50 protein-coding genes (2 of these 50 running past the window's edge) are annotated in these 57,671 nt (G+C 64.4%); 31 read left to right on the top strand and 19 right to left on the bottom strand.

Going from position 1 to position 57,671, the window contains the following annotated elements; genetic code table 11:
- A protein-coding gene (locus tag ABID26_RS16310; RefSeq protein ID WP_245460291.1) for a sugar ABC transporter substrate-binding protein crosses the window boundary here: on the bottom strand, positions 1-888 show its 5' portion. Its footprint begins 102 nt before the window's first position; only the first 888 of its 990 coding nucleotides appear in the window; its start codon is at positions 886-888; its stop codon lies off the left edge, out of view.
- A 76-nt stretch (positions 889-964) separates the two neighbouring features.
- Positions 965-2,038 carry a LacI family DNA-binding transcriptional regulator gene (locus ABID26_RS16315; protein ID WP_292298354.1) on the bottom strand — a complete coding sequence of 358 codons (1,074 nt, stop codon included), beginning with the start codon at positions 2,036-2,038 and terminating at the stop codon, positions 965-967.
- 144 nt (positions 2,039-2,182) lie between these two features.
- Between ABID26_RS16315 and ABID26_RS16320 the strand changes: the two genes are divergently transcribed.
- Both ABID26_RS16320 and ABID26_RS16325 read left to right on the top strand, forming a co-directional pair.
- On the top strand, positions 2,183-3,214 hold the full coding sequence (locus ABID26_RS16320) for a hydroxyacid dehydrogenase (protein ID WP_292298352.1): 1,032 nt from the start codon (positions 2,183-2,185) through the stop codon (positions 3,212-3,214).
- Between the two features lie 196 nt (positions 3,215-3,410).
- The gene (locus ABID26_RS16325) at positions 3,411-3,716 is read left to right on the top strand and encodes a hypothetical protein (protein WP_292298350.1); all 306 of its coding nucleotides are present in this window, start codon (positions 3,411-3,413) and stop codon (positions 3,714-3,716) included.
- 97 nt (positions 3,717-3,813) lie between these two features.
- Here ABID26_RS16325 and otsB read toward each other — a convergent pair whose 3' ends face one another.
- The 11 genes from otsB to ABID26_RS16380 form a co-directional block, all read right to left on the bottom strand.
- Entirely contained in the window at positions 3,814-4,593 is a 780-nt protein-coding gene (gene otsB / locus ABID26_RS16330; protein ID WP_292344670.1) for a trehalose-phosphatase, read from the bottom strand.
- Entirely contained in the window at positions 4,590-6,383 is a 1,794-nt protein-coding gene (locus tag ABID26_RS16335) for an alpha,alpha-trehalose-phosphate synthase (UDP-forming) (RefSeq protein WP_126099110.1), read from the bottom strand. Before ABID26_RS16335 ends, otsB begins: the two co-directional genes overlap by 4 nt.
- A 254-nt stretch (positions 6,384-6,637) precedes the next feature.
- Positions 6,638-8,800 carry an amylo-alpha-1,6-glucosidase gene (locus ABID26_RS16340; RefSeq protein WP_292344672.1) on the bottom strand — a complete coding sequence of 721 codons (2,163 nt, stop codon included), beginning with the start codon at positions 8,798-8,800 and terminating at the stop codon, positions 6,638-6,640.
- A gap of 40 nt (positions 8,801-8,840) precedes the next feature.
- Positions 8,841-9,899 (bottom strand): glycosyltransferase family 4 protein, encoded by a 1,059-nt coding sequence (locus ABID26_RS16345; RefSeq protein ID WP_292344673.1) that lies wholly within the window; start codon positions 9,897-9,899, stop codon positions 8,841-8,843.
- Between the two features lie 95 nt (positions 9,900-9,994).
- A complete protein-coding gene (locus ABID26_RS16350) occupies positions 9,995-10,765 on the bottom strand; it encodes an L-iditol 2-dehydrogenase (protein WP_126099107.1) in 771 nt (256 codons plus the stop codon).
- A 40-nt stretch (positions 10,766-10,805) separates the two neighbouring features.
- Entirely contained in the window at positions 10,806-11,564 is a 759-nt protein-coding gene (locus tag ABID26_RS16355) for an SDR family NAD(P)-dependent oxidoreductase (protein WP_292344674.1), read from the bottom strand.
- Positions 11,565-11,599: 35 nt separating this feature from the next.
- Complete coding sequence (locus ABID26_RS16360) at positions 11,600-12,328, bottom strand: SDR family oxidoreductase (RefSeq protein ID WP_354415967.1); 729 nt, start codon at positions 12,326-12,328, stop codon at positions 11,600-11,602.
- A gap of 22 nt (positions 12,329-12,350) precedes the next feature.
- Complete coding sequence (locus tag ABID26_RS16365; protein WP_126099104.1) at positions 12,351-13,604, bottom strand: sugar ABC transporter permease; 1,254 nt, start codon at positions 13,602-13,604, stop codon at positions 12,351-12,353.
- Positions 13,601-14,413 (bottom strand): ATP-binding cassette domain-containing protein, encoded by an 813-nt coding sequence (locus ABID26_RS16370; RefSeq protein WP_126099103.1) that lies wholly within the window; start codon positions 14,411-14,413, stop codon positions 13,601-13,603. The genes ABID26_RS16365 and ABID26_RS16370 overlap by 4 nt, the downstream gene beginning before the upstream one ends.
- Before the next feature lie 197 nt (positions 14,414-14,610).
- Positions 14,611-15,678, bottom strand: a complete 1,068-nt coding sequence (locus ABID26_RS16375; protein WP_126099102.1) for an ABC transporter substrate-binding protein — start codon at positions 15,676-15,678, stop codon at positions 14,611-14,613.
- A gap of 225 nt (positions 15,679-15,903) precedes the next feature.
- Complete coding sequence (locus ABID26_RS16380; protein WP_292344675.1) at positions 15,904-16,782, bottom strand: AraC family transcriptional regulator; 879 nt, start codon at positions 16,780-16,782, stop codon at positions 15,904-15,906.
- A 276-nt stretch (positions 16,783-17,058) separates the two neighbouring features.
- Between ABID26_RS16380 and ABID26_RS16385 the strand changes: the two genes are divergently transcribed.
- From ABID26_RS16385 to ABID26_RS16430, 10 genes are all read left to right on the top strand, one after another.
- Positions 17,059-17,661, top strand: a complete 603-nt coding sequence (locus ABID26_RS16385) for an ANTAR domain-containing response regulator (protein ID WP_126099100.1) — start codon at positions 17,059-17,061, stop codon at positions 17,659-17,661.
- Positions 17,658-18,884 (top strand): CmpA/NrtA family ABC transporter substrate-binding protein, encoded by a 1,227-nt coding sequence (locus tag ABID26_RS16390; RefSeq protein ID WP_292344676.1) that lies wholly within the window; start codon positions 17,658-17,660, stop codon positions 18,882-18,884. The genes ABID26_RS16385 and ABID26_RS16390 overlap by 4 nt, the downstream gene beginning before the upstream one ends.
- A gap of 360 nt (positions 18,885-19,244) precedes the next feature.
- On the top strand, positions 19,245-20,561 hold the full coding sequence (locus ABID26_RS16395) for a CmpA/NrtA family ABC transporter substrate-binding protein (RefSeq protein ID WP_292371247.1): 1,317 nt from the start codon (positions 19,245-19,247) through the stop codon (positions 20,559-20,561).
- Between the two features lie 137 nt (positions 20,562-20,698).
- A complete protein-coding gene (ntrB, locus tag ABID26_RS16400; protein WP_292298330.1) occupies positions 20,699-21,589 on the top strand; it encodes a nitrate ABC transporter permease in 891 nt (296 codons plus the stop codon).
- 10 nt (positions 21,590-21,599) lie between these two features.
- On the top strand, positions 21,600-22,397 hold the full coding sequence (locus ABID26_RS16405) for an ABC transporter ATP-binding protein (RefSeq protein ID WP_126099096.1): 798 nt from the start codon (positions 21,600-21,602) through the stop codon (positions 22,395-22,397).
- Between the two features lie 236 nt (positions 22,398-22,633).
- Complete coding sequence (locus tag ABID26_RS16410; protein ID WP_292298327.1) at positions 22,634-22,963, top strand: hypothetical protein; 330 nt, start codon at positions 22,634-22,636, stop codon at positions 22,961-22,963.
- 64 nt (positions 22,964-23,027) lie between these two features.
- Positions 23,028-24,329: an MFS transporter gene (locus ABID26_RS16415; RefSeq protein WP_292298325.1), complete on the top strand. Its 1,302-nt coding sequence runs from the start codon at positions 23,028-23,030 to the stop codon at positions 24,327-24,329.
- A 17-nt stretch (positions 24,330-24,346) separates the two neighbouring features.
- Positions 24,347-26,797 carry a nitrite reductase large subunit NirB gene (gene nirB, locus ABID26_RS16420; protein WP_292298323.1) on the top strand — a complete coding sequence of 817 codons (2,451 nt, stop codon included), beginning with the start codon at positions 24,347-24,349 and terminating at the stop codon, positions 26,795-26,797.
- Positions 26,798-26,879: 82 nt separating this feature from the next.
- Positions 26,880-27,209, top strand: coding sequence for a nitrite reductase small subunit NirD (gene nirD, locus ABID26_RS16425; RefSeq protein ID WP_292298321.1), 330 nt, complete (start codon positions 26,880-26,882; stop codon positions 27,207-27,209).
- Between the two features lie 3 nt (positions 27,210-27,212).
- A complete protein-coding gene (locus ABID26_RS16430; protein WP_292371249.1) occupies positions 27,213-29,882 on the top strand; it encodes a nitrate reductase in 2,670 nt (889 codons plus the stop codon).
- 13 nt (positions 29,883-29,895) lie between these two features.
- Here ABID26_RS16430 and ABID26_RS16435 read toward each other — a convergent pair whose 3' ends face one another.
- Both ABID26_RS16435 and ABID26_RS16440 read right to left on the bottom strand, forming a co-directional pair.
- The gene (locus tag ABID26_RS16435; protein ID WP_292298318.1) at positions 29,896-31,113 is read right to left on the bottom strand and encodes an NAD(P)/FAD-dependent oxidoreductase; all 1,218 of its coding nucleotides are present in this window, start codon (positions 31,111-31,113) and stop codon (positions 29,896-29,898) included.
- 31 nt (positions 31,114-31,144) lie between these two features.
- Complete coding sequence (locus tag ABID26_RS16440) at positions 31,145-31,909, bottom strand: HpcH/HpaI aldolase family protein (RefSeq protein WP_354415968.1); 765 nt, start codon at positions 31,907-31,909, stop codon at positions 31,145-31,147.
- Positions 31,910-32,016: 107 nt separating this feature from the next.
- Between ABID26_RS16440 and ABID26_RS16445 the strand changes: the two genes are divergently transcribed.
- The 18 genes from ABID26_RS16445 to ABID26_RS16530 all read left to right on the top strand — a co-directional run bounded on the left by ABID26_RS16445 (position 32,017) and on the right by ABID26_RS16530 (position 51,796).
- Positions 32,017-32,907, top strand: coding sequence for a 2-hydroxy-3-oxopropionate reductase (locus ABID26_RS16445; RefSeq protein WP_292298314.1), 891 nt, complete (start codon positions 32,017-32,019; stop codon positions 32,905-32,907).
- Between the two features lie 4 nt (positions 32,908-32,911).
- On the top strand, positions 32,912-33,724 hold the full coding sequence (locus ABID26_RS16450; RefSeq protein WP_126099088.1) for a shikimate dehydrogenase family protein: 813 nt from the start codon (positions 32,912-32,914) through the stop codon (positions 33,722-33,724).
- Positions 33,717-34,523, top strand: coding sequence for an SDR family NAD(P)-dependent oxidoreductase (locus ABID26_RS16455; protein ID WP_292298311.1), 807 nt, complete (start codon positions 33,717-33,719; stop codon positions 34,521-34,523). The genes ABID26_RS16450 and ABID26_RS16455 overlap by 8 nt, the downstream gene beginning before the upstream one ends.
- A 14-nt stretch (positions 34,524-34,537) precedes the next feature.
- The gene (locus ABID26_RS16460; RefSeq protein WP_126099086.1) at positions 34,538-34,885 is read left to right on the top strand and encodes a RidA family protein; all 348 of its coding nucleotides are present in this window, start codon (positions 34,538-34,540) and stop codon (positions 34,883-34,885) included.
- A 77-nt stretch (positions 34,886-34,962) separates the two neighbouring features.
- Positions 34,963-35,751, top strand: a complete 789-nt coding sequence (locus tag ABID26_RS16465; RefSeq protein WP_189521510.1) for a FadR/GntR family transcriptional regulator — start codon at positions 34,963-34,965, stop codon at positions 35,749-35,751.
- A 294-nt stretch (positions 35,752-36,045) separates the two neighbouring features.
- Positions 36,046-36,768 carry an SDR family oxidoreductase gene (locus ABID26_RS16470; protein WP_292344680.1) on the top strand — a complete coding sequence of 241 codons (723 nt, stop codon included), beginning with the start codon at positions 36,046-36,048 and terminating at the stop codon, positions 36,766-36,768.
- Between the two features lies 1 nt (position 36,769).
- Complete coding sequence (locus ABID26_RS16475) at positions 36,770-37,519, top strand: SDR family NAD(P)-dependent oxidoreductase (protein WP_292298304.1); 750 nt, start codon at positions 36,770-36,772, stop codon at positions 37,517-37,519.
- A gap of 85 nt (positions 37,520-37,604) precedes the next feature.
- A complete protein-coding gene (locus ABID26_RS16480) occupies positions 37,605-38,552 on the top strand; it encodes a LysR substrate-binding domain-containing protein (RefSeq protein ID WP_126099083.1) in 948 nt (315 codons plus the stop codon).
- An 87-nt stretch (positions 38,553-38,639) separates the two neighbouring features.
- Entirely contained in the window at positions 38,640-39,674 is a 1,035-nt protein-coding gene (locus ABID26_RS16485; protein WP_126099082.1) for an amino acid ABC transporter substrate-binding protein, read from the top strand.
- A 137-nt stretch (positions 39,675-39,811) separates the two neighbouring features.
- Positions 39,812-40,975: an ABC transporter permease subunit gene (locus ABID26_RS16490; protein ID WP_126099081.1), complete on the top strand. Its 1,164-nt coding sequence runs from the start codon at positions 39,812-39,814 to the stop codon at positions 40,973-40,975.
- A gap of 3 nt (positions 40,976-40,978) precedes the next feature.
- Complete coding sequence (locus ABID26_RS16495; protein WP_292371250.1) at positions 40,979-42,058, top strand: amino acid ABC transporter permease; 1,080 nt, start codon at positions 40,979-40,981, stop codon at positions 42,056-42,058.
- A gap of 13 nt (positions 42,059-42,071) precedes the next feature.
- The gene (locus tag ABID26_RS16500; protein ID WP_126099079.1) at positions 42,072-42,827 is read left to right on the top strand and encodes an amino acid ABC transporter ATP-binding protein; all 756 of its coding nucleotides are present in this window, start codon (positions 42,072-42,074) and stop codon (positions 42,825-42,827) included.
- A gap of 53 nt (positions 42,828-42,880) precedes the next feature.
- Positions 42,881-44,287 carry an FAD-binding oxidoreductase gene (locus ABID26_RS16505; RefSeq protein ID WP_292371251.1) on the top strand — a complete coding sequence of 469 codons (1,407 nt, stop codon included), beginning with the start codon at positions 42,881-42,883 and terminating at the stop codon, positions 44,285-44,287.
- A 114-nt stretch (positions 44,288-44,401) separates the two neighbouring features.
- Positions 44,402-46,072, top strand: coding sequence for a thiamine pyrophosphate-binding protein (locus tag ABID26_RS16510; protein WP_292298291.1), 1,671 nt, complete (start codon positions 44,402-44,404; stop codon positions 46,070-46,072).
- The gene (locus tag ABID26_RS16515; RefSeq protein ID WP_292371252.1) at positions 46,069-48,165 is read left to right on the top strand and encodes a hydantoinase/oxoprolinase family protein; all 2,097 of its coding nucleotides are present in this window, start codon (positions 46,069-46,071) and stop codon (positions 48,163-48,165) included. Before ABID26_RS16510 ends, ABID26_RS16515 begins: the two co-directional genes overlap by 4 nt.
- The gene (locus ABID26_RS16520) at positions 48,162-49,778 is read left to right on the top strand and encodes a hydantoinase B/oxoprolinase family protein (protein ID WP_354415969.1); all 1,617 of its coding nucleotides are present in this window, start codon (positions 48,162-48,164) and stop codon (positions 49,776-49,778) included. Before ABID26_RS16515 ends, ABID26_RS16520 begins: the two co-directional genes overlap by 4 nt.
- Complete coding sequence (locus ABID26_RS16525; protein WP_292344684.1) at positions 49,778-50,980, top strand: pyridoxal phosphate-dependent aminotransferase; 1,203 nt, start codon at positions 49,778-49,780, stop codon at positions 50,978-50,980. Before ABID26_RS16520 ends, ABID26_RS16525 begins: the two co-directional genes overlap by 1 nt.
- 3 nt (positions 50,981-50,983) lie before the next feature.
- Positions 50,984-51,796, top strand: a complete 813-nt coding sequence (locus ABID26_RS16530) for an NAD-dependent epimerase/dehydratase family protein (RefSeq protein WP_292371254.1) — start codon at positions 50,984-50,986, stop codon at positions 51,794-51,796.
- Positions 51,797-51,814: 18 nt separating this feature from the next.
- Here the strand turns inward: ABID26_RS16530 and ABID26_RS16535 are convergent, their stop codons facing one another.
- Positions 51,815-52,798, bottom strand: a complete 984-nt coding sequence (locus ABID26_RS16535) for a GlxA family transcriptional regulator (protein WP_126099073.1) — start codon at positions 52,796-52,798, stop codon at positions 51,815-51,817.
- A gap of 273 nt (positions 52,799-53,071) precedes the next feature.
- Positions 53,072-54,448: an aspartate aminotransferase family protein gene (locus ABID26_RS16540; protein WP_292371255.1), complete on the bottom strand. Its 1,377-nt coding sequence runs from the start codon at positions 54,446-54,448 to the stop codon at positions 53,072-53,074.
- 222 nt (positions 54,449-54,670) lie between these two features.
- Here ABID26_RS16540 and ABID26_RS16545 point away from each other — a divergent pair, with 222 nt between their 5' ends.
- Positions 54,671-55,792, top strand: coding sequence for an NAD(P)/FAD-dependent oxidoreductase (locus ABID26_RS16545; protein ID WP_292344657.1), 1,122 nt, complete (start codon positions 54,671-54,673; stop codon positions 55,790-55,792).
- Positions 55,793-55,823: 31 nt separating this feature from the next.
- Here ABID26_RS16545 and ABID26_RS16550 read toward each other — a convergent pair whose 3' ends face one another.
- Entirely contained in the window at positions 55,824-56,438 is a 615-nt protein-coding gene (locus ABID26_RS16550) for a Crp/Fnr family transcriptional regulator (protein WP_189521509.1), read from the bottom strand.
- Positions 56,439-57,051: 613 nt separating this feature from the next.
- A protein-coding gene (locus tag ABID26_RS16555; protein ID WP_126099069.1) for a hypothetical protein crosses the window boundary here: on the bottom strand, positions 57,052-57,671 show its 3' portion. It continues 13 nt past the right edge of the window; 620 of the gene's 633 nt are visible here — the last part of the coding sequence; the start codon falls outside the window, past its right edge; it ends in the stop codon at positions 57,052-57,054.

Genomic DNA, 57,671 nt, shown 5'->3' on the forward strand with positions numbered 1-57,671 from the left:
CAGCGCCTTCTTGACATTCTCGACTGCCTGCTTACCGACCAGATAGGGAAGCTGCGCGACGGAAGCGTTGAGGCGCCCTTCCTTGATCGACTTCACCGCATCGACATTGCCGTCGACCCCGATCATCGTCACCTGCTCACCCTTGCCGGCCGCGTAGACCGATTCGACTGCGCCCAGCGCCATGGTGTCATTGGCAGAGAAGATGGCGACGAGATCGGGATGCGCGGTCAGCGTGTCGGTGGCGATCGAGGCCGCCTTGCCGCGATCCCAGTCGCCCGGCAGCGAAGCGACGATCTGCAGCCCGGGCGCCAATTCCTTCAGCTTGTCGGCAAAGCCCTTGGCGCGCTTTTCGCCGGTGATGTTGCCGGACAGACCCTCGATCACCAGCACCGGACCCTTGGCGTCTTTGCCGAGCTTGGAGACGAGATATTCGGCGCCTTGCGCGCCGGCCGCGACATTGTCGGAACCGATATGGAAGGTGACCTTGACGCCCTCCTTGTCGAGCACGGCCTGATCGAGATTGTTGTCGAGGTCGACGATCTTCATGCCCGCAGCTTGCGCCGATTTCAGGCAGGGCAACAGGTTGGTCGAGTTGATCGCGGCAGTGATCATCGCCACCGGCTTGCGCTCGAGCATCGTGTTGCAGAGGTTGAGCTGCGGCTCGGCCGCCTGGTCGCTTTCAGCCGCCTGCTGGAAATATTTCACGCCGGCTTCCTTGGCGCCGTCCGCGACGCCTTGGGCCATGGCGCCCCAGAACGGATTGGCCAGCGTCTTCATCAGCACGCCATATTCGCCATCCTCGGCCTTGGCTGCGCCAATGGCGGAAACCGCAAGAGCTACACCTAAAGCAAGGGTAAATCGATTTATCTTCAGGAAAAGCGATGTCATTCCATCCTCCGTTTGTTGTTTGCGCCGGATGCCTCGGCCAGGGCCGGCGCCTTTGTTCCGTTTTCGACAATGGGGGCTATTGTCGGTCTCCTCCCCCGGAATGCGGGACGCTGCCTGGCGAGCCAACGGATTCCCGCATCAACACCTTGCAGGGTTCGAGTCGCGCCGTTGGCGGGCCGCCCTCGCCTTCGATCCTGCGAAACAGAACCTCCATCGCATTGCTGGCGATCTCGCGCACCGGCTGCACCACGGCGGCGATCGCCGGCCAGGTCACCTGCATCCATTCGGCGTCGTCGAAGCCGACCAGCGAGATGTCATTCGGACAATGCCAGCCACGCCGCCGGAATTCCGACAGCGCCACCAGCGTGCCCTTGAGGAATAGCGAATAAACCGCCGTCGGCCGATCGTCCCCAGCTTCCCGCTTGCTGAAATAGTCGCGAAGCAGCGTCCGCAAAGGCTCGACGTCGCTTTCGCAAAGCACGACATCGATGCGGATGTCGGGCGCAAGTTCCAGCGCGGTGCTGCGAAACCCTTCGAGGCGGGCGCGGACCGTCGCCGCCTGCTGGCCGAGGCCGACGACGAGGACGTGGCGATGGCCCTCGCCGACCAGCGCGCGCGCCACTTCAGCACTTGCGGCCGCGCTGTCGGCCGAAACCGTGTCGAAGGCATCGTCGGCAAGCACACGGTCGATCAGCACGCCGGTCATGCCGTTCGCCTTCATGAAACCGGCCGCCGGCCCGTGTTCGTTGCGCACCGGCGCCAGCACCACACCGGCGACGCGCCAGTCGTGCATGCGGGCAAGGATCTCCTTCTCGCGCGTTTCCGATTCACGGCTGGAGGCGGCGACCAGCGTATAGCCGCGCTGCTCGGCCAGCCCTTCGAGCTCGCTGACCATCTGGCCGAAGAACTCGCTTTCAAACTCAGGCATGATGGCGCCGATGATGCGGCGCTTGGCCCTGCGCATGTCGGAGGCGAGCGGGTCGACGCGATAGCCGAGCAGTTCGACGGCATCGAGGACGCGTTGCGCGTTTTCCGGCTTCACCGTGGTGACGCCGGCCAACACCTTGGAGACGGTGGCTGCCGACACGCCGGCATGGCTTGCCACGTCGTGGATCGACGGGCGCCGCTGTTGGGCTTCCTGTTGCGCCATCAATCTTCTCCCAAGGGCAGCTGGCCGCCCGCCCTCTCAATAATGTAACCGATAAATCGATTTTTCGCTGTTGTAAATCGTTTCATCGGGAGTAAAAAACGCATATGTGATTGACGCGATCCAATCTCGTCGGGAGGAAAAATCATGTCCAACAAAGCCTCGCCGCTGGTGATCAGCGCACCCGAACCGCGCACGCTCGACCTGATCTTCACGCCGCCGCAACTGGCGCTGTTTCGCAGCAAATATCGCATCGTCGAAACAACGCCCGAAGGCGTCGCGGAGTTGCCGCCGGATGTGTTGTCGGAGGCGCGCTACATCGTCGGCCAGCCGTCGATCGCGCCGGAAACGCTGGAGAAAATGAAGGCGCTGCGCTGCGTCTTCAATGTCGAGACCAACCTCATCAACAACATGCCGTATGAGACGCTGTTTGCCCGCGGTATCCACGTCGTCACCACCGGCCTGGTCTTTGCCGAACCGGTCGCCGAGCTTGGCCTTGCCATGGCGCTCAACCTGGCGCGCAACATCGTCGATGCCGACCTCGCCTTTCGACAGGGAAAGGAGCTTTGGGGCGGCGACGGCAACCAGGCCGCACGACTACTCTCAGGCGCCGATATCGGCATCATCGGCTTCGGCGATCTCGGCCGCGCGCTCAATCGCCTGCTGACCGGCTTCCGCACCCGCACCAGGGTGTTCGATCCCTGGCTGCCGCCTTCCGTGCTCATCGAGCACGGCGTCGAACCGGCTGCGCTCGACAAGGTGCTGTCGGAAAGCGATTTCGTTTTCGTCGTCGCTTCGGTGACCAGCGAGAACCAGGGTTTTCTCGGCGCGGACGCCTTTGCCAAAATGCGAAAAGGCGCTGCTTTCATCCTGCTCAGCCGCGCCGGCGTCGTCGATTTTGCGGCCTTGATGGCGGCGGTGAAGAACGGCCATATCGTTGCCGCCAGCGACGTCTTCCCGGAAGAACCGCTGGCCAAGGATCACCCCGTCCGTTCCATGCCCGGCTTCCTGCGCTCGGCCCACCGCGCCGGCGCGCTCGACGTCGCCTTCAAGCGCATGGGCGACATGGTGCTGGAGGACATGGACCTCATCGATCGCGGACTGCCGCCGATGCGCTCCAAACGCGCCGAGCGCGAGACCGTTTCCCGGATGCGCTCGAAGCCGGTCGACAGGAATTGAGAGATTTGGGGCTCTGGCAGGGAATCCCCGACAATTCGGTCAGTAACACTGCGGCTTGCTGGAAAATATGCCCAATATTCCGGTTTTTTCCGGCAATATTTTGCCCTGATGACCCCAAATCCGGAACCTTCATCCCGACCTGTCGTTTGCCTTTCGATCGTTGCTTCTACGATCCAAGCAACAGGAGGATGATATCGTGAACATCAAGATGATCTGCTTCGGCGCCATGGCGCTTTCGATGGTCACCGGCTCGGCTCTCGCCGCCGGGCAGACCGGCACGTCGGCGCTCGACGACCCGGCCAAGATGCAGCCTTTCTACACCGACTCCAGCATGAAGACGATGGTCAGCAAGGACGCCTTCGTGAAGGCTTGGAAGGCCATGTCGCCGGAGGATCAAACGGCGATGATGACCGCATGCGCCGACGAGGCCAAGAACGCCAATGCAGCCAACACCCATCCGGAGTTCTGCAGCAGCGTCAAAGAAAACGGCGGCAGCAAGTAACCGGTCGCCATAGGCACACATGATACGGCCTCGTTCGCGGGGCCGTTTTTCAATGCATCATCATGATCACGGATGGCCAGCACCAGCCATTAGGCCATTAGGCAACGAGATCGCCGCGGTCCGCCTGTTCAGCGTCGTTGAAATTCGCCTCGAGCCAGGCGATCGCGCTGGCGACGTCGGCAATGGCAAAGCGTGCCGCGGTCTCGCCCTGCGGCTTCACGCGGATCGAAATCCCGCCCGCGGCATTGACGGTCTCAAAACCGTTTTCGTCGGACGTGTCGTCGCCGAGGAATACCGGACGCCGGCCGGTGAACGGATCGAGCTGCATGAAGCGACGGATCGCTGCGCCCTTGGCCGCCTCCAGCGGCATCAGCTCGACACCCGCATTGCCGGCAATCACGCGGTAGCCTTTCGGCAGCCGGGCAAGCGCTGCCTCGATCAGTTCCGTCGCACGGACCAGCAAATGCGGCGCCGCCCTTGTATGAATGGCCAGCACCGGGCCCTTGCGCTCGACATAGACGGCCTTGCTTGCCAGCTCCAGCTCGATTTCGTCGGCAAGTGCCGCCATGTCCGCTGGCTCATCGGCTGCCTCGATCTGCCCGTCCGGCGTCAGCCTATGCTCCAACCCGTAGAGGCCGGCGATCCGCAGCCTCAAGGGATCGAACAGGTGATCGACGGCGGCGATCGAGCGGCCGGTGATGAAGGCGAGCGCTCCATCCAGCCGGCGTTCGATCGTCTCCAGGAGGAGGCGCAGCTCCTCGCTGACCGAAACACTGTCCGGGTGGGCGGCATGCTCCAGCAGGGTGCCGTCAATGTCGAGGAAGAGCGCCCACCGGCCGTCGGGAAGGCGCGGCGTCAAATCTGTCTGAATATTCATCGGTACCCGGCTGCCTGTTTGCGTTCGAATATGGAGACGACATTGTCGCCGTTGGTGTTCGCGGGCCGTTCCGATAATGCGGTGACCCGGTCGAGCTCGCCGCGCTTCCTCAGCCGCGCCGCGTCGAGCAGCATGCTGCCGGCCCAGCGATAGACATTGTTGTCGCGAACGATTTCGCGCATGCGCCGCATGCGCTCGCGCTGTTCGTCAGGCCCCATGGTGAGTGCTTGAAGCATGACCTCGCTCATCATCGCCGCGTCGTAAGGGTTGACGATCAGCGCCTCCAGCAGCTCCCGCGAGGCGCCGGCGAAGGTGCTGAGCAGAAGCACGCCTTGCTCGTCGTCGCGCGAGGCAACGAATTCCTTGGCGACGAGGTTCATGCCGTCATGCAGGCTGGTGACCAGGCAGATGTCCGCCGCCCGATAGATTTCGTAGACATCCTTCTGGGAATGATGCTCGGCCACCAGCACGACCGGGCGATAGGTTTCGTTGCCATAGCGCTCGTTGAGCTCCTCGGCAAAGCGCTGGCATTCCTCGTGCAACTGTTTGTAGGCCGGCAACGTGCCTCGGCTGGGTGCGGCGATTTGCAGGAACACCACCTGCCCGATCGTTTCCGGGTGACGGATGAACAGCTCCTCCAGCGCGTGAAACCGGTCGAGAATGCCCTTGGTGTAGTCGAGGCGCTCGACCCCCACGCTGAGCTTGGCATCGGCCGGAATGCCGAAACGTTCGCGGATGTGTTGTCGGGATTCCTCGACCGAAGGCAGGGCCTTCAACAGCTCGACGGGCCATTCGATCGAGATCGGATAGGCATGCACCAGCGTCGTCTGGCCGCCATAGGATACGGCGGCGTCCGCCCGCTCGATCCGGCTCTCCATGAAGCGGTCGACGCTTTCGGTGAAATTGTTGGCGTGGAACTGGGTGTGGAACCCGATGATCGAGCTGCCGAGCAGGCCGTCGAGGATGCGCTCGCGCCACGGGCAGATGCTGAACACTTCCGAGTTCGGCCATGGAATGTGCCAGAAAGTGATGACGATCGCTTCCGGCAGCCGCTCGCGGATCATGCGCGGCAAAAGCGCGAAGTGGTAGTCCTGGACCAGCACGATCGGCCACTCGTTGCGGGCCTCGGCGACCACCGTATCGGCGAATTTGCGGTTGACGGCCTCATAGGCCTCCCAATCGGAATCCCGGAAGATCGGTCGCGTGAAGGCGATGTGGCAAAGTGGCCATAGGCCCTCATTGGCAAAGCCGAGATAATAGCCCTGATATTGCTCGTCGGTCAGCCAGACCCGGCGCAGCGTGTATGAGGGATTGCCAGGGGGCACCTGCAGACGGTCGTCCCCGTCCACCACCAGGTGGTCGGCGCTGCCGCCGCCATAGGCGATCCACGTGCCGGCGCAGGCGCGCGTGATCGGCTCCAGCGCCGAAACCAGTCCGCTCGCCGGCACGACGAGTTCGACATCGCCTTTCTTGTTCTCGTTGTGGATGTAGGGCTCGCGGTTGGAAACAACGATGACCTGTGCGTCCGGCAGATCCTCGGTGAGGATCTTGCGCAGCGTCTCCGGCGACCAGGTCACCAGGGCAGCGTCGACCGACTGTCCATTCTTCTCGAATTCGCGCATCACCTTGCGCGCGGCTTCCGAGGCGACATCATCGCCCGAGCCAGGCATGCTCGCAGCCCTCGAATGTTGGCGGCGGTGCCGGGATACTGAAATGAAGATCGCGAGAGCGGAAAGTCCGAGACTTGCGAGGATGAGAACCCACAAAAAGTCGACGCCATATTGTGTCATTGAAATGCCAGGCTGCCTCCGGCTGTCCGCTATTTTGTTTTTCGTTCTTGCCGGCTGCGGACCGGTAGGCCGGTACGAATTTGCAAACGCATAACCCGGTCGTCGGTTCCGACATTTTTCGATTATCGGACGCGCGCTTGCGGAACTCTGCTCTGAGCAATTTCGGGAAAAGCGTAGGGGCGGCTTTCCATCCGGAATTGCGTAAAAACAAATAATTAGAGCAATTCAATGATCCTGCCGGACGCTGAACTGCTCTAAGTCCGCACGATGAGCGGCACCATGCCCTCATGCCGGTCGGAAAGAAAGGCCACCACGCGGTCGCCGACTCGCTGGAACGTGAGGTCGACGGATTTGTCACCGACGGTCAGGTGCCGGAGCGTGAGTGTGTCGATACCGATCGGCATCCTTGGGCGCGTGACGTGCAGTTCGCCTTCCCATCCATCGATTTCCAGGCCGAGGCAGGCCTGCATCAGCATGAAGGTGGAGCCTGCCGACCAGGCCTGCGGCAGGCAGGCGACAGGATAGGCGATCGGCGCTTCGCCTGGTGCCCGGATGAAGCCGCAGAACAATTCCGGCAGCCGCATGTTGAAGTGCACGGCCGACTCGAAAGTGCCGCTCATCAGCCGCACCACGCTGTCGCGCTCGCCGTAACGCGCCAGGCCGACACCGCAGAGCGCGGTATCGTGCGGCCAGATCGAGCCGTTGTGATAGGACATCGGGTTGAAGAAGATCGCGTCGTCGGCGAGCGTCCTCAGCCCCCAGCCGGAATGGAAGGAGGCCGACAGCAATTGATCGGCGACGATCTTGGCGCGCTCCGGCTGGGGCAGCCCGGCATAAAGCAGATGCCCGGCATTTGACGTTCGCACCTTGCAGGGCTGGCCTTCGCCGTCGATCGCGATGGCGTAGAAGTTCAGATCGTCGATCCAGAAGTCGCGCTCGACGGCCAGCCGCATTTCCTCGGCGCGGTTCTCCCAATGCTCGGCATCGGCGAACTCGCCGCGGCGGCGCGCGAGCGCGGCAAGGCCCCGGTAGGCGGCAAAGACATAGCCCTGCACCTCGACCAGGGCGATCGGCCCCCTGGGAATACGTCCGTCGGCATGGAAGACCGAATCGATGCTGTCCTTCCAGCCCTGGTTGGCGAGCCCGGATTCCGCCGCGCGCTGGTAGGTGACGAAGCCGGTCTCCCGGCTGGCCTCTTCAGTCCACTCGGCGGCCGCCTTGAGCGATGGCCAGAGCGTGTCGATGAAGGCCATGTCGCCGGTGCGGTCGGCATAGGCGCAGGCGAGATGAATGTAGAGTGGGGTCGTGTCGACACCGCCGTAATAGCGGCCGAAGGGGAGCTCGCGCAGCGCCGCCATCTCGCCCTTGCGTGTCTCGTGCATGATCTTGCCCGGCTGCGAATCGATGAAGGGCGACGTCTCCGTCGCCTGATGCTCGGCAAGAAACGCCAGCACGCCGCGCGCCAGGCCCGGATTGAGCCACAGCATCTGTAGCCCCGAGATCACGCCGTCGCGGCCGAAGGCCGTCGAGAACCACGGAATGCCTGCGTAGGGATAGGGTCCGGTCGAGAGCTCGGTGGTGAGCAGCGCGACATCGGCGCGTGCGCGCTCGACCCAGTCGTTGAAGACTCGGCCGGAACTGTGCACCGTGGCGCCATGCCGGCGCTTGGCGCGCATGCCGAAACGCGCGCGGGCCGCGGCGGCACGGAAGCGGTCGCGCCCGGGTATGTCGGCGACCTCCGGGCCGACTTCGACATAAAGCACCTTGCTGCTGCGCTTGGTGACCGCGATCAGGAAGTCGGCACGATTGTCGCTCAACTGGTCGGGGGCTTGCGAGAAGGAGATCGCCGACAGGCGCGGCAAGCCGTCGAGGCCGTCATAGCCGAGCAGCACCGATGCCTTGTCGGTCTTGGCGACATGGACCGTTCCGCGCTTCGGCCGCGTCGAGCCGCGCACCTCGAACATGTCGCGGAAATCGGCGGCGAAATGCAACGAGACGGCAATGGTCGAATGCTCCCGGCTGTAATTGGAAAGCGTGATTCGATCGAACAGCCGGTCCTGCCAGATCAGCCTGACGCGCTCGATGTGGATCGCGCCCTGCGGAATGTCGCGGCCGGCGGCGCTCTGGATCGGCAGGTTGGTCAGGTTGCTGGTGAACAGCACGTTGTCCTGACTGAGCGAGGCGCCAAGCAGCGACATCGGCCTGCCGCCGACCGTCAGGCGGAATTCGGAAAGCACGCGCGTATCGTCGCGAAAGAAACCGTCGCCGGCGCCCCGGATGTCGCCATAGGCGTCCGTGACGGCAAAACAGTCGCCCTGCTTGAGCGCGAACAGCCGATGCGGCTCCCGCGGCGCCGTTTCGTCGAGCGAGGCAAGAGCCACCGCGGGATCGAGCTTGCGCTCGTCGAGCTCCATCATTCGTCACCTCTCGTTTGTCCCGCCCGTAAGACAATGCCGATCAGGAGGCTCTCGCCTCCGGGATGCCGATCAGCCGCATATAGGCGGCTTGATAGTCGCGCGCCATCCTGATGACCGAAAAACGCTTTTCGAAGACTGCCCTCACCTGCCTCCGGTCAAGCTTCAGAAGCGTGGGCACCGCCGCGACCGCATCGTCAACCGTATCGACGACAAAGCCCGTCATCCCCCGATCGATGATCTCCGGCAAGGCACCGCAATTCCAGGCGATCACCGGCGTGCCGCAAGCCATGGCCTCGACCGGAGCCAGGCCGAACGGCTCCGGCCAGTCGATCGGAAACAGGAGGCCCGCGGCGTTGCCGAGGAACCCAGCCTTCTCATCTTCCGCGATCTCGCCGACATAGTCGACGCGGTTGCCATCGATGAGCGCCTCGATCTCGTCGTGAAAATAGGCGCGATCGTCGTCGCCGATCTTCGCCGCCAGCTTCAGCTTCAATCCTGAACGCCGCGCGATCTCGATCGCCCGATCCGGTCGCTTGTCGCGAGACAGTCGCCCGAGGAAGGCTAGGTACGGCTCTTCGGTCGATGGGTCATAGGTAGGCGGATAGGCGTCGACCGGAATCCCGTGATGGATCGTCGCCAGCCAGTTGGCGTCGGGCAACCCCCGCTTCTGGCTGTGCGAGATGGAGATCATCGGAAAGCGCGGGAAGCGCTTGTAGGCCGGCGCCAGGTCGACATAGTCGAGCCTGCCATGCGGCGTCGTCACCGTTCGTTCCGCGATATGCTCGAAGAACGGAAAATGCACGAAATGGCTGAGATGGAAATGGATGAGGTCGAACTCGCTGGCCCGCTCGCGCACATCGCAGAGCATCGCCATATGCGCCGCGATCTCCGATTTCTTCGGCCGCGGATCAAGCCGGATCGCCTGGTCGCGGCCGGGCACCAGCCGCGCCGAGGTCTCGCTGTCGCCGCTCGCGAACAGCGTCACATCGTGCCCCAGTTCCACCAGCGCTTCGGTGAGATAGGAGACGATGCGCTCGGTGCCGCCATAAAATCTCGGGGGGACGGATTCATAGAGCGGCGCGACGTGGGCAATGCGCATGGATTCCCTCAAAACTATTGACGGAAACCAAAATGCGTCAGCCGCGAGATCGTTCCTCTCAATCGGCAGCGGCCGGCCCCTCCAGCTTCTGCCGATCAGCTCATCCAGTTGCCGCCGTCGACATTGAGCGTCTGCGCCACGACATAGTCGGCATCGCTCGACGCCAGGAAAACGGCAGCGCCCCGGTAGTCGTCGGGATCGCCCATGCGTCCGGCCGGCACCGCCAGCCCGACCTGCCGCTTCTTCTCGCCGACCGGCAGGTTCTCGTAGCGCGCGAACAGCGCGTCGACCTGGTCCCACATCGGCGTGTCGACCACGCCTGGCGCAATGCCGTTGACGTTGATGCCGTGCTTGATGAGCGCAAGGCCCGCCGATTGGGTGATGCTGATCACGGCGGCCTTGGTCGCGCAGTAGACGGCGACCAGCGCCTCGCCGCGCCGTCCGGCCTGTGAAGCCATGTTGATGATCTTGCCGCGCCGCCCTTGCGCGACCATGCGCTTGGCCACCGCCTGCAGCGTGAACAACAGGCCCTTCACGTTGACCGAGAATTGGAGGTCGAAACTCCCCTCCGATATTTCCAGCAGCGGCCCCATGTCGAAGACGGCGGCATTGTTGACCAGGATGTCGATGCCGCCATGCGTCCGTGTCACCGTATCGACCATCGCTTCGATCGAGGCGAGATCGCGCACGTCGAGCCGGACGGCGGTCGCCTTGCCGCCGAGTTCGCGCGCCAGCGCTTCCGCTTTGTCTGCGGCCATGTCGGCGATGACGACGTGAGCGCCTTCATCGACGAAGCCGCGCACGATGGCCGCCCCGATGCCTTGCGCGCCGCCGGTGACGACGGCGATCTTGTCCTTGAGTTTCATGCCTGCTCTCCTGTCTCAGCGCCCTGTCTCAACGCCCATCTCAGCGCGTCGTATAGCCGCCATCGATGACCAGCACCTCGCCGGTCACATAGCTCGATGCAGGAGAGCACAGAAAAAGTGCTGCCGAGGCAACCTCCTCCGGCTGGCCGACGCGACCCATCGGCGTCATGCCGCGCCAGATCGGGAACCATTCAGGATTTTCGATGCCGCCGCGCGAAAGATCGGTCTCGATATAGCCGGGCGCGACGGCATTGACACGGATATTCTCGGCGGCGAGCTCGCTGGCGAGGCTCTTGGTCATCATGTGCACGGCCGCCTTGGAGCTGTTGTAGGCGACCTGGTTCTGCGGAACGTTGGAGACGATGCCGGAGATCGAGCCGACATTGAGGATCGCGCCGCCGCGCTGGCGCCGCATCGGCGCTAACGCCGCCCGGCAACACCGGAACACGGCATCGACATTGATCGCCATCGTCTGCCGCCAGATGTCCTCCGGATAGTCGCCGCTGTCGCCATGCACGGCGATCCCGGCGCTGTTGACCAGGATGTCGAGCCGGCCCGCCTTGGCGAGCGTATCGACGACAAGCCGGTCCGGCGCCTTCTCGTCCAGCATTTCGGCGGCGAGGAAATCGAAGGCGAGGCCCGCAAGCTCCTGCCGCGCATCATCCTTCATGGTCCGGCCCGCAACGACGACGCGCGCTCCCGCTTCCCCGAGCGCCTTGGCGATGGCAAGGCCGATGCCACGCGTGCCGCCGGTCACCAGCGCAACCTTGCCGTCCAGTCGGAAGCGGTCGAGGATCATGATTGTCGTTCCATCGTCCGGAGTTGGAGGACGGCTCAGATGTCCACGCTCTGCGGCAGGATGACGAGGTCGCGGATGGTGACGTTGCGCGGCCGCGTCAGCATGAAGAGCACGGCGTCGGCCACTTCCTTCGGCTCCATCAGGCTGCCGGCGGCCAGCGCTTCTTCCATCTTGGCCTTCGGCCAGTCGCTGAGCAGCGCCGTCACCACGGGACCGGGCGCGACGGCGCCGACGCGGATGCCGTGCTTCAGCACCTGGCGGCGGACCGTGTGGACGAAGGCCTGCACGGCGAATTTCGACGCGGTGTAGATCGGCTCCCAGACCACAGGAACGAAACCGGCGACGGAGCTGGTGACGATGATGTCGCCGCTTTTCTTCTCGATCATGTGCGGCAGCACGGCGTGCACCGTACGGAACACGGCGTTGATATTGAGGTTGAGCATCCTGTCCCACTGGTCGGGATCGCCGGACGCCACCTCGCCGCCGACATAGGCGCCGGCATTGGCATGGAAGATGTCGAGCCGGCCGGCCTTTTCCAGGATCTCGGGCATCATGCGATCGACGCTCGACGGGTCGAGCAGGTCGGTGACCACCGCTGAAGCATTGTCGCCGAACTCCGCGACGAGCGCCTTCAGGCGATCCTCGGCCCGATCGACCAGGACGACCTTCGCGCCGGCGGCGAGCATGGCGCGGGCGCATTCCAGCCCGATGCCCGAGGCAGCGCCAGTGATTGCGGCAACCTTGCCGGAGAGACTTTCAGACATTGCGATCCTCTTCGATGAGCCGTCAGGCGCGGCCGTGTGAGACGCGCGAGCGGCGGGCGAGAGAATCGACGATGACCGCGATCGCCAGCACGCAGCCGGTGATCATGTACCGGAGCGAGGATGACAGATCGAGCAGCGTCAGGCCGCTTGCGATGGACTGGATGACGATTATGCCGAGCAGCGCCGAGTAGGCGCTGCCGCGGCCGCCGAACAGGCTGGTGCCGCCGATGACGGCCGCCGCGATGGCGTTGAGGTTGACGTCGCCTGTGCCGGCCTGCTGGCTGGCGGTGGCGAGACGTGCGGCGGACAGCAGGCCGCCGGTCGCCGCCAGCGTGGCGCAGAGCGCGAAGGCGCTGGCGTAGATCAGCCGCACATTGATGCCGGCGCGTCGCGCCGCCTCGCGGTTGCCGCCCACGGCGGTCATCGAGCGGCCCCACTGGGTCCGCTTCAGCGCATAGTTCATCGCCACGACCAGGCCGACGAACAAGGCGAACATCCAGGGCACGCCGCGCGACTGGTTGAGGTAATAAGTCACCAGCTCGAGCGCGACGGTGATCACAACGGCCTGGAGCAGAAGCCCGCCGAACGAACGCGACGACAGTCCGGCGGCCTGGCGACGCTGCGCCTTGCGGTAGCCGAGCAGCAAGGCGAGCACGCCGGGCACAACGGCCAAGGTGTACGACACCCAATGCGGCATCACCAGAAGCTGGCCGAAATTCACCAGCGGCGAATCGTAAGGCAGGTTGATCGAGCCGGTCGGGCCGAGGATGTAGAGCTGCAGGCCGAGGAAGGCGAGCAAGCCGGAGAGCGTCGACACGAAGCTCGGCATGCCCAGCCGGTTGAGCAGCAGCGCATAGACGCAGCCGGTCACGAACCCGACCGCCATCGCCGCCACGATGGCAAGCGCGACCGGCCAGCCCCACTGGACCCAAAGCACGCCGAGCAGCGCGGAAGACAGGCCGCTGACGGAGCCGACGGACAGGTCGATCTCGCCGACCATCAGAACGCAGACGATGCCGAGTGAGATGATGCCGACCGTCGAGCAGTCGAACAAAAGGTTGACCAGGTTGTTCGGCTGCAGGAATACGGGATTCAGCGTCTGGAAGATCGCACAGATCAGGACCAGCCCGACAACCACGGGCAGCGAGCCGAGATCGCCGGACCGGACGCGGTCGAGAAAGCCCCTGATGGCGCCCTTCGCGCCGCTGCGATCCTTCAGCCGCTCGTCGCCGCGATCGAGCAGCGCGCCGGGATTGCGATCGGAAGCCGTCGTCATGGCTGTTCTCCCTGCACCTTCTCGGCTGTGCGCCTGCCGCGCCGCGAGACCGCGTTGTCGTCGGCGCCGGTTATCGCGGTCACCAGTTCCTGGTTGGATGCGCCGGGCAGGAAGATGCCGTTGTTGCGGCCGAGCCTCAGCACCACGATGCGGTCGGCCACGGCGCGCACATCCTCCATATTGTGGCTGATCATGACGACGCCCAACCCGCGGTCGCGCACGCGCTCGATGAGGTTCAGCACCTCGGCGGTCTGGGCAACGCCAAGGGCCGCAGTCGGTTCGTCGAGGAGAATGACCCTCGGTTCCATCAGCAGCGAGCGGGCGATCGCGACCGTCTGCCGCTGGCCGCCCGACAGCGACGCCACCGGCTCGCGCACGCTGGGGATCCGCGCCGACAGCTCTTTGAGCAGGGTCCAGGCGCGGACCTCCATCGACACTTCGTCAAGGCGAAGCGGATGAAGTTCGCGGCCGAGGAAGATGTTGGCCACGACATCCAGATTTTCGCAAAGCGCGAGATCCTGGAAAACCGTGGCAATGCCGAGTTTTAGTGCCGCGGCCGGGTTGGCCAATGTCACCGGCTGGCCGTCGAAGGTGATCGAGCCGGAGCTCGGCATATGCGCGCCGGCGAGGATCTTCACCAGCGTCGACTTGCCGGCGCCGTTGTCGCCGACCAGGGCGACGATCTCCCCGGCGTTGATGTCGAGATCGACATCGGTGAGCGCCGACACCGCTCCGAAATTCTTCGAGATGCCGCGCAGGCTGAGCACCGGCTGGCGGCTTGTCGTGGACGGCGTGTCGGGTATTGCCATGGCGCTGTTACTCTTCCCGCGTTTGGTTCGGTATGTCCGGCCGCCAGGAGGTAGCGGCCGGACACGCCCGGCTGTCAGCCCAGATAGGCCCGCCGAGCATATCGCATGCGACGCGGCTTGCGCCGCATCGCTCTGGAGACAATGCCGCCAGGCGGCATTGCTCCTTGGAGACGATGCGGCTTGCGCCGCATCGCTCCTTATTCAATGCCGAGCTTCTTGCAGCCTTCGGCGTAGCGGTCGGTGCAGAGCTGGGCTGCGGTCTGGATCTTCTTGTCGATGATCTCGGCCTTGAGGTTCTCCTGCGTCACCACCGCCGGCACGAAGAGCTTCGAGGGCGTGTCGTAGAGCGTCGTCTCGGCTTTCGGCGTCTCGCCCTTGAGAAGCTGCACCGCAACGTTGGCCGCCGCCGCGGCGACGATTTCGCTCGGCTTGGAAATAGTGTTGTACTGGTCGCCGGCAATGATGAGCTGCAATGCAGCGATGGTGGCATCGTTGCCGGTCACCGTCGGCACCGGATCGACGCCGGCGGCCTTGAACGCGGCGATGGCGCCGCCGCCGGTGCCGTCATTGGCGGCGACCACGCCGACGATCTTGTTGCCGAAGCGCGAGATCTGCCCCGCCGCCCATTGCTGGGCATTCGACGGCGCCCAGTTCGGCGTGTCGAACTCGGCCAGCGTCTTGTAGCTGCCGGTCTTGAGGCCTTCATGGATGCCGTCCTTGATCAGGCCCGCCGCGGCGTCGGTCGGAGAGCCGTTGATCTGCAGCACGCCGACATCGCCGTCGCTCGACACTCCCTTCGCTTTGAGGTGCTCGACCAGCGAGGCGGCGATCGCCTTGCCGATGGCCTTGTTGTCGAACGACACGTAGAAATCGGCCTTGGTGTCCGGGATCGGCCGGTCATAGGCGATGACCTTGACCCCTTGCGCCTGCGCGTTGTGCACCAGCGACGCCGCTGCCGCGGAATCGACCGGATCGAGCACGATCACCTTGGCGCCCTGGGTGATCACCGAATTGAACTGCTGCTGCTGCTTGGTGACGTCGGCGTCGGCGTTGAGGTAGAGCACCTTGCAGCTGTCGCAGAGCTTCTTCATTTCGGCGACGAAGCCGGGATGATCATGCTCTTCGTAACGCGTCGAGCCCTGGTCGGGCATCAGGAACGCGACGGTGGAACCGGCAATATCTTGCGCATTGGCAAACGTCGCGCCGAGAGCAAGGCTCGAGACGGCCATAGCGGCCGCGGCCAATCTGGACATGTATCTGGACATAAGGTCTTCTCCATTCCCATTGTTTGATGTAACGACCTCGACATCGGGCTATGGATGTCTGCTCGTGTCGCCCGATCGGAAGTCTAGCGAACTCGTGCAGCAGCCTAACGACTTCCTCCCGCTGGCATGACACGAGGCAATGCTCGTCCGTCGCTGGTTCGCTCGCGCGACCCATCGCTTCGTCTTGATTCTTGCTTAGGCTTGTTTTTCCTCCCAAACTCCTTTCTATGCGGCGCGCGCGGCCGCGAAATTGTCCGCAACCAATCGTCTGAACTGCGAAGGCGGCATGCCCTTCTCGGCCAGAAACTGGCGGTTGAAGTTCGACAGGTTGTTGAAGCCGACCTCGAAGCAGATATCGGAAATCTGCGCCTGCTCGTCGCTCATCAGGATCTGGCAGGCGAGATTGATGCGCAGGCGCTTGATGTAATGCAGCAGCGACATGCCGGTGTGCTTGCGAAACGATCGCGAAAACGCGCTCGGCGTCTGGCCCGCGATTGCCGCGAGGTCGCCTTCGTTGAATTGGTGGGTCAGGTTCTCGCGGATATAGGCGAGCGCCTGGTTCATGCCGGCCGACATGTAGCCCGACGGGTCAGGCAGGTAGTTTTCGCTGGCGAGCACGCGCGGCGAGGTCTCGCGGCTCAGCGCTTCCATGATCGACATGAACAGGCTGATCCGGTGCACGCCATAGGCATGCGTGATCTCCGCCAGCAACGGCATCACCTGTCTGCTCACGCTCTTGCCGAACAGGACGCCGCGCCGCGCCAGGTCGAGCAGCGGAGAAACGGCGCCAAGCTCGGGAAAGGTCCCGATCGCGCCGCCGATGAATTCCTCGCTGAACTGGATCAGCCTGCAGCGCAATGGAACCGACTCCGGAACCTCGCTGATCCAGTTGTGCGGCAGGTTGGGGCCGGTGAGCACGAGATTGCCGATCTCGAACTCGCCGATGAAGTCGCCGACGAAATAGCGGCCCTTGGTCGCGACGATCTGGTGCAGCTCGTATTCGGGATGAAAGTGCCAGCGCACCGTATGATACGGATAACCGTGCCACTTCACCGCGAATGACTCGCCAGGCCTTATCTGTATGACTTCCAGATCGGGTCCCATGCTTCCTCCCGGAGGCTGTCGGGTGCTTCAGCCTTCGAACCGCGGCCGTTGTTTGGCTCATCTAGGGTCAGGATAACCGCGGCCAAGCAGGTCCGCCACCTCGCCACGCCGCGTTGACTGATACGTTTTTGACCATTTTGGGCCACGAAGATCGCATCTTCGAAAATTAGACGCCGCGAACGTTCGGGATTGGCCAACGGCGCATGAGCGCGGGAAAGTTCGCTTCGGGCCACGCTGCCGCATTGCACAATTTCGGTTCGACTGCACAATAGGCGCATGTCCGCCGGTTCGTTGACCATCCTTGTTATCGACGAGAACCGCATCCGCGCCTCGATCATCGAGGCCGGATTGCGGGACGCCGGCCATCGCCATGTCACGGTGGTCCATGACGTGGCCGGCATCGCCCGGCGCATCGCCGAGATCGAGCCGGACGTCATCGTCATCGATCTCGAAAATCCAAACCGCGACATGCTGGAGAACATGTTCCAGCTGTCGCGCGCGGTGAAACGGCCGATCGCCATGTTCGTCGACCGCTCCGACCAGGCCTCGATCGAGGCGGCCGTCGATGCGGGCGTGTCCGCCTATGTCGTCGACGGGCTGAAGAAGGAGCGCATCAAGCCGATCCTCGACATGGCGATCAGCCGCTTCAACGCTTTCTCCCGCATGGCGCGCGAATTGGAGGAGGCGCGCAGCGAGCTCGAGAACCGCAAGGTCGTCGATCGGGCCAAGGGCATCTTGATGAAGTCGCGCGGCCTGAGCGAAGAGGCGGCCTACGCGCTTCTGCGCAAGACCGCCATGAACCAGAACCGCAAGATCGCCGAGATCGCCCAGAGCCTGGTGACCGCGGCGGGATTGCTTGGACCGCTGGAGGGCGAATGAGCACGACTGCCTCGCACCAGGTCACCGCCGGCTTCATGCCGCTCTTCGACAGCGCCGTCCTGGTCGCGGCCGGCGAGATGGGCTTTGCCGCCCGCGAGGGCATCGAGCTCAAGTTGCAGCGCGAGACCTCCTGGGCCAACATCCGCGACCGTATCGCCATCGGCCATTTCGACGTGGCGCATATGCTGGGACCGATGCCGCTCGCCTGCAGCCTCGGCCTCACGCCGCTTGCCTCCGAGACCATTGTGCCCTTCTCGCTAGGACTCGGCGGCAACTGCATCACCGTCTCCAATGCGGTTTGGCAAGGCATGGCGGCGAACGGAGCCACGCCTGACCTCGATCCGGCGCGTGCCGGCACGGCGCTCGGCGCGCTGATCCGCGAGCGGGCCGGCCGCGAGCCGCTGCGCTTCGCGGTCGTGCATCCGCATTCCGGGCACAATTACGAGCTGCGCTATTGGCTCGCCGCCTGCGGCGTCGATCCCGATCGCGATATCGAGATCGTCATCGTGCCGCCGCCGTTCATGGCGGACGCGCTCGCCGCCGGCCGCATCGACGGCTATTGCGTCGGCGAGCCCTGGAACAGCGCCGCCGTCGCCGCCGGCACCGGTCGTATCGTCACCGTCAAGGCGCTGCTGTGGCGCAACAGCCCGGAAAAGGTGATCGGCGTGCGCAGGGCCTGGGCCGAGGAGAACCCGGAAGCGCTGGCGGCGCTGTTGAGAGCGCTGCATCACTCCGCCCGCTGGTGCCAGGATCCGGCAAACCGCGGCGAGTTGGCGGCGCTGATGGCCAGATCCGCCTTCCTCGGGCAGCCGGAGGCGATCCAGATGCCGGTTCTCACCGGACGCCTTCAACTCGGCGGTGGCGCGGAGCGGCGCGTCGAGGATTTCTTCCTGCCCTTCGACAAGGCGGCGAATTTTCCCTGGAAGAGTCATGCGCTCTGGTTCTACACGCAGATGGTGCGCTGGGGACAATTGCCGCATACGCCGCAAAACCTGGCCATAGCCCGCGACTGCTATCGGCCCGACCTCTACCGCTCGGCGCTTAAGCCGCTCGGCGTGGCGCTCCCCGGCGCCAATGCCAAGGTCGAGGGCGCGCTGAAGGTCGCGACGCCGGTCGGTTCGGCGGGGGCGAGCCTTGTCCTTGGCCCGGACGGATTTTTCGACGGCCAGATCTTCGATCCCGACCGGATCGACGCCTACATTGCCGGGCAAAAACGAGCCTGATTATTTTCGCGCCACTCTTGTGCACTGCACAATAATTGTGCGCGCGCTTGCGCTAATGGGCAAGTTTTGGCCTGCTCGCTTAGTGGTCCGGCACGCTGCCAACTATAGCATATAATTGATTTCATTGGTATTTTTGAAACAGTCTGAAACTGGCACGGTTCCTGCTTGGTAGTAGCCAGACTCTTCGCGGGGTCACGGAACAGGCGTCCAATGGCGGGCGCCACAGGCAAAGCTGCCGCCCAGGTCAACACGCGATCCCGGATGTAAGGACGCGCGCGACCTGGCCGGTGGCTTTTTTGTTTTTGACCGAACACGCAATCGACGGCGCCGGTCTCAAGCGGCGCCCAACCGGAGATGACGATGACGAAACGGATCGGAACTGGAACGACGCCGAAGGACCTGACCCGGCGCGACTTCCTTGCCAGAAGCGCGCTCACTGCTGGGCTGTTCGTGGCGGCGCGCAAGCTCCTGCCCTCGGGCGCTTATGCCGCCGCGCCCACTCCCGAGGTGACCGGCGCCAAGCTCGGCTTCATCGCGCTGACGGACGCGGCGCCGCTGATGATCGCCAAGGAGAAGGCACTGTTCGCCAAATACGGCATGCCCGATGTCGAGGTGCTGAAGCAGGCCTCCTGGGGCGCTACGCGCGATAATCTTGTGCTCGGCGGCGAGGCTAACGGCATCGACGGCGCCCACATCCTGACGCCGATGCCCTACCTCATGCACACCGGCAAGGTGACCCAGAACAACCAGCCGCTGCCGATGGCGATCGTGGCGCGGCTGAACTACGACTGCCAGGGCATTTCCGTTGCTCAGGAATACGCCGCCACCGGTGTCGGCCTCGACGCATCCAAACTGAAGGAGGCTTTCGCCGCCAAGAAGGCCGCCGGCAAGGAAGTGAAGGCCGCCATGACCTTCCCGGGCGGCACGCACGACCTCTGGCTGCGCTACTGGCTGGCCGCCGGCGGCATCGATCCCGACAAGGATGTCTCCACCATCGTCGTTCCGCCGCCGCAGATGGTGGCCAACATGAAGGTCGGCAACATGGACGTGTTCTGCGTCGGCGAGCCGTGGAACGAGCAGCTTGTTCACCAGGGCATTGGCTTCACCGCCGCCACCACCGGCGAGCTGTGGAAGGGCCATCCGGAAAAGGCGCTCAGCCTGCGCGCCGCCTTCATCGACAAATACCCCAACGCCACCAAGGCAATCCTGATGGCCGTCATGGAGGCCCAGCAATGGTGCGAGGCCATGGAGAACAAGGAGGAGATGGCCTCGATCATCGGCAAGCGGCAATGGATGAACGTGCCCGTTGCCGACATCATCGGCCGCCTCAAGGGCGACATCAACTACGGCAACGACCGCGTCGCCAAGGGCACCGACCTCTACATGAAGTTCTGGAAGGGTGGGGTCTCCTATCCCTTCAAGAGCCATGATGCCTGGTTCCTCACCGAGAACATCCGCTGGGGCAAGTTGGCGCCGACCACCGACATCAAGGCGCTGGTCGACCAGGTCAACCGTGAGGATCTCTGGCGCGAGGCGGCGAAGGATCTGGGCGTGGCGGCAGGCGACATCCCTCAATCGCCCTCGCGCGGCGTCGAGACCTTCTTCGACGGCAAGACCTTCGATCCGGCCAACCCGTCCGCCTATCTCGACAGCCTGAAGATCAAGGCATCGGCTTAAGCGCAAACGGCGCCAAAGGCGCCGTTTGTCGCTCCAGTGCAACCAAGGCGCGACGGCGCCTTCGCGCCGTCGTCGCCCAAGCGCAAACGGCGCAACGCGCCGTTTGTCGCGACTGCCCCACGGAGATTTTCCACGACATGTCCATCCAAACCGTCGAGGACACCAAGGTGAAGGCATTTCTTGCGAAGCCCGCCGAGGTGATTGCCTTCACCGCAAAAGCGCGGCGCCGCATCGACCTCACGGCCATTGCCGGCCGGCTGGCGACGGCACTGGTGCCGCCGGCCGTCGTCATCCTCGTCCTGCTCGTCGTCTGGCAGGTGGCCTGCTCTTCGCCGACGGCCAGCCTGCCGCCGCCGAGCCAGGTTTGGAACGAGGCTTACGACCTGATCGCCCATCCGTTCTTCGACAATGGCCCGCAGGACATAGGCCTCGCCTGGCGAGTGCTGATCTCGCTGCAGCGCGTCGCCATCGGCTTCGGCATGGCGGCGGTGGTTGGCGTTGCGCTGGGCGCCCTGGTCGGTCAGTCTGTCTGGGCGATGCGCGGTCTCGATCCGGTCTTCCAGATCCTGCGCACCGTACCACCGCTCGCCTGGCTGCCGCTGTCTCTGGCCGCCTTTCGCGACTCCAACCCGTCGGCGCTGTTCGTGATCTTCATCACCTCGATCTGGCCGGTGATCATCAACACCGCCGTCGGCGTGCGCAACATCCCCGAGGACTACCGCAACGTCGCCCGCATCCTGCGGCTCAACCAGCTCGAATTCTTCGTCAAGATCATGGTGCCGGCCGCCGCGCCCTACATCTTCACGGGCCTCAGGATCGGCATCGGCCTCTCCTGGCTCGCTATCGTTGCCGCCGAGATGCTGACCGGCGGCGTCGGCATCGGCTTCTTCATCTGGGACGCGTGGAATTCCTCGCGACTGCCAGACATCATTGTCGCGCTCGTCTATATCGGCGTCACCGGCTTCTGCCTCGACCGGCTGGTTGCGGCGGTCGGCGCCTTCGTCACCCGCGGCACAACGGCAAAGTGAGGACGGCGCCATGATCGCCTATCTGAAGCTCGACCATATCGACAAATCCTTCTCTCGTGGCGGCCAGTTCAGCGAGGTGCTGAAGGACATCAGGCTCACCATCGATGCTGGCGAGTTCGTCTCCATCATCGGCCATTCCGGCTGCGGCAAGTCGACCTTGCTCAACCTGATCGCCGGACTGACCAAGGTTTCCAAGGGCGCCGTGCTGCTCGAGAACAGGGAGGTCGACAGCCCCGGACCGGAGCGCGCCGTGGTTTTCCAGAACCACTCGCTGCTGCCCTGGCTTACCGTCTACGAGAACATCAACCTCGCCGTATCCAAGGTCTTCGGCCGCACGAAGAGCCGGGCCGAGCGGCATGACTGGATCATGCGCAACCTCGACCTCGTGCAGATGGCGCATGCGAGGGACAAGCGCCCGGCCGAGATATCGGGCGGCATGAAGCAACGCGTCGGCATTGCGCGCGCCCTCGCAATGGAGCCGAAGATCCTTCTGCTCGACGAGCCCTTCGGCGCGCTCGACGCGCTGACCCGCGCCCATCTCCAGGATGCGGTGATGGACATCCACGCCAGGCTGGGCTCGACCACGATCATGATCACCCATGATGTCGACGAGGCGGTGCTTCTGTCCGACCGTATCGTGATGATGACCAACGGCCCCTCGGCCACCATCGGCGAGGTGCTTCCGGTGCCGCTCGCCCGGCCGCGCCGGCGCATCGAGCTTGCCTCCGACCGCACTTTCCTGCGCTGCCGCGAGGCGGTGCTGAAGTTCCTCTATGAACGCCACCGCTTCGTCGAAGCGGCGGAGTAAGGCCGTGACCGAAAAACGCACCGCATCGACAATAGGCAATCTACCGCATTGCACAAATATTATGCTGCCCTGCAAGGCATCCTGACTAATCTTTGATCCGCTGCCGGGCTTGGTCAAAAGTCGCACGACAACGTCTTCCTATTGATTTCATTAGATAATTCATAGCGCTGTCGAATTGGCACGCTTCCTGCTTTTGAGACAGTAGGCCCGCAAGGGCCAAGAGACACAGGCGTCCAATGGTGGGCGCCACAGGCAAAGCTGCCGCTCAGGTCGACGCGCGATCCCGGATGTACGGACGCGAGACCTGGACGGCAGCTTTTTTGTTTTGGACCCTGAACACGAGAATCGACGGCGCCGATCCCAGGCGGTGCCAGGCGGAGACGACGATGACGAAACGGATCGGAACTGCGACAACCCTCAAGGATTTCACGCGCCGCGATTTTATCGCCAGCAGCGTCCTGACGGCGGTGCTGTTCACCGCGGCGCTCCTGCTGTTCCCAGCCAATCACGAAACCGAGGGCAAGGGTCCGCAAGTGACCGCGCAAGTCCCGGTCTCGCCGCGCTGACCGATGCTGCGCCTCTGACCAACACAACACGCGGTGCCTCCCATGCCGCAAACCGGAGCCCAAGATGACCGCAAATCTCCCAGCCGCGCCAAGCCAGGACAGTGCTCCCCGACAGGCGCTCGTCATGTCCACCATCGCCTTCACCGTCTGCTTCGCGGTGTGGACGATCTTTTCCATCATCGGCGTGCGCATCAAGCAGGAGCTCGGCCTGAACGAGACAGAGTTCGGCCTGCTGGTCGGCACGCCGATCCTGACAGGCTCGCTCGTGCGCATCGTGCTCGGCGTCTGGACCGACCGCTATGGCGGCCGCGTGGTCTACACCATGACCATGCTCGCGGCGGCGGTCGCGACCTTTCTGCTCACTTTCGCGCATACCTATGAGCAGATGCTGCTTGCCGCGCTCGGCGTCGGGCTTGCAGGCGGCTCCTTCGCCGTCGGCGTCGCCTATGTCTCGCGCTTCTTCCCCGCGGGCAAGCAAGGCACCGCGCTCGGCATTTTCGGCGTCGGCAATGTCGGCGCCGCGGTCACCAAGTTCCTGGCGCCGTTCGTGCTGCTTTCCTGGGGCTGGCAGTCGGTCGCGCTGATCTGGGCGGCGGCGCTGGTCGTCATGGCCATCGTGTTCTGGTTCACGACCGGCGACGACCCGGTCATCCGCGAGCGCCGCGCCGGCAAGATAGCACCCGTGAGAAGCTTCTGGCAGGAATTCGCGCCGCTGAAGAACCTGCAGGTCTGGCGCTTCGCCTTCTACTATTTCTTCTCCTTCGGCGCGTTCGTGGCGCTGTCGCTCTGGCTGCCGCGCTACCTGATCGGCGTCTACGGCTTCGGCATCGCCACCGCCGGCATGATCGGCGCCGCCTATTCGATTCCCGCAAGTGTTTTCCGCGCCTATGGCGGCGTGCTTTCCGACCGCGTCGGCGCCCGCACCGTGCTCTACTCGACCTTCAGCGTTTGTGCCGTGGCGACCCTCGTTCTGTCTCTCCCCTCGGCAGACTACGTCGTGCGCGGCATCAGCGGGCCGATCCCGTTCCATTTCGAGATCGGCCCGCTCGCCTTCATCGCCGTCGCCTTCGTGCTCGGCTTCTTCATGAGCCTCGGCAAGGCCGCCGTCTACAAGCACATCCCGGTCTACTATCCGCAGAGCGTCGGCGCGGTCGGCGGCGTGGTCGGCATGATCGGCGGTCTCGGCGGCTTCATCCTGCCGATCGCCTTCGGCGCGCTGAACGACCTCACCGGCGTCTGGTCGAGCTGCTTCATGCTGCTGTTCGTGATCGTCGTCTCGTGCCTCATCTGGATGCACGTCACCATCCGCCGGATGGAGCGCGCGGCCGCTGTCAAGCCCGCGCCCCTTTCCTACGCCGCCGAATAGATCGGAGCAGACCGGACATGAGCGAAAAACTCGTCATCATCGGCAACGGCATGGCTCCCGGCAGGATGCTCGAGCACCTGCTGGAAGCAGCACCCGACCGCTACGCCGTCACCATCTTCAACGCCGAGCCGCGGGTGAACTACGACCGCATCATGCTGTCGCCGGTGCTTTCGGGCGAGAAGGCGTTCGAGGAAATCGTCATCCACGGCGACGGATGGTACATCAAGCACGGCATCACCCTCTACAAGGGCCACAGGATCGTCGCCATCGACAGGGACGCAAAGACCGTTACCTCGGACCACGGCGTGACCGAGAGCTACGATCAACTCGTAATCGCTACCGGCTCGGTTCCCTTCATCATTCCGGTGCCCGGCAAGGATCTGCCCGGCGTGCTCAGCTACCGCGACCTCGACGACGTCAACGCCATGCTGCTCGCCGCGCAGTCGCGTGCCAAGGCGATCGTCATCGGCGGCGGCCTGCTCGGGCTGGAAGCCGCAGCTGGGCTCAAGGAACGCGGCATGGACGTGACCGTGCTCCACGTCATGCCGACGCTGATGGAGCGCCAGCTCGACCCGGCTGCTGGCTACCTTCTGCAAAAGGCGGTCGAGGCGCGCGGCATCAAGGTCATGACCAAGGCCAACACCAAGGCCATTGTCGGCAACGGCAAGGTCGAGGGCGTCGAGCTCATTGACGGCACGATCATCCCGGCAACGCTGGTCGTGATGGCGGTGGGCATCCGGCCAAGCAGCGCCCTGGCAAAGGAGGCCGGGCTGGAGGTCAATCGCGGCATCGTCGTCGACGACCGCATGCGGACCTCCGATCCGGCGATCATGGCGCTCGGCGAATGCGCGGAGGTCGGCGGCCATGTCTATGGGCTGGTCGCGCCTCTCTACGAGATGGCCCGCGTCGCGGCAGCCGGGCTCGCGGATGGCGAAGACAAGCGCTTCGTCCACTCCGACACGCCGACCAAGCTCAAGGTCACCGGCATCGACCTCTACTCGCTGGGCGACTTCGCCGACGGCGACGATCGCGAGGAGATCATCCTGCGCGATGCGTCCGCCGGCATCTACAAGCGCGTCGTGCTGCAGGACAACCGCATCATCGGCACGGTGCTGTTCGGCGAGACGGCCGACGGCGCCTGGTTCAACGATCTGAAGAAGAAGGCGACCGACATCTCGGAGATGCGCGACACGCTGATCTTCGGCCAGGCGTTCCAGGGAGGCACCTCCTCGGACCCTTTGGCGGCCGTTGCGGCACTGGCGGATGATGCGGAAATCTGCGGCTGCAACGGCGTCTGCAAGGGCAATATCACGGGCGCGATCACGGGCAAGGGGCTGACCGGGCTCGACGACGTGCGCGCCCACACCAAGGCCTCGGCCTCGTGCGGATCGTGCACGGGTCTCGTCGAGCAGCTTCTGAAACTGACGCTGGGCGAGGCCTACAATCCGGCGGCGGTTCAGCCGATGTGCGGCTGCACCAGCCTCGGCCACGACGATGTGCGACGCCTGATCAAGGCGAAGGGCCTGAAGACGATTCCCGCCGTCATGCAGGAACTCGAATGGAAGACCTCCTGCGGCTGCGCCAAGTGCCGACCGGCGATCAACTACTATCTCGTCTGCGACTGGCCGGACCAATATGCCGACGACTATCAGTCACGCTTCATCAACGAGCGCGTGCACGCCAACATCCAGAAGGACGGCACCTATTCGGTAGTGCCGCGCATGTGGGGCGGCGTCACCAGCGCCGGCGAATTGCGCGCCATCGCCGACGTGGTCGACAAGTTCCGCATCCCGACGGTGAAGGTGACCGGCGGCCAGCGCATCGACATGCTCGGTATCCGCAAGGAAGACCTGCCGGCGGTATGGGCCGATCTCGGCAAGGCCGGCTTCGTCTCCGGCCATGCCTACGCCAAGGGCCTGCGCACGGTGAAGACCTGCGTCGGCTCCGACTGGTGCCGCTTCGGCACGCAGGATTCGACGGGGCTGGGCATCCGCATCGAAAAATTCATGTGGGGCTCCTGGACGCCTGCCAAGGTGAAGATGGCAGTGTCGGGTTGCCCGCGCAACTGCGCGGAGGCAACCTGCAAGGATGTGGGCGTGGTGTGTGTCGACTCCGGCTACGAGATCCATTTCGCCGGCGCCGCCGGCCTCGACATCAAGGGCACCGAAGTGCTCGGCCTGGTGAAGACCGAGGACGAGGCGTTGGAGGTGATCGTGGCGCTGGTCCAGATGTATCGCGAGCAGGCCCGCTATCTGGAGCGTATCTACAAATGGGCCAAGCGCGTCGGCACCGCCGAGATCAAAAAACAGATCCTGGACGACGTCGAGAAGCGCCGCGCCTATTTCGAGCGCTTCGTCTTTTCCCAGAAATTCGCGCAGGTCGATCCGTGGTCCGAGCGCGTCTCCGGCAAGGACAAGCACGAGTTCCGGCCACTTGCCACCGTTGGCTTTGCGGAGGCGGCGGAATGATGGAGATGTTTGCAAATTCTAGCTCGGAGCCCAGTCGTGTCGCATCGACTGGGCTCGACGCTCAACAAAAAGGCCCCTCCAAATGACCTGGATAGCAATCGGCACCATCGCCGACATCCCTCGCCGCGGCGCGCGTTGCGTTGCGACCCCGCAAGGCAAGATAGCTGTCTTCCGCACGGCCGACGACCGGGTCTTTGCCATGGACGACCACTGCCCGCACAAGGGCGGGCCGCTCAGCCAGGGCATCGTCCATGGCGCGGCGGTGACCTGCCCGCTGCACAACTGGGTGATCTCGCTGGAGACGGGCGAGGCACTGGGCGCCGACGAAGGCTCGGTCCGGACGATCCCGGTCAGGATCGAGGGCGAGCGGCTCTTCATCGCGCTTGAAGCGCTGGCCTCGAAAGCGGCCTGAGGCATGGAAGAAGCACGCGAGGTGAGGACCACCTGCCCCTATTGCGGGGTGGGCTGCGGCGTGCTGGCCGAGATCGCCGCGGACGGCAAGACGACCGTCCGCGGCGATCCCGAGCACCCGGCCAATTTCGGCCGGCTTTGCTCGAAGGGGTCCGCGCTTGCCGAGACGCTCGGCCTCGAAGGCCGTCTGTTTCAGCCGGAAATCCGTGGCAAGCAGGTTGGTTGGGACGAAGCGCTCGATCTCGTGGCCGCGAAATTCTCGCAGGTGATTGCCGAGCATGGCCCGGACTCGGTCGCCTTCTACGTTTCCGGCCAGTTGCTCACCGAGGACTATTACGTCGCCAACAAGCTGATGAAGGGTTTTATCGGCTCGGCCAACATCGACACCAATTCGCGGCTCTGCATGGCTTCGTCCGTTGCCGGCCACCGCCGCGCCTTCGGCGAGGACATCGTTCCCGGCGTCTATGAGGATTTCAAGTGCGCCGATCTCATCGTGCTCACCGGCTCCAACACCGCATGGTGCCATCCCGTGCTCTACCAGCGCATGCTCGCAGCACGTAGGGAGCGTGGTACGAGGATCGTTGTCATCGATCCCCGCCGCACCGCGACTGCCGACGAATGCGACCTGCATCTCGCGCTCGATCCGGGCACGGACGTGCTCCTGTTCAACGGCTTGCTCGCGCATCTCGTCCAGGCCGGAAAGATCGATGCCGGCTTCATCCGCGACCATACGTCGGGCTTTGACGCCACAGCCTCGCTGGCCGGCGCCGATGCGCCGTCGATCGCGCGCGTCGCGAGAGGATGCGGATTGGCGGTCGCCGATGTCCAGGCCTTCTACGATCTCTTCGCCGAGACCGAGCGGACGGTCACCGTCTACAGCCAGGGCGTCAATCAGTCGGCGCATGGAACCGACAAGGTCAACGCCATCATCAACTGCCATCTCGCCACCGGCCGCATCGGTAAGCCGGGAATGGGGCCGTTCTCGGTCACCGGACAGCCGAACGCGATGGGCGGCCGCGAGGTGGGAGGCCTGGCAAATCAGCTCGCCGCGCATATGGACTTCGCCGACGAGACCAACATCGACCGGGTCTCCCGCTTCTGGAACGCACCCGACGTCGCGCGGCGCGGCGGCCTGAAAGCCGTGGACATGTTCCAGGCGGTCGCCGACGGCCGCATCAAGGCGTTGTGGGTCATGGGCACCAACCCCGCCGTCTCGATGCCGGACGCTTCGCGCGTGCGCGCCGCTCTGTCCAAATGCGATTTCGTCGCTGTCTCGGATGTCACCCGCACGGACACCACGCGCTATGCCGACGTGCTGCTGCCGGCCGCCGCCTGGGGCGAGAAGGACGGCACGGTCACCAATTCGGAGCGGCGCGTCTCGCGCCAGCGGCCCTTCCTGCCGCCGCCCGGCGAAGCGAAAGCCGACTGGCGCATCATCTGCGAGGTCGCCGCGCGCATGGGCTTCGGCGATGCTTTTGCCTACCGGACGCCGGCCGAGATCTTCCGCGAGCATGCCGCGCTTTCCGCCTTCGAGAATGACGGCGAGCGCCTGTTCGATCTCAGCGGCCTCGCCGATCTCAGCGACGCGGACTACGCCGCCTTCCCTCCCCGCCATTGGCCTGCGCCGGAGCGGCGCGAGCAGCAGACAAGACTGTTTGCCGATGGCCGCTTCCCGACGCCCGACGGTCGCGCGCGCTTCGTGCCGGTGCGGCAGGAGGCGACGGCCTTCACGGTCGATGCCGACTATCCGCTTGCCCTGAATACGGGCCGGCTGCGCGACCAGTGGCACACCATGACGCGCACCGGCAACGTACCGCGCCTGATGGCGAATGCGCCTGGGCCCTCGGTCGACCTCCATCCGGCGGATGCGGCCGCGCACCATCTCAAGGATGGCGACCTCGCCCATCTGTCGACGCGCTTCGGCTTCGTCCGCGCGAAGGTGCGCGTATCCGACGCGCAGCTGCGCGGCCAGGCCTTCATGCCCATGCATTGGAGCGGTCAGTTCGCGGCCAGGGCGGCCGCAGGGATGCTGTCCTCACCGGTCACGGATCCGTATTCCGGCCAGCCGGAGCTTAAGCATGTCCCGGCGAGAATCGTGCGGGAGAAAACCGGCTGGGCCGGCGTGCTCATCACGCGGCGCGATCTCAGGCCGACCGGTTTCGTCCATTGGAGCCGGCATGCGGCCGAGGGCGGCTGGGTCTACGAACTCACCGGGACCGAGCCGCCGGACCAGGGCATTCTTCTGGCGCGCAAGCTGCTCGGCGTGCAACGGCAGGATCAACTGCTCGAATACACCGATCGCCGAGGGCTCGCCTATCGCGCCGCGGCCATCGACGAAGACGGCGCCATGGCCGAGGCCCTGCTGGTCGCCGCTCCGGAGCAGTTGCCGACGCAGGACTGGCTGGTGTCGCTGCTCGCCACGCGCCAGCCGCTGTCGGCCACCGATCGCCACGCGCTTCTATCCGGGCGCTCACCCGCGCCAATGCCCGCCATCGGACGGGTCGTGTGCTCGTGCTTCCATGTCGGCGCCAACCAGATCGCTTCGGCGGTCGCTTCGGGATGCGACAGTCTGGAGGCGATCGGGTCGACGCTGCGCGCCGGCACCAATTGCGGCTCCTGCCGCTCCGAGATAAGGGCGATCATCGAGGCCCGCCAGGTTCAGGCCGCCGAGTGATTAGGAACGCCGCTCAGATCACCGCCTCTTCGAGGAACGGCTCGTTACGTGGAATGCGCTCATAGCAGAACGGCGACAGGTCGAGCGTCTGGAAGGCGCCGTGGATGATCAGCTCGGACACCGCCCGGCCGACCGCCGGGGACTGCTGCAGGCCATGCCCGGAAAAACCGTTGGCGAACATGAAGTTCGTCACCTCGGGGTGGAAGCCGACGATGCCGTTGTGGTCGAGCATGTTGTATTCGTAATGGCCGGTCCAACTCGTCTGGACCTTCAACGCGTCGAAGGCCGGAATGCGGTGCCACAGCGCCGGCCAGATATAATCGTCGAACTCCTCGAAATGCATTTCGAAGTCGTCGTAATCGGCGGGTCCGTCGCCTTGCGGCGTGTTGCCGGTGAGGAACAGCTCGCCTTCCGGACGCACAAAGGTGCCGGAGAGATCGATGACGTTGGGCATCCGCCCGGGGATCGGATTGGCGCTGGCGAAGACGAAGCTGTAGCGCTTGTAGGGCGCGACAGGGATCGACAGTACGGCCATGGCTGCGACCTGCTGCGCCCGCGGGCCAGCCGCGTTGACCAGCGTGCCGCAGGCGACGGTCTCACCGGTTGCGAGGCGGGCGGACACAACCCGCCCATCGCGGACATCCAGCGCTGTCACGGCATTGTCGATATATTCGACGCCGCTGGCGCGCGCCGCGCGGCGGAAGCCGTTCAGCAGGCCCATGGAATCGAACCAGCCTTCTTCCCGGGAGCCCCAGGAGCCGCCGCCGAGATCGTCGACATTCAGCCAGGGAAAGCGTTCCTTCAACTGACCGGGTTCGAGGAAGAGCGTGTGGGCGCCGAGACTGCGCTGCAGCTCGACCCGTTCGCGCGCCGCCTCTACGCCCTCGGGCGAGCAGCAGTAGAGATATCCGTGTTCCTTGAAGCCGAGATCGGGGGCCGGCTCATTCGTGTAGAACGGGGCCATCCGCTCCCGGAAGCCACGGATGATCTCGATGCCGAACTGGCTGATCTTCACATTGATCGGATTGGAATATTGCTGGCGGATGGCGCTGGTGGAGAGCGCGGTCGAGGAAAACTCGTAGCTTGAGTCGCGCTCGACCACGAGGATCGAAGCGCCGTTGCCCAGCGCCTGGCTCAGCCAATAGGCGGTCGACGAGCCGATGACGGCACCGCCGACGATGACAATGTCATAGGCGCTGCGCGACGGTGCTTTGTAAGGGGGGATCGCCACGGCTGTCTCTCCGCTCTACTGGTTGCCGCTCTTATTGACCGAATGAGGCGATCAGGGCATCCGAGCCCCGCGCCAGCAGGCCGAGGTCCGATCCGACGGCAACCATGATGAAGCCGTCGGCGAGATAGCGGTCGGCGTCGGCTTTCACCGGAGCCAGAATGCCGCTCGCCTTGCCTGCCGCAGCCGCGGCCTTGCGCACGGATGCGATCCCCTCCTGCACATGCGCATCGCCGGGGTTGCCCATCGCACCCATGTTCGTGGAGAGGTCGCCCGGGCCGACGAAGAGAACATCGACGCCGTCAACCGCCGCAATCTCGGCCGCATTGGCGACGCCGGATTCGTCCTCGATCTGTACGGCGAGAAGCTGCTGCTCGCGCGCCTTGGCATGATAGCCGGCGATGCGGCCGAAGGCGTTGGCGCGGTGGCCGACCGAGAAGCCGCGAAAGCCGCCGGGGGCATAGGTCATCGCCGCGACGATGCTGCGTGCCTGGTCCGCCGTCCGCACATTCGGGATCATCAGGCTGCGTGCGCCGACATCAAGCGCCTGCTTCATCAGGTTCGCGTCGTCCGACGGCAGACGCACCACGGCTTCGCAAGGAAACGCCGCAGCGACCTGAAGCTGCGCCATGATGCTGCGCAGATCGTTCGGGCTGTGCTCGCCATCGATCAGCAGCCAGCCGGCTCCTGAACCGGCGACGACCTCGGTGGTGAGGGCCGAAGCCAGCGAGCACCAGATGCCGATATGCGGCCGGCCAGCCTGTACGGCCGCCTTTAGCGAATTCACACGCTCCTGCATTTTGCGATCGGTCTCCAGAAAGAAGGTGCATTGAAATTTGTATGATGTCCTATATCATACGCCTTACTTGAGCTGCAAGGCGCTCTGACGCCGAACGGGAGTTGCGCATGAAAATTGGCTTCATCGGGCTTGGTGTCATGGGTGCGCCGATGGCGCGGCATCTCGCCGATGCCGAGCACGAGATCGTCACGGTCCTGAACCGCTCGCCTCTTCCAAAGGACCTAAAGGCAGCGGTCGTCACCTCCCCCGCCGAGGTGGCCCGGGTGTCCGATATCGTCATCACAATGCTGCCCGACACGCCCGACGTGGAACGCGTCCTGCTCGGACCTAACGGCGTGCTCGAAGGGATTTCGGCCGGCAAGCTGGTCATCGACATGAGCTCGATCAGCCCGATTGCGACGGCGGAATTCGCGGCGAAGTTCAGGGAAGCCGGCGCCGGTTATCTCGATGCGCCGGTCTCCGGCGGCGAGGTCGGCGCCAAGGCGGCGAGCCTCACCGTCATGGTCGGCGGGCCGGCCGCGGAGTTCGAGCGAGCGCTGCCGATCTTTGAGAAGCTCGGCAAGAACATCACGCTGATCGGCGAACAGAACGGCTCCGGCCAGACCTGCAAGATCGCCAACCAGATCATCGTCGCGCTCAACATCGAAGCCGTCGCCGAGGCGCTTGTCTTCGCCAGCAAGGCGGGCTGCGACCCGGCGAGGGTCCGCGCCGCGCTGATGGGCGGCTTCGCCTCTTCGCGTGTGCTCGAAGTGCATGGCGAGCGCATGATCGCCCGCAGCTTCGCGCCTGGGTTCCGTATCCGGCTGCACCAGAAGGATCTCAATCTCGCGCTCGAAAGCGCCCGCGCGCTCGGCGTCGCCCTGCCGAGCACCGCGACGGCGCAACAGCTGATGAATGCCTGCTCGGCCCGGCCGGGCGGCGCGGACGCCGATCATTCGTCGCTCGTCAGGGCCCTCGAGGTGCTGAGCGATCATGAACTGTCAAACGAAAAGGAGTGAACCGATGCGCGGAACCGGCAAAGCCGAAATCTTCGTGATGCTGGCCCATCCAGTCGGGCATGCCAAGAGCCCCGGAATCTTCAACGAAATCTTCGAGCAGAAGGGGCTCGACAGCCTAATGGTGCCATTGAGCTGCCGTCCGGAAGATTTCGACACTTTCTGGGCCGGCATCACCGCGGCCGAGAACATCCGGGGCGTGATCATCTCGGTGCCTTACAAGACGGCGGTCTACCACAAATGCGCCGCCGCTCATGACCGCGCCGCGCGCGTGCAGAGCGCCAACTCGGTGCGCAGGCAGGCGGACGGCACCTGGTATGCCGACAATTTCGACGGCGTTGGCTTCATCGACGGGCTGAAGGCGGGCGGGCACCAGATCGCCGGCCGCCGCATCCTCCAGGTCGGCGCCGGCGGCGCAGGATCATCGCTAACCTACTGCCTGGCCGAAGAAGGCGCAGCGGAAATCCGCCTCGCCGACATCGACAGAGACCGCGCCGCAAAGCTCGCTTCGCTGGTCAACAAGTCGTTCCCCAATTGCCGCATCGAGGTCGGGGAACCCGATCCGTCCGGAATGGATATGGCAATCAACGCGACGCCGTCCGGGCTGAAGGCCAGCGATCCGCTGCCGATGGATGTGAGCAAACTGACACCGGAGATGACCGTGGTCGACATCATCATGGAGCCGGCCGAGACGGCGCTGCTCAAGGCGGCGAAAGAGATCGGCTGCCGCATCCAGCCTGGTCGCCCGATGATGGATTTCCAGGTCGAAGCCATGTCCGAATTCTTCGACATCGAGCGGAAGGATCGCCGCAATGGCTGACATATCGACCGCCGTCGTCATCGGCGGCACGTCCGGCATCGGTCGCGCGATCGCGCTGCGCTTCGCCGAGGACGGCTACCAGGTGGTCGTCGCCGGCCGGGACGCTGTCCGGGGCAAGGAGGCGTCCGTCGCCTGCGAGAGTGCGGGCGCGCCACGCGCCCTCTTCGTGCAGACCGATGTCGCCGATCCCGCCTCCGTCGAGGCGCTGGCGCAGAACGTCGCGGATGCGTTCGGCACGCCCCATGTCGTGGTCAACTGCGCCGGCATCCTGCAGAGCGGCAAGCATGTGCTCGACCAGGAGCTCGGCGAAGACGAGCAGATGTGGCGCATCAACTATCGCGGCACGCTGCTTGGCTGCCAGGTGTTCGGCCGGCTGATGTCGGCCGCCGGACGCGGCGCAATCCTGAACGTCGGCTCCCTCGCCTCCTTCGCGCCACTTTCGCTGCCGGCCTATACGCCTGGCAAGCACGCGGTTCTGGCTCTCACCCAAATTCTTGCCGCCGAGCTTGGCCCGCACGGCGTTCGCGTCAACGCCGTGGCGCCGGGTTACACGCTTTCCGATGGGCTGAAGGCCAGGATCGCCAAGGGCGAGCGCAATCCGGAAGCCATCCAGGCCACGACTGCGCTCCGTCGTTTCGTCGAGCCGCGCGATGTCGCCGAGGCGGCGCTGTTCCTCTGCTCCGACCGTGCCGCGTCAATAACCGGCGTCACGCTACCCGTCGACGCCGGCTGGCTCGTCCAGGCGCCTTACGCGCAATACCTGCAGGGCAACCCCATCCGGCAGACGCCGGCAATCTGACGAGAAAGAATCCAGTGGGCGATATCCAGCGCTTCGACTTCGACACCCGCATCCATCACGGCGTCATCCACAACGGCACGCTCTACCTCACGGGCCAGGTCGCGCGGCCGGGCCAGTCCGCGACCAACCAGATGCGCGAGGTGCTCGGCAAGATCGATGCGCTGCTCGCCAAGGCCGGCACCGACAAGACCCGCATCCTTCACGTCCAGATGTGGCTGGACGACGTCCGCGACTTCGATGAGGTCAACACGGTCTGGGACGCCTGGATGCCGAAGGAGCACGCGCCGGCGCGCTCTTCCGGCGAGGGGCGGATGGCCAAGCCCGGCATGCTGGTCGAACTCATCGTCACCGCGGCGGTTTGAATGGTCTTGCCGGTTCGGGCATCATCCCGAATCTGAACTTGAACAGCCCGAATCTGAACTTGAACGGAAGGACCTAAATGACGAAGCGCAAGCCGCTTTCCACCGTCGTGGCGGAGAGCTTGGCCGAAAAGATCCGCTCCGGACGGTTGCAGCCTGGCGCGCAACTGCCGACCGAGGCGGAGCTCTGCGCCGAATATGATGTCAGCCGCACCGTCGTGCGCGAAGCGGTGGCGCGGCTGCGCTCGGAGGGCATGGTGGTGCCGCAGCAGGGCCGCGGCATGTTCGTCAGCGAGACGCCCGTGCCGCGCAATTTCTCGATCCCGGACGAGGCGCTGAGAACCTTGCCGGAAACCATCGCGCTGCTCGAGCTTAGGTTGAGCGTCGAAGTGGAATCCGCGGGGCTCTGCGCGGAGCGCCGCACCGATGAGGAGGCCACCGATATCCGGTCGATGATGGAGCAAATCGACGCTCAGCAGGCGGATCCCGCCGCCGTCCAGATTCACTACGACTATGATTTTCATCTTGCGATCGCCAAGGCCGCGCGTAACGAATTCATCCATGGCTTCCTCGCCTATCTCGGGCCGATGATCGTGCCCCGCTTCCAGCTCGGCTATGTCGTCGAGCCCGCGCTCAAGGACAGTTATTACGCGCGCATCCACAGCGAACACCAGGCAATCGTCGACGCCATCGAAAGGCAGGACGGCGGCAAGGCCCGACAGGCCATGCGCAAGCATCTGCACAACAGCCTGGGACGCGTGCGCGCCCTGGCGAGGGCCTCCGGCGTCGAGGCGACGGACGCGGAGCAAAAGGCCGCCGCGGCCTCGCTCTTCACCAAAATGAAAAGGCCGGAATCGACCGGCGGGTAAGCTGCGACGACTTGCGATCCGGAGAGCCTGCGCTGAAGGCAACCGCCGGGCGGTTGCGAAAGCCATGTTTTTGCTCGGCCGAGCGGCCGGAAGCCCCTCGCCTGCGCCGAACATCTTGTTTTCCTCTGGTTTGCGGCTTTCGAGGTCCTGCGGTCGGCGTAGAACGTTTTAACCTCCGAAACGGCTTTCGAAAGTTTATCTTTCCTTTTTGCTGCTTTTCTTGGTTTCGCGGCATCGGCCAAGGTCGCACACTGACGCCAGGCAATTGGGGAAGCCGCAATCGGGGAAACCAAGGTGACGACAGCCTTCATCACAGGAGCGACGAGCGGCATAGGACGAGCGATTGCCATCGCGTTGAGCGATGCGGGCTACGACGTCTATGCGGTCGGCCGTAGCCAGGCGGCGCTCAAGGAACTGCAGGCAGAGCGGCCGGCCATTGTTCCCATTGCGGTCGACGTCACCGACCGCGAGGCGCTGGAATCGGTTCTGGCCGATCTCACCATCGACGTGCTGATCAACAATGCCGGCATGATGCCGCCGCTCGGCAACTTCGCCGACATGAAGATCGCCGACATCGACACCACGCTGGAGGTGAATCTCAGCGCCGCGATCCTGCTCACGCGCCTCGTCGTGCCGCAGATGCGCGAGCGGCAGTCGGGGCACATCCTGTTCACCGGCTCTTCCGCCGCCCATGCGGCCTTCCCCAATGTCGCCGTCTACTCGGCGACGAAGGCGGCCATCGCCGGCTTTGCCGCCGCGTTGCGCGCCGATCTCTCGCAACACGGCATTCGCGTCACCGAGATCGTTCCGGGCCGCGTCGAGACGCAACTCTACAAGGATATCCTCGACCCGGAGGCGCGAGCGGCGATGTACGCCGGCAATGTCGCCGTGCAGCCGGACGACGTCGCCAAGATGGTCGTCGCGCTGCTCGGCCTGCCCGCATGGGCCGACGTTACCCGCTTCGACATCATGCCGACCCGGCCGACCACGCCGAGTGGCAGCAAGCAAGGAAAATAGGATGAAAGACCTTTCCGTTCTGATCGTTGGTGGCGGCGCCGGCCTCGGCGCCCTTCTCGCCCGCATGGCTGTGGAGGCCGGTGCGGCCAAGATCGGCATCATCGACATCAACCAGGAAGCCGCCGAGAGCGCGCTCGAACCGGCAAAGGCCAAGGGGCTGCCGACCGCGGCCGCGGCTTGCGACATCCAGGTCGGCCCGCAGTGCCATGCGGCCTTCGACGCCATCGTCGCGAAGCTCGGGCGCGTCGATACGCTGATCAACTGCGCCGCGATCTACCCTCGCCGCCCCCTCCTCGAGATCACCGACGCCGAGTGGGACGCCTCCAACGGCATCAACATCAAGGGCACCTATCACATGATGGTGGCGGCCGTTCGCCATATGCAGGCGCAGGAACCGAAAGCCCATGTGCGCGGGCGCATCGTCAACCTGACCTCGGTCGACGCCTTCAAGGCGCACCCGCAGAACGCTCATTACGCGGCGACCAAGGCCGCCGTCGTCAGCCTGACCCGCTCCTTCGCCCACCATGTCGCCAAGGACGGCATCCTGGTGAACTCGGTGGCGCCGGCCGGCATGGCCACGGAGAAGGCAAAGGCCCTCGGCTTCCTCGAGGAACTGGCCAAGGCAAGCCCGCTCGGCCGCGGCGCCGAGCCGACCGAGATCGCCGAATGGGTGCTGATGACCGGCGGCCCGAAGAACACCTACATGACCGGTGAAAACGTAATTGTCTCAGGCGGTTACATTTACGCGTGAAATCAAATTTTCAGAAGCCGGCGGCGACTGAAATACGGCAGTGCATGATCAACGGAGTTTCCAGGGAAAGGAGGCGGACTTCACCATGACCGGCAAGCTTCGCCTTCCTTCGCTGAATGCGCTTCGGGTCTTCCATGCCGTCGCGCAGCACAAGAGCTTCCGGCAGGCGGCCGACGAGCTGCTGGTGACGCCGCAAGCCGTCGGACAGCAGATCAAGCTGTTGGAAGACACGCTTCAGGTGACGCTGTTCGAGCGCAAGGGCCGGTCGATCGAATTGACGGAGTCGGCGATCCTTCTGTCGCACTACGTGAAAGCCGGCTTCGACGAATTTTCCGAAGGCGTTCGCCGCGTCACCAAGTCGAACTACCGCGACCGCATCAACCTCAATGCGAGCCCCTACTTCGCCACGCATTATCTGCTGCCCAGGCTTTCGCTGTTCCGCGAGATCCTGCCGGGCGCCGATCTGCGTCTCACGACGATGGTCGACCTGCCCGACTTCGGACGCGACGACATCGATATGACGGTGCAGTGGGGCTACGGCAACTGGCCGGACTACGAGACCACGCTGTTGGTGCCGGACCCGAAGATCATCTGCTGCACGCCGGCGATCGGCGAAAAGATCAAGTCGGCGCAGGACCTGACGCGGTTCACCCTGCTCGACACCGTCAAGTCGAAACGGCTGTGGCCGGATATATTGCGCCACCTCGGAGTGGAGCTGACGGAGGGCGACCGCAGCGTCAGCTTCGATGACGCGGCGACCATGCGCCGGGCGACCCTGCAGGGCATCGGCGTGGGCTTAGTCTCCGTCATCGACGCCGAGGAGGATTTCCGGTCTGGCGCGCTGGTCGCGCCGATCGGCCGCGACGCCATTGCCGATATGAGGCCAGAGGAAGTCCCCGGCTTCTATCTTGTCGTCCCGCGCGGGCATCTGCGCGTGAAAGCTGTGGCCGCCCTTCATCGATGGCTGGCCCAGCAGGATTGGCGGAGCGATCTCACGATTTCCCTGCCGAAACCGACCCCGCTTTCCGACTAGGACGCGGCTTCCAGACCGGGCTCCGAAAGGCAACTTGCGGAGCTCCAACAATAAGAAACGGAATAACTCAACAGTGGAGACGACAACATGAAAATGATGAAATGGGGGGCTGCCGCCTTGGCCCTTGGCCTGGTGCATTTCGCGGTGCCTGCGGAAGCGGCGGGCGGCAAGACGCTTGAGACCGTGAAGGCGCGCGGCGTGCTCAACTGCACCGGCCATGACGGCTCCTATCTTGGCTTCGCCGAGGTGGACGACAAGGGCAACTGGAAGGGCATGGACATCGACCTCTGCAAGGCGGTGGCGACCGCCGTGTTCGGCGATCCGGCAAAGCTGAAAATTGTGCCGATCAGCTGGGCGCAGCGCTGGCCGTCGCTCCAGTCGGGCGATGTCGACATCATCATCAAGGCGTCCGGCGGCACGCTCAGCCGCGACACAGAGCTCGGGCTGCAATTCTCCAACTCTTACTACCTCGGCACGACCAAGGTGATGGCGCACAAGGAGCTCAATCTGAAGTCGCTCAAGGACGCCAATGGCGGCACGATCTGCATTCCCGCCGGCACGTCGCAGGAGCAGCAGGTCGCCGCTTACGCCCAGAAGCTCGGCATCAAGCTGGAACCCGTGCTCATCGAAAAGACGGAAGAGCTCGAACAGGCTTACTTCTCCGGCCGCTGCGATCTCTATGCGCAGTGGGGACCGACGCTCGCCATTGCCCGCATCGCCAAGAGCAAGGTCGAGGACCACGTGATCCTGCCCGACGTGCTCGCCGTCGAGCCTGAAGTCATGATCATGCGGCAGGGCGACGACAACTGGGTCGACATCGCCAACTGGACGCTCAGCGCCCTGATCTTCGCCGAACAGGAAGGCATCACCTCCAAGAATGTCGACGAGATCAAGGCCAAGCCGACCTCGCCGCAGGTGGCGAAATTCCTCGGCGCCACGCCAGGCATGGGCAAGGGTCTCGGTCTCGCCGACGACTGGGCCTACAACGTGATCAAGAAGGTCGGCAATTACGGCGAGATCTTCGAGCGCGATCTCGGCAAGGACTCGCCCTACAAGATGGATCGCGAGCTCACCAACCTGTGGAACAATGGCGGCGTCCTGTTCCCGCTGGTGATCGACTGATCCGCCTAAGCATTTGCAGCCAAATGAAATCCATTTGGCGTCGCAGTAATGCGACGAAGCAAAATTGAACGCATCCCGCTCTTGGCTCTGCCTGGCTCTTGCCAGGCGGAGCTGGCGCCAATTCGGGAAAGACGCTGATGATCAGCCTGCTGAGAAATCAGAGGATACGCAACACGCTGTTGCAGGTTCTTTACGTCGGCTCGCTTGCCGGGATGGTTCTTGCCTGCGTGATGATCGCAAGGCGGAACCTGGCGGAGCAAGGGATAACCTCGGGATTCGACTTCCTGTTCAAGTCGACCGGCTGGGACGTGAACTTCTCGCTCCTGCCCGCCACAGCCAATGATCCCTACTGGTGGTACTTCCTCATCGGCATCATCAACACGCTGTTCCTCGGAACCACCGGGCTGATCCTGGCGACGATCGTCGGCACGATCATCGGTCTGGCGCGCGCCTCTTCGAATGAATTGGCGCGGCTGCTCGGCCGGACCTATGTCGACATCTTCCGCAACATCCCGCTGATCCTCCAGGTTTTCTTCTGGTACGCCGTCATCACCCATCTGCCGACGCCGCGCGCCGCGCATGAGGCCTTTGGCATGCTGCTGACCAGCCGCGGCCTTTACGTGCCGGTCCCCAACGTCGGCGGTGCTGCGCTCGCGGCAGCGATACTTGCGGTGATCGCGGCGATCGCGCTTCCGGTTTGGCTGGGCAGGACATCTCGCCTCAGCCGGCCTGTCGGCGAGCGCCTTGGCGTTCAATTCGCCGGTGTCGCGGCGGCGCTGGCCTGCGCGGTCATCATCCTGACGGCCGGCCGCCTGCCCGACCTGCCGCTGCTCGATTTCCCTGCCCTGCAAGGCCTCAACCTCAAGGGCGGCTTGCGCATTCCGCCGGAGTTTTCCGCTTTGGCCATCGCCATCGCCATCTATGGCGGCTCCTACATCGCCGAGATCGTGCGCGGCGGCTTCAAGGCGGTCGGCAAGGGTCAGATGGAGGCGGCGCTCTCGCTTGGCCTCAGCCCCTGGCGGGTCTTCACGCTGGTGCGGTTGCCGCTGGCGCTGCGCGCCATGCTGCCGATCCTCGCCAACCAGTATGTCTGGCTGATGAAGGCGACGACCATGGGCATCGCGGTGGGCTTCACCGACTTCTTCATGATCGTGGCGCTGACCATCAACCATTCCGGCCAGACGCTGGAAGCGATCGGCATCCTGATGGCGGGATTCCTTGCCATCAACCTCAGCCTTGCCGCGATCTTCAACCGCATCAACAAAGCCATTGCCCTCGAGGGCAATCAGTTGAGGGGGTGAGAGATGGAGATGGTCGTTGTCGCTCCCCCTGCCCCGGGAAAGCTCGAGGATCTGAAGCGGCGCTTCTTTGCGACGCCGCTTCAGGCGCTGTTGTCGCTGATATCGGTGGCGATCATGGCTTTCGTCGTCTGGAGGCTGCTCGACTGGGCGGTCTTCTCGGCCGTGTTCACGACCAGCGGCGGGCCCGAGGCATGCCAGGCGGCGGCGGGAGCCTGCTGGTCGGTCATCGCTGCCCGGTGGCGCATCATCCTCTTCGGCCTCTATCCCTTCGAGGAGCAATGGCGCTCGGCGCTGGCCTGTGTGGCCGTGGTGGTGATGACGGTGCTGAGCTGCATTCCAGCCTTCTGGACGGGCCGCCGCATCGCGCTCGTCTGGGGGGCCGGAACAGGCCTCTATTACGTGCTGATGAAAGGCGGCCTGCTTGGTCTGCCTTATGTCGGCGAGGAAGCCTGGGGCGGACTGGCGCTCACCCTCTTCATCTTCGTGACCACCTGCCTGATCGGCTTTCCGCTGGCGATCTGCCTGGCGCTGCTGCGCCGGTCGGACCTGCCGTGGGTTTCCAGGACAACCGGCCTCATCATCGACGGGGTCCGCTCGCTGCCGCTGATCTCGATCCTGTTCACCTTCGCCGTCGTCCTGCCGTTCGCGCTGCCGCAATGGCTGGTAGGCGACAAACTCTACCGGGCGATCATCGGCTCCGCCCTGTTCTTCTCCGCCTATCAGGCGGAGATCGTCAGGGGCGGCATGCAAGGCGTGCCGAAGGGACAGGAAGAGGCCGCCATGGCGCTCGGCATGAGCTACTGGCAGCGCATCGGTCGCATCCTCCTGCCGCAGGCCATGCGCAACGCTCTGCCGGCGACGATCAACCAGTTCGTCATCTCGTTCAAGGAAACCTCGCTGGTGGTCATCGTCGGCTTCTTCGAGATCCTGGCTTCGGGCAACGCCGCCTACGGCACCGGCGAATGGCGCTTCGCCTATGTCGAGGTCTATGCCTTCATCGCCATGATCTATTTCGTCTTCGTCTTCAGCCTGTCCCGCTACGGCGCCTTCCTCGAGCGGCGCATGTCGGTCGGCGAACGATAGGAGAGGCCCGCAAGTGAATTCGACCCAGCCATCCGGCGCCGCCGTGCGCATCGAAAACCTCGACAAATACTATGGGACATTCCAAGCGCTGCGGAAGATAAACCTGTCCGTGCAGCGGGGCGAAAAGATCGTCGTCTGCGGCCCCTCCGGTTCCGGCAAGTCGACCATGATCCGCTGCATCAACCGGCTCGAGCAGCACAATGGCGGCCGCATCACCGTGCTCGGCACCGAGCTCAACGACGATGTCGGCAACATCGACGGGATCAGGCGCGAAGTCGGCATGGTGTTCCAGCACTTCAACCTGTTTCCGCACATGAGCGTGCTGGAGAACTGCATGATCGCGCCGATGATCGTGCGCAAGCGGCCGCGCGAGGAAGCAGAGGCGACCGCCCGGCGCTATCTTGAGAAGGTCCGCATTCCCGAGCAGGCGATGAAGTTTCCCGGCCAGCTCTCCGGCGGCCAGCAGCAACGTGTGGCGATTGCGCGCGCGCTCTGCATGGAGCCGCAGATCATGCTGTTCGACGAGCCGACCTCGGCGCTCGATCCGGAAATGATCGCCGAAGTGCTGGACGTCATGGTCACGCTTGCCTCGGAAGGCATGACGATGATCTGCGTCACCCACGAGATGGGCTTCGCGCGCCGCGTCGCCGACCGGGTGATTTTCATGGACGGCGGCGAGATCGTCGAGGAAGCGCCGCCGGAGGAATTCTTCACCTCGTGCCGGAACGAGCGCACGCGGCAATTCCTGTCGCAGGTCCTGGGTCATTGAGCCGGGCGCCGCACCTGTCTATACGCGGCTCGTCGTACATCTCAGGTATCCCGATGGCTGATCCCGTTAGTGTATTGCAGGCAATTCTCGGGCCGAAAGGCTGGCTTTCGGGCACTGACGCCGAGCCCTACCAGCGCGACTGGCTGAACCGCTATGGCGTCGCGCCTTTGGGCGTTGCCAGGCCGGTGAGCACCGCTGAAGTAGCGGCGGTCGTCAAGGCTTGCCGGGAGGCGGGCGTGGCGGTGATCCCGCAAGGCGGTAACACAGGCCTGTGCGGCGGCGCCGTCGCCGATCGGCCGAACGCCGTGATCGTCTCGCTTTCGCGCATGACGGCGATCGGCGAACCGGATCCGGAGAGCGGGTCGATCGCGGTTGACGCGGGCGTCGTGCTCGCCGCGCTGCATGAGGCGCTGGAGCCGCATGGCCTGATGTTTCCGATGCATCTCGGCGCCGAAGGCAGCGCCAGGATCGGCGGGCTGATCGGCACCAATGCCGGCGGCAGCCAGGCTTTCCGATACGGGATGATGCAGGATCTTGTGCTTGGCCTCGAGGTCGTGACGCCGGACGGCGCAGTGTGGGACGGGCTGCGCGCGGTGCAGAAGGACAACGCCGGCTATCAGCTGCGCAAGCTGTTCTGCGGTTCGGAAGGCACGCTCGGCATCGTGACGCGCGCGGTGTTGCGGCTCTATCCCACGCCAAAGCAGCAGGCGAGCGCGCTGCTGGTCATGTCCGACTTCGCCGCCGCCGTGTCGTTCGGCGCCTATCTGCGCGGCGAGGCGGGCGAGTTCCTCGCCGGGCTCGAATTCTTCTCCGATGTCGGCCTTGCGCTGGCGCTGAAGCACCTGCCCGACCTCGCCTATCAGCTGGAGACGCGCGGCGACGTCTATCTGCTCGTCGAGCTGGCCTCGGGTTCGCCGCGGGTGCCGCTGGACGAAATCCTGAATTCGGCGCTGGAATGGGGCATGGAGCAAGGCCTGGTCGAGGATGGCGCGCTGGCCAATTCGGGCGCGCAGCGCGCGCAATTCTGGCGCCTGCGCGAGGAGCAGCCCGAGGGGCAGCGGCTGGAAGGCGAGCAGTTGAAGCACGACATCTCTGTGCCGCCGGGCGCCGTCGCGCGCTTCATCGAGGCCGGCGCAAAGATCTGTGACGACATCCTATCGGGCGTGCGGATCAACCCGTTCGGGCACCTCGGCGACGGCAACATCCATTACAATCTGTCGCCGCCGGGAGGCCGTGCCGATTTCGACGGCAAGGCCGGAGAGTTCGCGGAGGCGCTGGCAGCGCTCGCCACCGAAATGGGCGGCAGCTTCGCGGCCGAGCATGGGCTTGGCCGCGCCAAGATCGCCATGGCCGACCGGACCAGGGGTGTTATGGAGCGGGAGCTCATGGCGCGGCTGAAGGCTGCGTTCGATCCGTCGGACACGATGAATCCGGGCGTTCTGGTGCATTCGCCAAAGTAAAGAAAAACTTTCGATTAGACCGCATTTCTTGATTTCGCCGCGGTCCGCCAGCGTGCAGGTATAGATCGAAGGGCAGGCTCAGTCCGCTTGCCGACACAGCGGGGTGTTCGAAGCATGATGCGCAATGGCGGTCGCCTTCTTGTCGAGTGCCTGATCGCGCTCGGCGCGACCAAGAGCTTCGGCATTCCCGGCGAAAGCTATCTGGCCGTTCTCGACGCGCTGCACGACACGCATGGCAGATTGGATTATGTGCTCTGCCGCAACGAAGGCGGCGCGTCTTTCATGGCCTCGGCCTATGGCAAGCTGACAGGGACGCCGGGCATCTGTTTCGTCACCCGCGGCCCGGGCGTCACCAATGCCAGCATCGGCGTGCATACGGCCATGCAGGACTCGTCGCCGATGATCCTGTTCGTCGGGCAGGTCGGCACCGACATGAAGGGCCGCGAAGCCTTCCAGGAGATCGACTACCGGGCGGTCTATGGGACCGTCGCCAAATGGGCGGTCGAGATCGACGACGTCGAGCGCCTGCCCGAGATCGTGGCGCGGGCCTGGACCACCGCCTCGACCGGACGGCCCGGCCCCGTTGTGGTCGCGCTGCCGGAAGACATGCTGACCACCCTGACCGAGGCCGCGCCGCTCAGCGGCCCGGCGGCGATCTTCGAGCCCGCGCCGGCGCAGGATGCGATCGCGGCGGCGGTCAAATTGCTGGCATCGGCCGAGCGGCCGGTGCTGCTCATGGGCGGCACCAACTGGACGGCGGACGGACGCGCCGCGCTTCAGGCCTTCGCCGAAGACTCCGACATCCCGGTCGTCGCGGCCTTCCGCTACCAGGACCAGTTCGACAACCACTCGCCGGTCTTCGTCGGTGAGGCCGGCGTCGGCATGGTGCCGCATGTGAAGACCCTGATCCGTGACGCCGACGTGATCCTGGCCGTCAACATTCGCTTCGGCGAGATGACGACGGACGGCTACACGCTGCTCTCGGTGCCGGTGCCGCGCCAGAAGTTGATCCATGTCCATGGCTCCGACCGCGAGATCGGTAAGATCTATGTGCCGGCGATCGGCATCCACGCTGGGCCGAACGCCTTCGCCAAGGCGCTCACCTCGGTGAAGGGTGGCTGGGCCGACTGGCGCGCCGCGGCTCGCAAGGCCTATGAAGGTACCTTCGCCGCGCCCATGCAGCCTGGCCCCGTCGACATGGTCGCGGTCAGCGCCTGGCTTCGCGACAACCTGCCGGCAGACGTGATCCTGACCAACGGCGCCGGCAACTTCACGGTATGGCCGAACAAGTTCTTCAAATTCGGACGCCAAGCGCGGCTGCTTGCCCCGCAGTCCGGCGCCATGGGCTACGGCCTGCCGGCCGCGATCGCCGCCAAAGTCGCGTATCCGCAGCGCACAGTCGTCTGCTTTGCCGGCGACGGCGACTTCCAGATGAATTGCCAGGAACTCGGAACCGCCATGCAGGCGGGCGCGCAGCCGATCGTGCTGATCATCAACAACGGCATCTACGGCACGATCCGCGCGCATCAGGAGCGCAACTATCCGGCCCGCGTCTCCGGCACCTCGCTCGAAAATCCGGATTTTGTGACGCTGGCAAAGGCCTACGGTTTCCACGCCGAGCGGGTCGAATCCACCGGAGATTTAGCGGCGGCGTTCGAGCGGGCGCTGAAGTCCGAAACAGGCGCCGTCCTCGACATCGCCGTCTCGCCCGAAGCGCTCACGCCCCGGCAGACTCTCACCCAGATGCGCGACGCCGCATTCGCTTCCCGGAAGGCCAAGGCATGACCTCCAGAACTGACGACATCCGTCTCGGCGCGGACATCGGTGGCACCTTCACCGACATCGCCCTCGACGTCAGGGGAACGATGTTTTCGACCAAGGTGCTGACCAACTATTCGGCGCCCGAACAGGCGATCCTCGACGGCATCGCCATCGTCGTCCGAGATGCCGGAATCGCGCCGTCCGAAATCGGCATCATCATCCACGGCACAACGCTCGCCACCAACGCGCTCATCGAGCGGCGCGGCGCCAAGACCGCGCTGGTCACGACGGAAGGCTTCCGCGACGTGATCGAGATGCGGACGGAAAACCGTTTCGAGCAATACGATCTCAACCTGCAACTGCCGACGCCGCTCATCCCGCGCGAAGACCGCTTCACAGTCAAGGGCCGCATCGGCGCCGAGGGCCAGGAGCTGCAGCCGCTCGACGAAGCCGCCCTGAAGGAAATAGCGGACCGGATCGCGGCCGGCGGCTTCGGCTCGGTGGCAATCGGCTTCATCCATGCCTACGCCAATCCGGACCACGAGCGCCGCGCCCGCGAAATCCTTGCTCGCAAGGTGAACATCCCGATTTCGATCAGCGCCGAAGTCTCGCCGCAGATGCGCGAATTCGAGCGCTTCAACACGGTCTGCGCCAACGCCTATGTGCGGCCGCAGATGGCCGACTACCTCGCCCGCCTGCAGACGCGGCTCAAGGACATGGGCGCCGAGTGCCCGGTTTTCATGATCCATTCCGGCGGCGGCCTGATCTCGGTGGAAACCGCTTCGGAATTCCCGGTGCGGCTGGTCGAATCCGGCCCGGCCGGCGGCGCCATTTTCGCCGCCGACATCGCCAGACGCTTCGGGCTCGAAAAGGTCGTCTCCTATGACATGGGCGGAACCACCGCCAAGATCTGCCTGATCGAGGATTACGCGCCGCGCACGGCGAGAACCTTCGAGGTGGCGCGCACCTATCGCTTCTCCAAGGGCTCGGGCATGCCGATCTCCATCCCGGTGATCGAGATGATCGAGATCGGCGCCGGCGGCGGCTCCATCGCCTGGGTCGATGCCATGGGCCGCATCCAGACCGGACCCGAGAGCGCGGGATCGGAGCCCGGCCCGGCCTGCTATGGCCGCGGCGGCAAGCGCCCGGCCATCACCGATGCCGACCTGGTGCTCGGCAAGCTCGATCCACACAATTTCGCCGGCGGTGCGATCAGGCTCGACACCTCTGCCTCTGAACAGGCCATCCTGCGCGATGTCGGCGAGCGGCTTTCGTTGAATGCCATGTCGACGGCCTTCGGCATCTGCGAGGTGGTGGACGAGAACATGGCGAATGCCGCGCGCGTCCATGCCGTCGAGAACGGCAAAAACATCTCCGACAATCTGATGATCGCCTTCGGCGGCGCCGCACCTCTCCACGCCGCAAGGCTCTGTGAAAAACTCGGCATCGACCAGTGCATCGTGCCGCGCGGCGCCGGTGTCGGATCGGCGATCGGCTTCCTCAAGGCGCCGTTCGGTTACGAGGCGCTGGCCTCGAAGCTGACGCGCCTGTCACAATTCAAGCCGGCCGAGGTCAACGCCCTGCTCGCCGACCTCAAGGCCTCCGCCGAGGGCTTTGTGCGGACCGGCGCCAGCGGCAGGATCGTCTGCGAGATCACCGCCTTCATGCGCTATGCCGGCCAGGGCTGGGAAATCCCTGTCCCGCTGGCCGACGAGCCGTTCGGCGACGACGCCGTCGCCAAGCTCAAGGAGCTGTTCGAGGAGAACTATCAGCGCTTCTTCGGCCGCGCCATCGAAGGGCTCGACGGGCTGGAGATCGAGATCGTCACCTGGTCGGTCAAGGCGACGGATGTTCGGCCTGCCGCTACGAGGCACGAGCTGACCACCGGCAGGAAGACGAGCGAACCGACCACGACGCGCGAGGTCTTCGATCCGGTCAGCGGCGCGCCGCGCAGCTATGGCATCGTCGAGCGCGACACACTGTGCACCGGCGACCGTGTCGCGGGCCCTGCCGTCATCGTCGAACGCGAAACGTCGACCGTCGTCACCACCAGCTTCGACGCCGTCATCCAGAGCGACGGCGCAATCCTCCTGATCCGCAAAGGCAGCCAGGCATGAGCGATATTGGCGAAATCCGCATGCAGGTCATGTGGAACCGGTTGATCTCGGTGGTCGAGGAACAGGCGCTCACCTTGCTGCGCACGGCCTTCTCGACCTCGGTGCGCGAATCCGGCGACCTTTCCGCAGGAGTGTTTGACCCGCGCGGCCAGATGCTGGCGCAGGCGGTGACCGGCACCCCCGGCCACGTCAACACCATGGCAGAAGCGGTGCTGCATTTCATGAACGAGATCTCGCGCGATCAAATGTTCGCGGGCGACACCTACGTCACCAACGATCCCTGGCAGGGCACGGGCCATCTGCACGACATCACCATGGTGTCGCCGTCCTTCCTGAACGGCGAGCTCGTGGCCTTCTTCGCCTGCACGGCGCATGTCGTCGATGTCGGCGGACGCGGCTTCGGCGCCGACGGCAAGTCGGTCTATGAGGAAGGCATCCAGATCCCGATCATGAAGTTCGCGAAAAAGGGCAAGGTCAATCTCGACGTGGTCAGGATCCTGCGCGCCAATGTCCGTGAGCCTAACCAGGTCGTCGGCGATTTCTATTCGCTCGCCGCATGCAACGAAGTCGGGCATCGCCGCCTCGTCGACATGATGAAGGAGATCGGCCTGACCTCGCTCGACGGTCTCGGCGAGTTCATCTTCTCGCGCACCCGCGACGCCATGCTCGAACGCATCGAGGCGCTGCCCAAGGGAAGCTGGTCGAACGAGCTGGTGACCGATGGTTATGACGAGCCGGTCAAGCTCGCGGCCATGGTCTCGGTGCGCGACGACCATGTCGAGGTCGACTTCACCGGCACCGACCCGATGAGCCGCTGGGGCATCAACTGTCCGATCATCTACAGCAAAGCCTATGCCTGCTATGCGCTGAAATGCATGGTGGCGCCCGACATTCCCAACAATGCCGCCTCGCTCGCCTTCTTCACCGTGTCGTCGCCGGTCAACATCCTGAATGCGGTGCGGCCGGCGCCGGTGGCGCTCAGGCACATTTTCGGCCACATGGTTCCCGATCTGGTGCTGGGGGCGTTTTCCAAGGCGTTGCCCGGCAAGATTCTCGCTGAAGGCGCCGGCGCGCTGTGGAACATCCACATCTCGGCACGGCCTGTCGCCGGCGGCTCCGGCCGCCGCGCCGAAGTGCTGATGTTCAACTCCGGCGGCATGGGCGCCCGCCCCGAGCTCGACGGATTGTCGGCGACGGCCTTCCCGTCGGGCGTGCATACGATGCCGATCGAGGCAACCGAGCATACCGGCCCGATCGTTATCTGGCGCAAGGAGCTGCGGCCTAACTCCGGCGGCGACGGCGAGTTCCGCGGCGGCCTCGGGCAGATCATCGAGATCGCGGCGACCGACGGTCATGAGTTCGACTTCTCCGCCATGTTCGACCGCGTCAACCATCCTCCTCACGGACGCGATGGCGGCAAGCCCGGCGTCGCCGGCGTGGTGAGGCTCGATGACGGCACGCGGATGCGCCCCAAGGGCTGGCAGCACGTGCCGGCCGGGCGCAAGCTGATCCTCGAACTGCCCGGCGGCGGCGGCTATGGCGATCCGGCCAAGCGCGGCGCGGCGGCGCGAGCCAACGACCGATCCAAGGGATACATCTCGGAGAACGAATGATGAGCTATGTTGCCTCGCGTCTGTCGGTGGTGAAGCCTTCGGCTTCGATGGCGGCCTCGCAGGCCGCCAAGGCGCTGCGCGCCAAGGGCGTCGACGTGATCGACCTCGGACTGGGCGAGCCCGATTTCCCGACCCCTCTTCACATCATCGACGCCGCCCACTTCGCGGCGAAAGCGGGACAGACGCTGTACACCGCCGCCGCCGGCACCGCCGAAGTGCGCGAAGCGGTGGCCGGCAAGTTCCGTCGCGAGAACGGACTGGATTGCACGGCCGACGATGTCGTCGTCGCCAACGGCGCCAAGCAGATCATCTTCAACGCGCTGATGGCGACGCTGGAGACCGGCGACGAGGCGATCCTTCCGGCGCCCTACTTCGTCTCCTATCCCGAGATGGTGAAGCTGCTTGGCGGCACGCCCGTCGTCGTCGAATGCCCAGAGACCACCGGATTCCGGCTGACGCCGGCGCTGCTGGAAAAGGCAATCACGCCAAGGACCAAGTGGCTTTTTCTCAACATGCCCGGTAACCCTTCTGGCGCGGTCTATTCGCAATCAGACCTCGAGGCGCTGGGCGCCGTGTTGGCAAAACACCCGCAGGTGCTTGTCCTCTCCGACGAGATCTACGAGCACATCCTGTTCGACGGACGCGAGTTCGTTTCCTTCGGCAAGGCCTGCCCCGAGCTCAAGGACCGCACGCTGATCGTCAACGGCGTCTCGAAGTCCTACGCGATGACCGGCTGGCGTGTCGGCTATGCAGCGGGACCTGGGCCGCTGGTCAAGGCGATGTCGACGATCCAGAGCCAGTCCTGCACGTCCGTGTGTTCGATCGCGCAGGCGGCCACGGTCGCCGCGCTCAACGGCCCCCAGGACGAGGTCGCGCGCTTCCGGCATGCCTTCGAGGCGCGCCGCGATCTAGTCGTGGACGGCATCAGAAAGATCAACGGGCTGACGCTGTCGCCGCCGGAAGGCGCCTTCTACGCCTATATCGGCTGCGCCAGCCTGATCGGCCGCAAGACACCCAAAGGTGTTACGCTGGAGGACGATGCGGCTGTGGCAAACTATCTTCTGAACGAAGGACGCGTGGCGTCGGTGCCGGGCGCTGCCTATGGATTGTCACCCTATTTCCGCATCTCGACGGCGACCAGCGAAGAGGTGCTGACCGAAGCGATCGCGCGGATCAACGCCGCCGTCGCGCGAGTGGAGTAAACGATGCCGCACTACGAACGTATCCTGATCACCGGCGCCGCCGGTCGGCTCGGCTCGCAGCTCAGGAAGGGGCTGGTGCCGCTGGCAAAAACGATCCGCCTGGCTGGGCGCGAGCCGTTCGGCGATCTTGCCCCTCACGAGGAAGAAGCGGTCTTCGACCTTGCCGACATGGAAGCGACGATCGCGGCCACCAAGGACTGCGACGCGATCGTGCATTTCGGCGGCGCGCCCCTCGAATGCGAGTGGCAGACGATCCTAGATTCCAGCATCCGCGGCTCCTACCACATCTACGAAGGCGCCCGGAAACACGGCGTGAAGCGCGTCATCTACGCCTCGTCGGTGCATGCCGTCGGCTATCACGAGATCGAGGCGCATATCGGCGTCGACGCGCCGGTGCGTCCCGACAGCCTCTATGGCGTGTCGAAGAATTTCGTCGAGAGCCTCAGCCGGCTCTATTGGGACAAGTTCGGCATCGAGACGGTATGCTTGCGCATCTTCTCGTCCTTCCCCGAGCCGGCCGACCGCCGCATGCTGTGGTCCTACCTCTCCTTCGCCGACTGCGTGCGGCTGGTCGAGGCGTCGCTCACCGCGCCGCGTGTCGGCCACACCATCTCGTTCGGCATCTCCGACAACAAGCTGAAGATGGTCGACAACAGCGGCGCCGACCACCTCGGCTTCATCCCTCAGGACAGCGCCGAACCTTTCCGCGCGGCGATCGAGGCGAAGACGCCGGTTCCCGATCCGACGAAGCCGTCGGTGAAATATCTCGGCGGCTGGTTCTGCGAGCTCGGGCACCCGGACGACAAGCCCGCGTGACCTTTATAGGCCGGCAAATCAGTTTGGCATTGCCGACCTGACCTTGCTGGGCGGCACGCCGAACGTCTCGCGAAACGCCCTGGAGAAATGCGAGGCATTCTCGAAGCCGACTTCAATCGCGATCTCGACCATCGGAACGCTGGTCTCGAGCAACAGCTGCTTCGCCCGCTCGAGGCGCACTCTTTTGTAAACGAGCGCCGGGGAGCTCTTTGTTTGCTCCATGAACAGACGCTCCAGTTGCCTGCGCGATAAGCCGACCGATGCCGCCAGTTGGGGAATGGAGATCGTGTTCTCGATATGGCTCTCCATCATGATGAGCGCCGCCTGGAGCCGCGGGTCGTCGCATTCGATGGCAAGCGGCCTGCGCGGCTGGATGTGCAAGGCCGAGCGCGCCTTGTCGATCTGCAGCACTTCGAGCGCATTCCGTTCCGCCCGTTCGCTGATGTGGCGTCTCACGATCGACGCCGCCATGTCGGCCGCGCTGCTGCCGCCGGCGCATGATCCCCTGGTCCGATCGAGGTTGAAAATGCGGTCGGCCCGGACCTCGTGATCAGGGAAACGCTGGCGGAACGCCTGATAATGCAGCCAGCTGACGCAGGTCCGGTGGTACTTCATCAGGCCGGCGTCCGCCAGGATGAAGGTACCCGTGCAAACCCCGATCAACGGCACCTTGGCTGCCGCGGCTCTCTTGAGGTAGCGGACGGTTTCGTCGTCGACCGGGAATTCATTGTTCAGCAATCCGCCGACGACGACGATGTAGTCGAACAGGCCGGGATCGACGAAATCCGATGTCGGCGCGACCTGCACGCCGCAGCTGGCTGTGATCAGGTGTCTGGTGCTCGCCAGAACCTGCCAGTCGGCAAAGACCCTTCCGGATCTGTCTGCTTCGTCGCTGGCCAGGCGCAGCGTGTCGACGAACAGAGCAAACGCTGAAAGAGTGAACGAACGGGCGAGAATGAAACCGATTTTCAGCCGGCTGGTCTCCGGAACCGCTAATTTCATACTTGCCTCGCTCCTGTTGGCGGACAATGCGCGCACTCTGATGCGCTATTTTCAAACCGGCGCCTGATCTCGCCGTCAACACCTTTTCACGCATGGTAAGATGCCAGCCGCTGCCGTCCTCGGATAGTCCATCAACGACTTGGCCGCCTCGGAAGGAGACGCGCTGTCGGGCCCGGATCGTCGCGCCGGCCGGATCTCAGCGCTGGCCGGCAGAAGGCTAGCGGTGTCTTATGCGGCGACGCGGAATAGACGGTGTCGCGGCTTTGGATTGGCTCAGCCCTGCGGCCGAACCTGCGGCAGGGCGGCGTCGAGCGACCGTTCGAACGTATCGACCAAGGCGTCGACCTGGGCCTCGGTGATGATCAGCGGCGGACAGAAGGCGATGGCGTCACCCATGTTGCGCGAGATCACGCCGTTCTGCTGCAGCAGGCCGTTGACCAGCGCGCCGAGCGCGGCGGGCTTGCCCCACGGCGCCTTGCTTTCCTTGTCGGCGACAAGCTCGACGGCGGCGATGAGACCGACGCCGCGCACCTCGCCGACCAGCGGATGCGAGGCAAGCTTGCGCAATCGCGCTTGAAGGTGGGCGCCGACCTTGCGCGCATTGCCGACGAGGTCGCGCTCCTCGATCAGCTTGATGTTTTCCAGAGCGACGGCCGCGGCGACAGGATGGCCGCCGCCGGTGAAGCCGTGGCCGAACGTGCCGATGCGGTTGCTCTCGTCGGCGATCGGCTCGAATACCTTGTCGTTGATGATGAGCGCCGAGATCGGCAGGTAGGAAGACGAGATCTGCTTGGACAGCACCATGATGTCGGGCTTGATGCCGAAGGTCTGCGAGCCGAACATCTCGCCGGTCCGGCCGAAGCCGCAGATCACCTCGTCGGCCACCAACAGGATGTCGTATTTCGACAGCACCGCCTGGATCTTTTCCCAGTAGCCGGCGGGCGGAACGACGACGCCGCCGGCGCCCATGATCGGCTCGCCGATAAAGGCGGCGATGGTCTCCGGCCCTTCGGCGAGGACGAGCTTTTCCAGATCGTCGGCAAGCCGCGCGGAGAACTGCTCTTCGCTCTCGCCTGGCTCCGCGTCGCGCCAGTGGTGCGGCGTCGAGGTATGCAGGATGTTGGCGATCGGCAGGTCGAAGGAGAGATGGTTGTTGGGCAGGCCGGTCAGGCTCGCCGAAGCGATGGTGACGCCATGATAGCCGCGCTTGCGGCTGATGATCTTCTTGCGCGCCGGCTGGCCGAGCGCGTTCGAGCGGTACCAGATCATCTTGATCGCGGTGTCGTTGGCCTCGGAGCCAGAATTGGTGAAATAGGCCTTGCTCATCGGCACCGGCGCCATCTTTACCAGCTTCTCCGCCAGGTCGATCAGCGGCGAATGCGCCTTCGAACCGAAGTCGTGATAGTAAGGCAGCTTCGACATTTGCCGCGTCGCCGCCTCGACCAGCCGCTTTTCCGAAAAGCCGACGGCGACGCTCCACAGGCCCGCCATCGCTTCGATGTAGCGGTTGCCGGCAATATCCTCGACATAGACGCCGTCGCCCTTCTCGATGACCAGCGGTCCGGTTTCCTGATGCTTGCGGGCATTGGTGTAGGCATGCATATGGTAGCGGACATCGCGCGCTTCAGGGGAATTCGGTCTGGCGTCCATGCTGGCTCCTGTCTGCAGGCTCGAAGCGAAAACGGCCTGTCTCCCTGAAGGAGATGTTCACAAAATCCGCCTCACGTCTGTACTGCTGATGCATCATGGCGGGATGCCGCCGCAAGAGCCGCTGTGTCACAATCGATAGCGCCATGAGGTTTCCGAGGTGGACAGAGACTGTATGGTTGCAGGGGCTTTGGCGCGGCGCATGCGCAACCGGAGGGACGTGGCATGGAACAGGTCGACTGCGTAATTGTCGGCGCCGGCGTCATCGGACTTGCGGTTGCGCGTAGCTTTGCGGCGAAGGGCCTCGATACGCTGATCCTCGAAGCGACGGAGGCCGTAGGCACTGGAACGAGCTCGCGCAACTCGGAAGTCATCCATGCCGGCATCTACTATTCCGAGGGCTCTCTTAAGGCTCGTCTCTGCGTCGCCGGCCGCGACATGCTCTACCACTACTGCACGGAGCGCTCGATCCCGCACGAGCGCTGCGGCAAGCTCATCCTCGCGACCGACGAGGCACAGGAGCCGGTGCTTGCAACCATTCGCGCCAATGCCGCCGCTTGCGGCGTCAGCGATCTGCGTTTTCTTTCCGCTGCCGAGACGCGGGCGCTGGAGCCGGCGTTGCATTGCACGCAGGCGCTGTTCTCGCCCTCAACCGGTATCGTCGACAGCCACGCCTTGATGCTGGCACTACGCGGCGACGCCGAGGAAAAAGGCGCGATGCTGTCATTCAACACGCAGGTCGTTTCGGGATATATCGAAGCCGGCCGTATCGTTCTGCAGACGACCGACACGGCCACCGGCGAAGGTTTCGAGATCGCCACATCGCGTCTCGTCAACGCGGCCGGCCTTGGCGCTGTGGCGCTGGCTGGCTCGCTGAAAGGCTTCGACAGGCAATTCCTGCCAACGCTTCGTTACGCCAAGGGCAACTATTTTTCGGTGGCCGGACGCGCGCCCTTCTCGCGACTCGTCTATCCCGTGCCGGAACCCGGCGGCCTGGGCGTCCACCTGACGCTCGATCTCGGCGGGGCAGCGCGCTTCGGACCTGATGTCGAATGGACTGAGACGCTGGACTACCGCGTCGATCCGGCGCGCGGCGAGCGCTTCTACGACGCGATCCGCAAATATTGGCCGGGCCTAGCCGACGGCAGCCTGCAGCCCGCCTACAGTGGGATCCGGCCGAAACTCTCCGGGCCAGGCGAGCCCAACAGCGACTTCGTCATCCAGGATGCCGCGACCCATGGCGTCGAGGGCGTGGTCAATCTGTTCGGCTTCGAAAGCCCTGGGTTGACCTCGTGCATGGCGACCGCACAGCATGTGACGCACATCCTCGCCCTGGAGCAGCGCTGATGGACGCTCGAACCGCAAGCGCCACATGACGTCAGCTCGAAATGTAGGACCGATCAAATCCAGCTGTTTCGATCAGTCCCGCATGGTCATGCAACTCGACCACGCCGTTGCGGAATGACGCCAGCCCGGTCTCCCGCAATGTCTTCAATACACGGCTCACATGCACAGCCGAAAGCCCCAGCGCGTCGCCCAGTTCCGCCTGGGTCAGCGGACATGCAAAGCGGTCCGGATAACTCGTTGCCGATCGATTTACGCGGCAGGCCAGCTCGAGAAGAAGATGGGCCGTGCGCTCCACGGCCCCCCTTCTGCTGGCCCCGGCCAGATGTTCCGCGAGCCGTGCGTATCGGCTTGCCTGAGCCACCAGGATAGCCTCGCAAATCGACTGCGGGTAGCGCGAAAAACAAGTATGGACGGGACCGGCCAGCTCGATCGCAGTCACGTCCGATAGAGCGGTTACCGTCTCGCCGGCTTCTCCACCGAACTCGATAGGAGCTATTTCGCGAGGAAGCGCGAAGTCGACGATGACACGTGATCCGTCCGGCAGCGCCTTCGCGAACGCCGCCCACCCCGCAGTCATGATTAGTACACAGGATCTGGCCTGATACTCGCCTGCAATTGTCGTGTTGGCCGGATAGGTGCGGCGCATAGCTCCCGGCAGTAAAGATATCCCCCGCTCCCAACTTGCCTCAGCAAGCGTAGGTCCCCGCGCCAATCCAAGAGCCAGCTTTGATAAGCTCATTTTGTTCTGAGCACCCCAACGCGTTGACCACCCCCTGATCAACCTCAAGCTGCAACCATCAACTACACAAAAGGTTCCATCTGCCATTTCATCCGAATTGCTGCCCAGTCTACCACCTTTGGGCATAAGCTTGCCACCCGGTAATCGGAGGCCTTCCTTTGAAGGCTACCATGACTCCCGGAACAACACGACAATGCAGCCGCTTGCATTGGGCAAAAGCGTGGCGGCAAACCGGCACGCCATGCGTAAGGCCAGACATCGATCTTCGTCCGCTCGGCGCCTTCGCTCGGGCGGCAGTGGCCGTGTGGCCATTGGCAAGTTTCTTGGGAAATCAGCTGCGTCTTGCCGGCGCAGCACTGCTGCCCGCGCGACCTTCCATATCGGGATGAAAGTCGTATCAGAATGCCGGCGATCTCGGCCATGATCGATGGCCGCTCGTGCAGTCCCGCCTGCCGGACCGGCTTCGGCGAGTTGCCTGTGGCCTGCCAGCAAACCGATGGCGAACCGACATGCTTGCGGTTTACTTCAGCCGGCTCGAACCATCACCGGCATAATTGTTCAACTCGATAGCAGCCCCTCTTTGACGTTCTTTCGAAAGCGGATCGTGTTCTGCCGGTCGAGTTGATGCCGGACGCGCGGAGTCCAATCGGGCGTCGAGCGCTTGTAGCTCTTGCCAAAGCGGACCGGGGATCGACTGCCCCTCTCTTGCGGGCCTCTCCTCTGCGCTCACCGAAGCGGTTTGCTCCATTGTTGCGGCCGGCCGCTTCCTGCGCGACTGAAACCGCGAGACCGTGGGATGCTTGGCGCTGTAAGTCTGCCGTCTTTCCTCGGCAACTTCCAGCTCGCCGAGCGCCGACATGACCGATGCGAGGCGGTCTTCGATTTGCGTCAAACGCCTCCGGGTGGAAAGCAGGGCAACTGAAACCAGCAAACTGTAGGCGAGAAAGACGATAACTGCTCCGCCCGGATTCTCGATGCCGAAAGAGATCAATGTGACAGCCCCAACAAGCACGGCGAGGGCGCCATAGCCCAGTAGCCGGCCTTTCTGCAAAAGGAGCATCAACGGCAAGGTTGTTGACAGCATCAGAATGGTTCCCGGTCTGTTGGTGATCCAATCCGCAAATTTCACAACGATTTCGC

Origin of the sequence: Mesorhizobium shonense (assembly GCF_040545255.1) — a bacterium.
Lineage (GTDB): Bacteria > Pseudomonadota > Alphaproteobacteria > Rhizobiales > Rhizobiaceae > Mesorhizobium > Mesorhizobium shonense.

Excerpts from the sequence above, each read along its gene's own strand:
- ABID26_RS16315 (WP_292298354.1), bottom strand. The coding sequence starts at position 2,038 with ATGGCGCAACAGGAAGCCCAACAGCGGCGCCCGTCGATCCACGACGTG.
- ABID26_RS16320 (WP_292298352.1), top strand. The coding sequence starts at position 2,183 with ATGTCCAACAAAGCCTCGCCGCTGGTGATCAGCGCACCCGAACCGCGC.
- otsB (WP_292344670.1), bottom strand. The coding sequence starts at position 4,593 with ATGAATATTCAGACAGATTTGACGCCGCGCCTTCCCGACGGCCGGTGG.
- ABID26_RS16335 (WP_126099110.1), bottom strand. The coding sequence starts at position 6,383 with ATGACACAATATGGCGTCGACTTTTTGTGGGTTCTCATCCTCGCAAGT.
- ABID26_RS16340 (WP_292344672.1), bottom strand. The coding sequence starts at position 8,800 with ATGATGGAGCTCGACGAGCGCAAGCTCGATCCCGCGGTGGCTCTTGCC.
- ABID26_RS16345 (WP_292344673.1), bottom strand. The coding sequence starts at position 9,899 with ATGCGCATTGCCCACGTCGCGCCGCTCTATGAATCCGTCCCCCCGAGA.
- ABID26_RS16350 (WP_126099107.1), bottom strand. The coding sequence starts at position 10,765 with ATGAAACTCAAGGACAAGATCGCCGTCGTCACCGGCGGCGCGCAAGGC.
- ABID26_RS16355 (WP_292344674.1), bottom strand. The coding sequence starts at position 11,564 with ATGATCCTCGACCGCTTCCGACTGGACGGCAAGGTTGCGCTGGTGACC.
- ABID26_RS16360 (WP_354415967.1), bottom strand. The coding sequence starts at position 12,328 with ATGTCTGAAAGTCTCTCCGGCAAGGTTGCCGCAATCACTGGCGCTGCC.
- ABID26_RS16365 (WP_126099104.1), bottom strand. The coding sequence starts at position 13,604 with ATGACGACGGCTTCCGATCGCAATCCCGGCGCGCTGCTCGATCGCGGC.
- ABID26_RS16370 (WP_126099103.1), bottom strand. The coding sequence starts at position 14,413 with ATGGCAATACCCGACACGCCGTCCACGACAAGCCGCCAGCCGGTGCTC.
- ABID26_RS16375 (WP_126099102.1), bottom strand. The coding sequence starts at position 15,678 with ATGTCCAGATACATGTCCAGATTGGCCGCGGCCGCTATGGCCGTCTCG.
- ABID26_RS16380 (WP_292344675.1), bottom strand. The coding sequence starts at position 16,782 with ATGGGACCCGATCTGGAAGTCATACAGATAAGGCCTGGCGAGTCATTC.
- ABID26_RS16385 (WP_126099100.1), top strand. The coding sequence starts at position 17,059 with ATGTCCGCCGGTTCGTTGACCATCCTTGTTATCGACGAGAACCGCATC.
- ABID26_RS16390 (WP_292344676.1), top strand. The coding sequence starts at position 17,658 with ATGAGCACGACTGCCTCGCACCAGGTCACCGCCGGCTTCATGCCGCTC.
- ABID26_RS16395 (WP_292371247.1), top strand. The coding sequence starts at position 19,245 with ATGACGAAACGGATCGGAACTGGAACGACGCCGAAGGACCTGACCCGG.
- ntrB (WP_292298330.1), top strand. The coding sequence starts at position 20,699 with ATGTCCATCCAAACCGTCGAGGACACCAAGGTGAAGGCATTTCTTGCG.
- ABID26_RS16405 (WP_126099096.1), top strand. The coding sequence starts at position 21,600 with ATGATCGCCTATCTGAAGCTCGACCATATCGACAAATCCTTCTCTCGT.
- ABID26_RS16410 (WP_292298327.1), top strand. The coding sequence starts at position 22,634 with ATGGTGGGCGCCACAGGCAAAGCTGCCGCTCAGGTCGACGCGCGATCC.
- ABID26_RS16415 (WP_292298325.1), top strand. The coding sequence starts at position 23,028 with ATGACCGCAAATCTCCCAGCCGCGCCAAGCCAGGACAGTGCTCCCCGA.
- nirB (WP_292298323.1), top strand. The coding sequence starts at position 24,347 with ATGAGCGAAAAACTCGTCATCATCGGCAACGGCATGGCTCCCGGCAGG.
- nirD (WP_292298321.1), top strand. The coding sequence starts at position 26,880 with ATGACCTGGATAGCAATCGGCACCATCGCCGACATCCCTCGCCGCGGC.
- ABID26_RS16430 (WP_292371249.1), top strand. The coding sequence starts at position 27,213 with ATGGAAGAAGCACGCGAGGTGAGGACCACCTGCCCCTATTGCGGGGTG.
- ABID26_RS16440 (WP_354415968.1), bottom strand. The coding sequence starts at position 31,909 with ATGCAGGAGCGTGTGAATTCGCTAAAGGCGGCCGTACAGGCTGGCCGG.
- ABID26_RS16445 (WP_292298314.1), top strand. The coding sequence starts at position 32,017 with ATGAAAATTGGCTTCATCGGGCTTGGTGTCATGGGTGCGCCGATGGCG.
- ABID26_RS16450 (WP_126099088.1), top strand. The coding sequence starts at position 32,912 with ATGCGCGGAACCGGCAAAGCCGAAATCTTCGTGATGCTGGCCCATCCA.
- ABID26_RS16455 (WP_292298311.1), top strand. The coding sequence starts at position 33,717 with ATGGCTGACATATCGACCGCCGTCGTCATCGGCGGCACGTCCGGCATC.
- ABID26_RS16465 (WP_189521510.1), top strand. The coding sequence starts at position 34,963 with ATGACGAAGCGCAAGCCGCTTTCCACCGTCGTGGCGGAGAGCTTGGCC.
- ABID26_RS16475 (WP_292298304.1), top strand. The coding sequence starts at position 36,770 with ATGAAAGACCTTTCCGTTCTGATCGTTGGTGGCGGCGCCGGCCTCGGC.
- ABID26_RS16480 (WP_126099083.1), top strand. The coding sequence starts at position 37,605 with ATGACCGGCAAGCTTCGCCTTCCTTCGCTGAATGCGCTTCGGGTCTTC.
- ABID26_RS16485 (WP_126099082.1), top strand. The coding sequence starts at position 38,640 with ATGAAAATGATGAAATGGGGGGCTGCCGCCTTGGCCCTTGGCCTGGTG.
- ABID26_RS16490 (WP_126099081.1), top strand. The coding sequence starts at position 39,812 with ATGATCAGCCTGCTGAGAAATCAGAGGATACGCAACACGCTGTTGCAG.
- ABID26_RS16495 (WP_292371250.1), top strand. The coding sequence starts at position 40,979 with ATGGAGATGGTCGTTGTCGCTCCCCCTGCCCCGGGAAAGCTCGAGGAT.
- ABID26_RS16505 (WP_292371251.1), top strand. The coding sequence starts at position 42,881 with ATGGCTGATCCCGTTAGTGTATTGCAGGCAATTCTCGGGCCGAAAGGC.
- ABID26_RS16510 (WP_292298291.1), top strand. The coding sequence starts at position 44,402 with ATGATGCGCAATGGCGGTCGCCTTCTTGTCGAGTGCCTGATCGCGCTC.
- ABID26_RS16515 (WP_292371252.1), top strand. The coding sequence starts at position 46,069 with ATGACCTCCAGAACTGACGACATCCGTCTCGGCGCGGACATCGGTGGC.
- ABID26_RS16520 (WP_354415969.1), top strand. The coding sequence starts at position 48,162 with ATGAGCGATATTGGCGAAATCCGCATGCAGGTCATGTGGAACCGGTTG.
- ABID26_RS16525 (WP_292344684.1), top strand. The coding sequence starts at position 49,778 with ATGAGCTATGTTGCCTCGCGTCTGTCGGTGGTGAAGCCTTCGGCTTCG.
- ABID26_RS16530 (WP_292371254.1), top strand. The coding sequence starts at position 50,984 with ATGCCGCACTACGAACGTATCCTGATCACCGGCGCCGCCGGTCGGCTC.
- ABID26_RS16535 (WP_126099073.1), bottom strand. The coding sequence starts at position 52,798 with ATGAAATTAGCGGTTCCGGAGACCAGCCGGCTGAAAATCGGTTTCATT.
- ABID26_RS16540 (WP_292371255.1), bottom strand. The coding sequence starts at position 54,448 with ATGGACGCCAGACCGAATTCCCCTGAAGCGCGCGATGTCCGCTACCAT.
- ABID26_RS16545 (WP_292344657.1), top strand. The coding sequence starts at position 54,671 with ATGGAACAGGTCGACTGCGTAATTGTCGGCGCCGGCGTCATCGGACTT.
- ABID26_RS16550 (WP_189521509.1), bottom strand. The coding sequence starts at position 56,438 with ATGCGCCGCACCTATCCGGCCAACACGACAATTGCAGGCGAGTATCAG.